The organism is Rhizobium sp. 05L429, assembly GCF_056397645.1.
The window spans coordinates 1-57,047 of record NZ_JBFTNV010000034.1; the positions used below are offsets into that span (position 1 = coordinate 1).

The 57,047-nt window shown below is 60.2% G+C and carries 57 protein-coding genes and 2 pseudogenes (1 of these 59 running past the window's edge); 31 read left to right on the top strand and 28 right to left on the bottom strand.

Features of this window, described 5'->3' with window-relative positions; all coding sequences use genetic code 11:
- Positions 1-603 (top strand): annotated as a pseudogene (locus tag AC1DNW_RS28085) (acyltransferase); the annotation flags it as partial.
- A gap of 103 nt (positions 604-706) precedes the next feature.
- Here AC1DNW_RS28085 and AC1DNW_RS28090 read toward each other — a convergent pair.
- The 6 genes from AC1DNW_RS28090 to msrA form a co-directional block, all read right to left on the bottom strand.
- On the bottom strand, positions 707-1,057 hold the full coding sequence (locus tag AC1DNW_RS28090; RefSeq protein ID WP_113307886.1) for a YidB family protein: 351 nt from the start codon (positions 1,055-1,057) through the stop codon (positions 707-709).
- A 66-nt stretch (positions 1,058-1,123) separates the two neighbouring features.
- The gene (locus tag AC1DNW_RS28095) at positions 1,124-1,618 is read right to left on the bottom strand and encodes a hypothetical protein (RefSeq protein WP_477855075.1); all 495 of its coding nucleotides are present in this window, start codon (positions 1,616-1,618) and stop codon (positions 1,124-1,126) included.
- A gap of 340 nt (positions 1,619-1,958) precedes the next feature.
- Positions 1,959-2,687, bottom strand: coding sequence for a 7-carboxy-7-deazaguanine synthase QueE (gene queE / locus AC1DNW_RS28100; protein ID WP_113307888.1), 729 nt, complete (start codon positions 2,685-2,687; stop codon positions 1,959-1,961).
- On the bottom strand, positions 2,684-3,040 hold the full coding sequence (gene queD / locus AC1DNW_RS28105) for a 6-carboxytetrahydropterin synthase QueD (RefSeq protein WP_113307889.1): 357 nt from the start codon (positions 3,038-3,040) through the stop codon (positions 2,684-2,686). The genes queE and queD overlap by 4 nt, the downstream gene beginning before the upstream one ends.
- Positions 3,040-3,750, bottom strand: a complete 711-nt coding sequence (queC, locus tag AC1DNW_RS28110) for a 7-cyano-7-deazaguanine synthase QueC (protein ID WP_113307890.1) — start codon at positions 3,748-3,750, stop codon at positions 3,040-3,042. The genes queD and queC overlap by 1 nt, the downstream gene beginning before the upstream one ends.
- A 489-nt stretch (positions 3,751-4,239) precedes the next feature.
- The gene (msrA, locus tag AC1DNW_RS28115) at positions 4,240-4,752 is read right to left on the bottom strand and encodes a peptide-methionine (S)-S-oxide reductase MsrA (RefSeq protein WP_113307891.1); all 513 of its coding nucleotides are present in this window, start codon (positions 4,750-4,752) and stop codon (positions 4,240-4,242) included.
- Positions 4,753-5,169: 417 nt separating this feature from the next.
- Here msrA and AC1DNW_RS28120 point away from each other — a divergent pair, with 417 nt between their 5' ends.
- The gene (locus AC1DNW_RS28120; protein WP_477855076.1) at positions 5,170-6,141 is read left to right on the top strand and encodes a phosphotransferase family protein; all 972 of its coding nucleotides are present in this window, start codon (positions 5,170-5,172) and stop codon (positions 6,139-6,141) included.
- A 184-nt stretch (positions 6,142-6,325) separates the two neighbouring features.
- Here the strand turns inward: AC1DNW_RS28120 and AC1DNW_RS28125 are convergent, their stop codons facing one another.
- Both AC1DNW_RS28125 and AC1DNW_RS28130 read right to left on the bottom strand, forming a co-directional pair.
- On the bottom strand, positions 6,326-7,462 hold the full coding sequence (locus tag AC1DNW_RS28125) for a flavin-containing monooxygenase (protein WP_477855077.1): 1,137 nt from the start codon (positions 7,460-7,462) through the stop codon (positions 6,326-6,328).
- A 100-nt stretch (positions 7,463-7,562) separates the two neighbouring features.
- Positions 7,563-8,666: an NADH:flavin oxidoreductase/NADH oxidase gene (locus AC1DNW_RS28130; RefSeq protein WP_113307894.1), complete on the bottom strand. Its 1,104-nt coding sequence runs from the start codon at positions 8,664-8,666 to the stop codon at positions 7,563-7,565.
- A 358-nt stretch (positions 8,667-9,024) separates the two neighbouring features.
- On the opposite strand from AC1DNW_RS28130, the gene AC1DNW_RS28135 reads away from it, so the two are divergent.
- A complete protein-coding gene (locus AC1DNW_RS28135) occupies positions 9,025-9,351 on the top strand; it encodes a hypothetical protein (protein ID WP_477855078.1) in 327 nt (108 codons plus the stop codon).
- Between the two features lie 109 nt (positions 9,352-9,460).
- Entirely contained in the window at positions 9,461-10,357 is an 897-nt protein-coding gene (locus AC1DNW_RS28140) for a LysR family transcriptional regulator (RefSeq protein ID WP_477855079.1), read from the top strand.
- 84 nt (positions 10,358-10,441) lie between these two features.
- Here the strand turns inward: AC1DNW_RS28140 and AC1DNW_RS28145 are convergent, their stop codons facing one another.
- Positions 10,442-11,413 carry an alpha/beta fold hydrolase gene (locus AC1DNW_RS28145; RefSeq protein WP_477855080.1) on the bottom strand — a complete coding sequence of 324 codons (972 nt, stop codon included), beginning with the start codon at positions 11,411-11,413 and terminating at the stop codon, positions 10,442-10,444.
- 295 nt (positions 11,414-11,708) lie between these two features.
- Between AC1DNW_RS28145 and AC1DNW_RS28150 the strand changes: the two genes are divergently transcribed.
- The 9 genes from AC1DNW_RS28150 (at position 11,709) to AC1DNW_RS28190 (ending at position 21,074) form a co-directional block, all read left to right on the top strand.
- Positions 11,709-12,623, top strand: a complete 915-nt coding sequence (locus AC1DNW_RS28150) for a GGDEF domain-containing protein (protein WP_162748438.1) — start codon at positions 11,709-11,711, stop codon at positions 12,621-12,623.
- Between the two features lie 39 nt (positions 12,624-12,662).
- Complete coding sequence (locus AC1DNW_RS28155; protein ID WP_113307897.1) at positions 12,663-13,016, top strand: hypothetical protein; 354 nt, start codon at positions 12,663-12,665, stop codon at positions 13,014-13,016.
- Between the two features lie 146 nt (positions 13,017-13,162).
- On the top strand, positions 13,163-14,224 hold the full coding sequence (locus tag AC1DNW_RS28160; RefSeq protein WP_477855081.1) for a LacI family DNA-binding transcriptional regulator: 1,062 nt from the start codon (positions 13,163-13,165) through the stop codon (positions 14,222-14,224).
- 40 nt (positions 14,225-14,264) lie between these two features.
- A complete protein-coding gene (locus AC1DNW_RS28165; protein WP_477855082.1) occupies positions 14,265-15,503 on the top strand; it encodes an ABC transporter substrate-binding protein in 1,239 nt (412 codons plus the stop codon).
- A gap of 82 nt (positions 15,504-15,585) precedes the next feature.
- A complete protein-coding gene (locus tag AC1DNW_RS28170; protein WP_113296823.1) occupies positions 15,586-16,497 on the top strand; it encodes a carbohydrate ABC transporter permease in 912 nt (303 codons plus the stop codon).
- On the top strand, positions 16,497-17,360 hold the full coding sequence (locus AC1DNW_RS28175) for a carbohydrate ABC transporter permease (protein WP_477855083.1): 864 nt from the start codon (positions 16,497-16,499) through the stop codon (positions 17,358-17,360). The genes AC1DNW_RS28170 and AC1DNW_RS28175 overlap by 1 nt, the downstream gene beginning before the upstream one ends.
- 27 nt (positions 17,361-17,387) lie before the next feature.
- The gene (locus AC1DNW_RS28180; RefSeq protein ID WP_477855084.1) at positions 17,388-19,316 is read left to right on the top strand and encodes a glycoside hydrolase family 127 protein; all 1,929 of its coding nucleotides are present in this window, start codon (positions 17,388-17,390) and stop codon (positions 19,314-19,316) included.
- Between the two features lies 1 nt (position 19,317).
- Positions 19,318-20,397 (top strand): ABC transporter ATP-binding protein, encoded by a 1,080-nt coding sequence (locus AC1DNW_RS28185; RefSeq protein WP_477855085.1) that lies wholly within the window; start codon positions 19,318-19,320, stop codon positions 20,395-20,397.
- 134 nt (positions 20,398-20,531) lie between these two features.
- The gene (locus AC1DNW_RS28190) at positions 20,532-21,074 is read left to right on the top strand and encodes a transcriptional regulator (RefSeq protein WP_477855086.1); all 543 of its coding nucleotides are present in this window, start codon (positions 20,532-20,534) and stop codon (positions 21,072-21,074) included.
- A 3-nt stretch (positions 21,075-21,077) separates the two neighbouring features.
- Here the strand turns inward: AC1DNW_RS28190 and AC1DNW_RS28195 are convergent, their stop codons facing one another.
- Entirely contained in the window at positions 21,078-21,968 is an 891-nt protein-coding gene (locus AC1DNW_RS28195) for a LysR substrate-binding domain-containing protein (RefSeq protein ID WP_477855087.1), read from the bottom strand.
- 280 nt (positions 21,969-22,248) lie between these two features.
- On the opposite strand from AC1DNW_RS28195, the gene AC1DNW_RS28200 reads away from it, so the two are divergent.
- Positions 22,249-23,238: an aldo/keto reductase gene (locus AC1DNW_RS28200; protein WP_477855088.1), complete on the top strand. Its 990-nt coding sequence runs from the start codon at positions 22,249-22,251 to the stop codon at positions 23,236-23,238.
- A 7-nt stretch (positions 23,239-23,245) separates the two neighbouring features.
- On the opposite strand, the gene AC1DNW_RS28205 is transcribed toward AC1DNW_RS28200, so the two are convergent.
- Positions 23,246-24,076 carry an SDR family oxidoreductase gene (locus AC1DNW_RS28205; RefSeq protein ID WP_113296829.1) on the bottom strand — a complete coding sequence of 277 codons (831 nt, stop codon included), beginning with the start codon at positions 24,074-24,076 and terminating at the stop codon, positions 23,246-23,248.
- A 110-nt stretch (positions 24,077-24,186) separates the two neighbouring features.
- Here AC1DNW_RS28205 and AC1DNW_RS28210 point away from each other — a divergent pair, with 110 nt between their 5' ends.
- Complete coding sequence (locus AC1DNW_RS28210; protein ID WP_477855089.1) at positions 24,187-25,092, top strand: LysR family transcriptional regulator; 906 nt, start codon at positions 24,187-24,189, stop codon at positions 25,090-25,092.
- A 12-nt stretch (positions 25,093-25,104) separates the two neighbouring features.
- Here AC1DNW_RS28210 and AC1DNW_RS28215 read toward each other — a convergent pair whose 3' ends face one another.
- Positions 25,105-26,037, bottom strand: a complete 933-nt coding sequence (locus tag AC1DNW_RS28215; protein WP_113296831.1) for an AraC family transcriptional regulator — start codon at positions 26,035-26,037, stop codon at positions 25,105-25,107.
- A gap of 120 nt (positions 26,038-26,157) precedes the next feature.
- On the opposite strand from AC1DNW_RS28215, the gene AC1DNW_RS28220 reads away from it, so the two are divergent.
- Complete coding sequence (locus AC1DNW_RS28220) at positions 26,158-26,496, top strand: carboxymuconolactone decarboxylase family protein (protein WP_113296960.1); 339 nt, start codon at positions 26,158-26,160, stop codon at positions 26,494-26,496.
- A 71-nt stretch (positions 26,497-26,567) separates the two neighbouring features.
- A complete protein-coding gene (gene tehA, locus AC1DNW_RS28225; protein ID WP_477855090.1) occupies positions 26,568-27,524 on the top strand; it encodes a dicarboxylate transporter/tellurite-resistance protein TehA in 957 nt (318 codons plus the stop codon).
- 13 nt (positions 27,525-27,537) lie between these two features.
- Here the strand turns inward: tehA and AC1DNW_RS28230 are convergent, their stop codons facing one another.
- The 3 genes from AC1DNW_RS28230 to treZ all read right to left on the bottom strand — a co-directional run bounded on the left by AC1DNW_RS28230 (position 27,538) and on the right by treZ (position 31,817).
- Positions 27,538-28,383 carry an endonuclease/exonuclease/phosphatase family protein gene (locus AC1DNW_RS28230; protein ID WP_477855091.1) on the bottom strand — a complete coding sequence of 282 codons (846 nt, stop codon included), beginning with the start codon at positions 28,381-28,383 and terminating at the stop codon, positions 27,538-27,540.
- A 73-nt stretch (positions 28,384-28,456) separates the two neighbouring features.
- Complete coding sequence (locus AC1DNW_RS28235) at positions 28,457-29,920, bottom strand: phospholipase D-like domain-containing protein (protein WP_113296833.1); 1,464 nt, start codon at positions 29,918-29,920, stop codon at positions 28,457-28,459.
- Positions 29,921-29,996: 76 nt separating this feature from the next.
- Positions 29,997-31,817, bottom strand: coding sequence for a malto-oligosyltrehalose trehalohydrolase (treZ, locus tag AC1DNW_RS28240; protein ID WP_477855092.1), 1,821 nt, complete (start codon positions 31,815-31,817; stop codon positions 29,997-29,999).
- Between the two features lie 117 nt (positions 31,818-31,934).
- Here treZ and AC1DNW_RS28245 point away from each other — a divergent pair, with 117 nt between their 5' ends.
- The 7 genes and pseudogenes from AC1DNW_RS28245 to AC1DNW_RS28275 all read left to right on the top strand — a co-directional run bounded on the left by AC1DNW_RS28245 (position 31,935) and on the right by AC1DNW_RS28275 (position 37,958).
- Entirely contained in the window at positions 31,935-32,576 is a 642-nt protein-coding gene (locus tag AC1DNW_RS28245) for a UdgX family uracil-DNA binding protein (protein ID WP_477855093.1), read from the top strand.
- Positions 32,577-32,719: 143 nt separating this feature from the next.
- On the top strand, positions 32,720-33,040 hold the full coding sequence (locus tag AC1DNW_RS28250; protein WP_477855094.1) for a DUF2934 domain-containing protein: 321 nt from the start codon (positions 32,720-32,722) through the stop codon (positions 33,038-33,040).
- A 328-nt stretch (positions 33,041-33,368) separates the two neighbouring features.
- Positions 33,369-33,551 (top strand): hypothetical protein, encoded by a 183-nt coding sequence (locus AC1DNW_RS28255; RefSeq protein WP_113296836.1) that lies wholly within the window; start codon positions 33,369-33,371, stop codon positions 33,549-33,551.
- 148 nt (positions 33,552-33,699) lie between these two features.
- The gene (locus AC1DNW_RS28260; RefSeq protein WP_113508208.1) at positions 33,700-36,417 is read left to right on the top strand and encodes a response regulator; all 2,718 of its coding nucleotides are present in this window, start codon (positions 33,700-33,702) and stop codon (positions 36,415-36,417) included.
- 122 nt (positions 36,418-36,539) lie between these two features.
- Complete coding sequence (locus AC1DNW_RS28265) at positions 36,540-36,854, top strand: plasmid stabilization protein (RefSeq protein WP_113307911.1); 315 nt, start codon at positions 36,540-36,542, stop codon at positions 36,852-36,854.
- Positions 36,855-36,970: 116 nt separating this feature from the next.
- Positions 36,971-37,206, top strand: a pseudogene (locus AC1DNW_RS28270) (DUF3175 domain-containing protein).
- A 17-nt stretch (positions 37,207-37,223) separates the two neighbouring features.
- Positions 37,224-37,958, top strand: coding sequence for a glutathione S-transferase (locus AC1DNW_RS28275; RefSeq protein ID WP_113508207.1), 735 nt, complete (start codon positions 37,224-37,226; stop codon positions 37,956-37,958).
- A 166-nt stretch (positions 37,959-38,124) separates the two neighbouring features.
- Here AC1DNW_RS28275 and AC1DNW_RS28280 read toward each other — a convergent pair whose 3' ends face one another.
- From AC1DNW_RS28280 to AC1DNW_RS28315, 8 genes are all read right to left on the bottom strand, one after another.
- Positions 38,125-39,135: a DNA topoisomerase IB gene (locus AC1DNW_RS28280; RefSeq protein WP_477855095.1), complete on the bottom strand. Its 1,011-nt coding sequence runs from the start codon at positions 39,133-39,135 to the stop codon at positions 38,125-38,127.
- A gap of 16 nt (positions 39,136-39,151) precedes the next feature.
- Positions 39,152-41,308: a glycogen debranching protein GlgX gene (gene glgX / locus AC1DNW_RS28285; protein WP_477855096.1), complete on the bottom strand. Its 2,157-nt coding sequence runs from the start codon at positions 41,306-41,308 to the stop codon at positions 39,152-39,154.
- Positions 41,309-41,391: 83 nt separating this feature from the next.
- On the bottom strand, positions 41,392-42,186 hold the full coding sequence (locus AC1DNW_RS28290) for an SDR family oxidoreductase (RefSeq protein ID WP_113296842.1): 795 nt from the start codon (positions 42,184-42,186) through the stop codon (positions 41,392-41,394).
- Positions 42,187-42,592: 406 nt separating this feature from the next.
- On the bottom strand, positions 42,593-43,795 hold the full coding sequence (gene pcaF / locus AC1DNW_RS28295; RefSeq protein ID WP_477855097.1) for a 3-oxoadipyl-CoA thiolase: 1,203 nt from the start codon (positions 43,793-43,795) through the stop codon (positions 42,593-42,595).
- A 10-nt stretch (positions 43,796-43,805) separates the two neighbouring features.
- Positions 43,806-44,495: a 3-oxoacid CoA-transferase subunit B gene (locus tag AC1DNW_RS28300; RefSeq protein ID WP_477855098.1), complete on the bottom strand. Its 690-nt coding sequence runs from the start codon at positions 44,493-44,495 to the stop codon at positions 43,806-43,808.
- Positions 44,492-45,199: a 3-oxoacid CoA-transferase subunit A gene (locus AC1DNW_RS28305; protein ID WP_113296845.1), complete on the bottom strand. Its 708-nt coding sequence runs from the start codon at positions 45,197-45,199 to the stop codon at positions 44,492-44,494. Before AC1DNW_RS28305 ends, AC1DNW_RS28300 begins: the two co-directional genes overlap by 4 nt.
- Before the next feature lie 365 nt (positions 45,200-45,564).
- Positions 45,565-45,936 carry a hypothetical protein gene (locus AC1DNW_RS28310; protein WP_477855099.1) on the bottom strand — a complete coding sequence of 124 codons (372 nt, stop codon included), beginning with the start codon at positions 45,934-45,936 and terminating at the stop codon, positions 45,565-45,567.
- Positions 45,920-46,333: a YbaN family protein gene (locus tag AC1DNW_RS28315; protein WP_477855128.1), complete on the bottom strand. Its 414-nt coding sequence runs from the start codon at positions 46,331-46,333 to the stop codon at positions 45,920-45,922. The genes AC1DNW_RS28310 and AC1DNW_RS28315 overlap by 17 nt, the downstream gene beginning before the upstream one ends.
- A 230-nt stretch (positions 46,334-46,563) precedes the next feature.
- On the opposite strand from AC1DNW_RS28315, the gene AC1DNW_RS28320 reads away from it, so the two are divergent.
- Both AC1DNW_RS28320 and AC1DNW_RS28325 read left to right on the top strand, forming a co-directional pair.
- Positions 46,564-47,475 (top strand): acetamidase/formamidase family protein, encoded by a 912-nt coding sequence (locus tag AC1DNW_RS28320; protein ID WP_477855100.1) that lies wholly within the window; start codon positions 46,564-46,566, stop codon positions 47,473-47,475.
- A 109-nt stretch (positions 47,476-47,584) separates the two neighbouring features.
- Positions 47,585-48,340 (top strand): IclR family transcriptional regulator, encoded by a 756-nt coding sequence (locus tag AC1DNW_RS28325; RefSeq protein WP_477855101.1) that lies wholly within the window; start codon positions 47,585-47,587, stop codon positions 48,338-48,340.
- A 301-nt stretch (positions 48,341-48,641) separates the two neighbouring features.
- Here AC1DNW_RS28325 and AC1DNW_RS28330 read toward each other — a convergent pair whose 3' ends face one another.
- The 5 genes from AC1DNW_RS28330 to pcaQ all read right to left on the bottom strand — a co-directional run bounded on the left by AC1DNW_RS28330 (position 48,642) and on the right by pcaQ (position 53,322).
- Entirely contained in the window at positions 48,642-49,226 is a 585-nt protein-coding gene (locus AC1DNW_RS28330; protein WP_477855102.1) for a class I SAM-dependent methyltransferase, read from the bottom strand.
- Positions 49,227-49,297: 71 nt separating this feature from the next.
- Complete coding sequence (locus tag AC1DNW_RS28335; protein WP_477855103.1) at positions 49,298-50,668, bottom strand: sensor histidine kinase; 1,371 nt, start codon at positions 50,666-50,668, stop codon at positions 49,298-49,300.
- The gene (locus AC1DNW_RS28340) at positions 50,665-51,342 is read right to left on the bottom strand and encodes a response regulator transcription factor (protein WP_477855104.1); all 678 of its coding nucleotides are present in this window, start codon (positions 51,340-51,342) and stop codon (positions 50,665-50,667) included. Before AC1DNW_RS28340 ends, AC1DNW_RS28335 begins: the two co-directional genes overlap by 4 nt.
- Positions 51,343-51,423: 81 nt before the next feature.
- Positions 51,424-52,362, bottom strand: a complete 939-nt coding sequence (locus AC1DNW_RS28345) for an NAD(P)-dependent oxidoreductase (RefSeq protein ID WP_477855105.1) — start codon at positions 52,360-52,362, stop codon at positions 51,424-51,426.
- A 21-nt stretch (positions 52,363-52,383) separates the two neighbouring features.
- The gene (pcaQ, locus tag AC1DNW_RS28350) at positions 52,384-53,322 is read right to left on the bottom strand and encodes a pca operon transcription factor PcaQ (RefSeq protein ID WP_477855106.1); all 939 of its coding nucleotides are present in this window, start codon (positions 53,320-53,322) and stop codon (positions 52,384-52,386) included.
- Between the two features lie 93 nt (positions 53,323-53,415).
- Between pcaQ and pcaD the strand changes: the two genes are divergently transcribed.
- From pcaD to AC1DNW_RS28375, 5 genes are all read left to right on the top strand, one after another.
- On the top strand, positions 53,416-54,219 hold the full coding sequence (gene pcaD / locus AC1DNW_RS28355; RefSeq protein ID WP_477855107.1) for a 3-oxoadipate enol-lactonase: 804 nt from the start codon (positions 53,416-53,418) through the stop codon (positions 54,217-54,219).
- The gene (pcaC, locus tag AC1DNW_RS28360) at positions 54,216-54,614 is read left to right on the top strand and encodes a 4-carboxymuconolactone decarboxylase (protein ID WP_113296855.1); all 399 of its coding nucleotides are present in this window, start codon (positions 54,216-54,218) and stop codon (positions 54,612-54,614) included. The genes pcaD and pcaC overlap by 4 nt, the downstream gene beginning before the upstream one ends.
- Positions 54,615-54,624: 10 nt before the next feature.
- A complete protein-coding gene (gene pcaH / locus AC1DNW_RS28365) occupies positions 54,625-55,374 on the top strand; it encodes a protocatechuate 3,4-dioxygenase subunit beta (RefSeq protein WP_477855108.1) in 750 nt (249 codons plus the stop codon).
- A 1-nt stretch (position 55,375) separates the two neighbouring features.
- A complete protein-coding gene (pcaG, locus tag AC1DNW_RS28370) occupies positions 55,376-55,987 on the top strand; it encodes a protocatechuate 3,4-dioxygenase subunit alpha (RefSeq protein ID WP_113296857.1) in 612 nt (203 codons plus the stop codon).
- Between the two features lie 96 nt (positions 55,988-56,083).
- Positions 56,084-57,047: the 5' portion of a 3-carboxy-cis,cis-muconate cycloisomerase gene (locus tag AC1DNW_RS28375; RefSeq protein WP_477855109.1), read on the top strand. Its footprint extends 83 nt past the window's final position; 964 of the gene's 1,047 nt are visible here — the first part of the coding sequence; it begins with the start codon at positions 56,084-56,086; the stop codon falls past the right edge of the window.

The following is a 57,047-nucleotide window of genomic DNA, read 5'->3' on the forward strand; positions in this document are numbered from 1 at the left end:
TCCGCCTGGAGCGCCGGCAGCGTGGTCGACGCCATTGGCACGGCGATGTATTTCAACGCGAGGTATTTCGACGTGGAGCAGCCGCGGCACGCCTTGTTCGACTGGCTGACACGGAACGTCGGTCGCACGACCGGCCTGTGGGGCGAGCCGACGGCGGCCGAAGGATGGCTGCAGCCCGTCAACGGCTTCTATCGGTTGACGCGTGGCACCTATGCCCAGTTCGGCATTCCACTTCCGGACGCGCAGAAGTCCTTCGAAACCGTTGTCCTGAACTACCGCAATCACAAGGGTTTTATCGGCGCGAAATATACCGCCTGCAATCTGCTCGACACGATCCACCCGCTCCTCCTTATCGCGAGGCAAACCGACTATCGGCGACGCGACGGCGAGGATATCGCCCGCAAGATCATATTCAGAGCTTTGGAGCGATGGCAGGACGGGCAGGGATTCCCGTTCGCCGATGGAGCCGTTCCGAGCCTGCAGGGAACCGAGATGTGGCTTTCCGTCATCCACCTGGCGGCGAACTACCTCGGCGTTGCCGATTGTTTTTCCTTCGTGCCGAAAGGCGTCCATCGCACCGAGACGGTCGGCCTGGGCCTCTGAGAACGCAAATCTCGCTGGGCCTCGCGGCCCTCACGCAATAAAACTCCAGCCGCAATCGGCGGCTGACAACAAAAGGCAATCCTGCATCGGCCGCAGCAGGCGGTCAGGATGTCTGCACGGCGCCGTTGGGGCTGGCCTGATCGACGGCAGCGGGCAGGTGTTGCGCCAGGATATTGGCGACCTGGTCGGCCGGCACGCCGAGCCGCTGGGCGATATTGCCAAGATACTCGCTGGACAGCGCAGAACGGATCTCGTCCGGGGTGATCGGCATGTTGTCGCCACGGCCGAGCCAGGAGTTGACGCGTGGACCGAGACCGTCCTCGTTCAATTTGGCGACGACGCCGTCAAGCCCGCCGAAATCGGTGAAGGCGTCCGACATCAAGCCGCTGAGGCCGCCCGGATGACTGTTGATGGCGTTACCGAGGAGGCTGCCGATATCGTCGAAGAAGCTCATCACATCCTCCTTGCATGGCGATGAGGCGCCACATCGCCGCGGCGCCCCTCCATGCGTTGCGAGATCTCAGGATTTGAGCTTGCTGTTGCAGATGCTGTAGTAGCCGCCGCCTTTCTTGATCCAGGTCAGGCCATTCAGGCTGTTGTTCGCCTTGTCGGCATTGTACTGATCGAGACAGGTATGCATCCGGCCCTTGCCGGGCGTCTCGCTCGCATATTTTGCATCAACCTTGGTCGGGAAGACCACGCCCTTCGGGACCGCGACCTTGGTGGGCGCGGGCTCGGTGGCATTTTCCGTATTGGCGGTCGTCGGCTCGTCGGTTGCAGCCGGCTTTGCGGGCGTCGCTGCGCCGGGCTTTGCCGGCGTTGCTGCAGCAGTATCGGCTCCGCATTGCGCCTTGCGGAAGTCGTTCCATTTCATGCCGTTGAGACTATTGGCTGCCTGCGCGGCTTTATATTTGGCACTGCAGTCCTGCATGGTMATCGCATCGGCGCTTGATGCGGCAATGAAGGCGCCGAGCCCAAGTGCCGCGGCGACCGCCAGGGAAGCAAATCTGTGCATGTTTTCCTCCTCCGATTTGCATGGCKCACGGGGGTATGCGCCATACCGGATGCATCGAGAATCTCGACACCCGGTCGAGCAAAATCGCGGAGCAATAAGGTCAATTTAGCGGCAGCTCACGGACTGCTACCCCATGCCGCAGGCAATGCTAAAGCCCCGGACTTTGGCGCCGGATGAGAGAATAAAAAAGGGCCTGCTCAAGCTTCCGATCGCGGAGAAGCCGGTCGAAGCCTCCGAGCGCCCGCAGGTACCAATGGGCGTCACGATCCCCTCGGGAGGACCGGCGTCAGATCGGCACTCCTGCTCCTGCGCGGCAGGCCTTGACCTTCCTCAAAGGTGATCACACACCCCGCATGTTTCCCCAGAGCATGACATGGAGCTGCGGAAGAACGCGCGCATCGAACCACCGGTCCGAGGTGACCCTGTCGACCAACCAGCGCATGCGGTTGAGAATTCCTTCGACGTCGATCGATGGCTCGTCACCCACCGGCGGCGTGTGATTGCCGGGTTGCAGGAAGATCGGAAGCTCTTTGAAGTCTTTCGCGACAGACCTTGCAAACGCATAGTCGTCTTCATCGAAGATGACGATCTTCATTGCGATCCTCGGACCATTGCGAGCCGCCGTCACGCAGTCCCTCAATTCGTCAGGGTTGAACACCATACGGCTGGACGGTGGTTTGGGACTGAGGATCAAATGATCCAGCGCTGCAAACCAATCCTGCGCAATTGACCCCTGCGTTTCCAAGGCGAATTGATAGCTATCGCGCTTTCCTCGAGCAATCAGCGGCCCGAGCGGCTGGATCGCCGGGTTTCCACCAGACAGGGAAATCGTCAGGGGACAGCCTTGAGAGAGCGATTCCACGTTCGACCAGATATCGTCGACCGACATTGGCGTCCACTCGTCGCGGAAGGCGCTGTCGACAGCATGCATGGTATCGCACCATTCGCAGCGATAGTCGCAGCCGCCCGTTCTGACGAAAACGGTCGGAAGTCCCATGAGCGGCCCTTCCCCCTGGATCGTCGGCCCGAAGATTTCGCTGATGCGGATCTTTTGCTCCCTGCCTGTCATGGGCGATATTCCGCCCATGTCTTCGGGGTCTCGCTTACCCTGACAGCGGAGGTTTCCGGCAGGCGCTGCTTGCACCAGTCGTAAAAGTGCCTGGCGAGCCATTCGGACGTCACCCGGTCATGGCCCAACGCATCGTTGAGGTGCCGATGATCGAAGGTTTCATCGATGTACCGCTTGAGCGGCGAAAGCTCGTGATAATCACGGACAAAGCCATCCTCGTTCAATTCAGAGGCCGCAAGCTCGACCTCGACGACATAATTATGGCCGTGAAGACGCGCGCATTGATGGTCATCAGGAAGGTGGGACAGCTGATGCGAGGCGGAAAAATGGAACTCCTTGGTGATCCGGTACATCACTTCGCCTCTTCTGCTTTGAACCCACCCGTCGCAGCGATCCAGAAATCCGGGTCGTCATAAACGGTCGGATCCTCGACGCCGGCGAGATGGAAAGCTTCGCGGCGCTCGACGCATGTTCCGCATCTGCCGCAATGGAGATCACCGCCTTTGTAACAAGACCATGTCTCTTCAAAAGGCGTCAGGTGCTTCGCACCATCAGCGACAATATCGGCCTTCGTCGCGTTCACAAAGGGAGCGATCAGCCTGACGTCGGCATATCCCTCAAGGGCATGCTGTTGCATCGCCTCGAATGCCGAAATGAACCCGGGCCGGCAGTCGGGGTAGATGAAGTGATCCCCGCCATGGACTGCAATTGCTACGGCGTCTGCGCGACGGGCAGCAGCGAGCCCAAACGCGATCGACAGCATGATGGCGTTGCGGTTCGGCACGACCGTCGCCTTCATCGTCTCCTCGGCGTAGTGGCCGTCAGGAACCTTGACATCGTCCGTGAGGGCCGAGCCCGTCAGGTGCTTGCCCACGTTCGATATGTCTATGATGTCGTGTGGCACGTCGAGCCTTCGCGCGCAGAGAGCTGCGAATTCCAGCTCTTTGACGTGCCGTTGACCGTAGTCGAAGGAGATGAGGCCGATAAGTTTGCGGTTCGCCGCAATCTTGTAGGCAAGCGAAATGGAGTCGAGTCCGCCTGAGCAGACGACGAGTGTTTTCATCTTTGGGATCCCTTGTTTTGTTGAACCGGGTGGGCTGCGACCGGTTAGCGGGGCACCTACTAAACTTCTGACGTTGGGATGTCTAGTCACTTTGCCGGCGGCAACCGACGACGTCGACCCGTCCGCACTGGACACGCGCCCCCTCCAGCTAGAGGCAGGTTGCGGCGGCTTTCAACTCGGCATGCGGTATCGGACCGAGACGAGCGGGTAATGTCCTATCTTCCATCAGGCTTCGAAGAGCAGAAAAGCCCCTCAGTCCAGACGCTTGCGTGGTCTCAATCGCGAAGCCGCTGCGGCGCCAGCGATTGCGTCTGCGCATAGGCGAGCGGCGAACGATTGCCGGGCAGGTTTTCGGCGGATAAATGCACGATCTCCGGCGGGCCTGTGGTGCGGCTGCCTAGCTCGGATCGAACGGTTTAAAAAGAAAAGCGGCGGCCGAKAGGCCACCGCTGATGAGGTCGGGTCAATTTGACGAACTGAAGAGCGAGCTTAAGCGACGTTTGCCTGCCGCTTCGGCAATTTCCAGCCGGGGCGGGCAAAATGGCATGTATAGCCATTCGGAATGCGCTCGAGATAATCCTGATGCTCCGGTTCGGCTTCCCAGAAATCGCTGACGGGAACGACTTCCGTCACGACCTTGCCTGGCCAGAGGCCGGAAGCATCCACATCGGCGATCGTATCTTCAGCCGTCCGCCGCTGGTTTTCATCCGCATAAAAGATTGCCGATCGATAGCTCGCACCGATATCATTGCCCTGCCGATTACGGGTCGACGGATCATGAATCTGGAAGAAGAACTCCAGGATATCGCGATAGCTCGTCTTCTGCGGATCGAAGATGATCTCGATCGCTTCGGCGTGATTGCCGTGATTGCGGTAGGTGGCGTTGGGCACTTCGCCGCCCGAGTAACCGACACGCGTTGAAACGACGCCAGGCAACCGGCGAACAAGGTCCTGCATTCCCCAGAAGCAGCCGCCAGCAAGTACCGCACGTTCTGTTGTCATAGAGATGTCCTTTCCAAATGCGCGAGGTGGACGGAAATCGTCAGCTGCGCTTCGCTGACGCCTATATGGGTATCAGTCTCTTGTATCGCCAGCCCGCGCTAGGATGCCTATGAGGTATTCGCCTGCGCCAATGCCTTCCAGAGGCAATGGCGATATCGTTCCAAATGGCTCGCATATCCGTAGGGCAAATGCGAGGGCTCAGCCAGCCAATTGGCAGCCCCACCATGCGAACTCGCGCATGACCGTCGAAGGCAAGCGGGGCGCCGAGATCTCTCGGACATATCCCCTGCGTCCAGCAATTTGCCCCGTTCGCTGCCTCATTTCCAGAAAATGCGATTGACGGGCCGGAAAGGTYAAAGCACTCTAATTCCATTCGCGCGGGTCAGTGAATTCCGGCAGGGTTTAGGGTCGCAAGACATGGCGCCACAGAGACGACCGACCCTGGAGCTTGAGAAGGAAACTGTTCAGCGGCTTGTCCAAAGCCTCGACCCTGCCCTTGTCGCCAGCGGTTTCGCCCGCCTGGAGGGCGGCAGCACCGAGGTCTACAGGATCGATCTTGTTGGCTTCGAGCGTGAACCGCTGGTCCTCAAAATCTATCCGGACGAGCCCGAATGGGGACCGTCGAAAGAAGAGCTCGTCGCAGGCTGGCTCAAGGATCTGATGCCTCCCGTCCCCAGGTGGCTGCAGGTCGACGAGACACGAAGCGTCCTGCCGTTGCGCTGCGCTTTACTGACACTGCTGCCCGGCCGCTCGCTGCGCCACTGCATGGCAGAGCCGGATATCGAACAGGCCTATCGCCAGATGGGAGAACTGCTGAGGCGCATTCACGCAGTGCCGATGCCCGCCTATGGCTATCTTCGCGGTGGCGGGATCGACAGACCGGTATCCGCGAATGCGGACTATATGACATCGGCGTTCGAAGWCGTGTTCCGCCGCTTCCGCAATCTTGGCGGMGAGCCCAATCTCGCGCGTCGCCTGCAGCATCTGGCTGAAGGTAGCTTCGATCTCCTGGATGGAGGCGACGGTGCCGTGCTCTGCCACGACGACTTCCATCAGGGTAATGTGTTGGCCTTGCGCGACGATGCGGGCAGGCTTCAGCTCAGCGGCCTCATCGATTTCGGAAACGCACGGGCAGCAGACAAGCTCTTCGACCTTGCCAAGGCTCTCTTCTGTTCTGCGCATGAAGATCCGCGCAGTTATCGGCCGATCCTCGAAGGCTACGGCCCGGTCGATCACCCGGATATCGAGCGGGCGCTGTGGCTTTACAGCCTTTTCCATCGGATGAGCATGTGGTGCTGGCTGACGAAGCTGGGCTTGGATCCGACAGATCAGAATGGCCCTGGCGGACTTATCCGGGATCTGCTTGCAGTGGCCCGCCTTGATCGCTGAGCGAGCCGATCCTGGGGCATGATGGCTCGTGCACCCCGGGAGCTTTGTTGATCGAAGCCCTGGCCGGTCTGTTGCGCAGCCAAGGAATTTCTTCGCTTTGGGTCATGACAACCAACGACAACCTCGCTGCATCGCGTTTCTATCAGCGACCATGCGTTTCCATTGCGGACAGCAAGCTCTCTTGTCAGCGTTGTGCTATCGATCGGGCAATGCTGATGGCCTCTATGCCGATTTGACGGAGAAGGCCTGTGGAAGTCGTATTGAATCCGCAGAAATAAAGGCCGTCATTCCCAGGCTGCAGTGCTCCTCTTTTCGGCCTGTCTGCGCCCTGAAATCTCTCGGCAAAATCCGGCAATAACGTTTCCAGCGACGGCCGGAAGCCCGTCGCCAAAATGATTGTATCGAAATCCGCCGATCGGCCATCGGCGAAATGTACCTGCCGAGCATTCGACCAATCGATGCGGGGATATATCCTGATCGCCCCCGCCCTGATCTGGGCCATGGTTCCGATATCGATCAGTGGTGTGCGGTTTTTCTCGGCAATGTTGGTCAGGGGACCATTTGCGGATTTTTGCAGCCCCAATCTTTCCATATCTCGATAGCGCAAGTGCAGAAGCGGCGCGTTCACGGCATCGACGAGGCCATCTGGAAAGTGCCGCTGCGCAATGGCGATTGTTGCGGTCGGCACTCCCAGCAGTTCCAGCGGGACGATATTCACCGGCCCGCGCACCGACATGCAGACCTCAAGACCTGCCTCGACGCATTCAAGCGCGATTTCGCCGGCCGAATTGCCAAAGCCCACAACGAGCACCCGGTTTGCACTCAGTGCTCCTGCGTTGCTGAACTCGTAAGAATGCAGGAGCTTTCCCTTAAAGCTCTCCTGGCCTTTCCAGACCGGCCTGATGGGAACGTTGGAGAGGCCCGTCGCGATCACAACGGTTTCAGCCTCGATCGCGCCTCCGTCATTCGTCTCGACGATCCAGTCCCGGCTCCGGCTGATACGGAKGACGGATTTACCAAATTGTATTCTGATATCGTTGGCGCGCGCATAGGCTTCGAGATAGTCGATCACCTGCAGTCGGGATGGGTATCTCGGAAAATTCCGCGGCATCGGTGCCCCGGGGAGTGCTGAATGAGCCTTGGTGGTATGCAGATGCAATCGCTCGTAATGCCGCCTCCAGGAGGAGGCCAGATTATCAGCGCGTTCGAGGATCGTGGATGAGCGGCCATTTGCCCTGAGCGCTGCTGCGCAGGCAAGACCGGCTGGACCTCCGCCGACAACCACAGTGCCCGCAACGGTCATGAGCCCCTCCCTGCTCATTTAAAGTGGCTGGGAGAGTACATCATCATGAGCGTGTCAGACAGAAGCTTGCGGAATGAACGCAGCTGGCACCTTTTGTCGCGGCTATCAAACCCAGGCGTTACTTCGCAAACAGGGTTTTGAACTGCGTCGGCTGGCAACGCAGATATTGATTGGCCGCCTTGACCTGCCCGCCGAGTTCGGCGGCGGCGTGCCACGGCCAGCGCGGGTCGTAGAGGATGGCGCGAGCGAGCGCGATAAGGTCCGCATCACCGGTCGCAACGATTGCTTCGGCCTGCGTCGGCTCGGTGATCAGGCCGACGGCTATGACCGGCATTTTGACGGCGCCTTTGATTGCCCTTGCGAGCGGTACCTGGTAGCTCGGGCTGATCGGGATCGCCTGAGAGGGATGCAGACCGCCGCTCGATACGTGGATGGCATCGCAGCCTCTTGCTTCGAGCATCCTGGCAAATTCGACGCTCTCGGAAATCTCCAGACCGCCTTCGACCCAGTCGGCGGCGGAAACGCGCATCGTCACCGGCCTATCGGAGGGAAAGGCATCCCGCACCGCATCGAGAACTTCCAGCGGAAACCGGGCGCGGTTTTCCAGAGAGCCGCCATATTCATCGGTTCGCTGGTTCGACAAGGGCGACAGGAACTGGTGCAGCAGATAGCCATGCGCGCCGTGGATCTGAACGGCATCAATGCCGATCCTTGCCGCCCGTCGCGCGGCAGCGGCAAAGGCATCGCGGACACGTTTCATGCCATCGCGGTCGAGTGCGGTCGGCGGCACGTAGTTCGGGTTGAAGGCGACAGCGGAAGGCGCTTCGGTCTGCCATCCGTTCGGATCGGTCGGCGGAAACTGACCGCCGCCTCTCCAGGGAACCTCGGTTGAGGCCTTGCGGCCGGCATGCGCCAATTGCACGGCGATTGGCATATCTGACCATTTTCTGATGCTTTCGAGCGTGCGGGCCATCGCGGCTTCAGAGGCGTCATCATAAAGGCCGACATCGGCAAAGGTGATGCGCCCCTCGGGAACGACGGCCGTTGCCTCGATCGTCAGAAGCGCCGCACCCGAGAGCGCCAACTGTCCAAGATGAATCAGATGCCAGTCCGTCATGCAGCCATCCACAGCCGAATACTGGCACATGGGCGCGATCACGACGCGGTTGGCGAGCGCAAGATTGCGCACGGTGAAGGGCGAAAACAGGACGGGCTGGGGCATGGCGTTCCTCGAAGCGGAATTCGGTTGTTTCGGCTTATAGCACTCTGTCGGCGTTTTACGACGGTTAGCAGAGCCTCCTTGTGTCAGGAACTGTTCTTCTGGTGTGGGTCCGCTTTGCAAAGAGGCCTCGCGGGGTCGTTTCTTCCGATTGTTTCGCCACGCGGAAGATAGTCTTCAGCAGAACGTCAGTTCATACCCAGGGCGGGCGGGTGTACCGATCCAGCGAGGATATCCCGTCTGCGAACGGCCAGAGGCCTCCAATCGCTCCACCCGCCAAGGCATCACCCGACATCTTTGCCGACAGGCTCGAAACGGCGACCGAAGAGACGACGGCTATTTGCAGCCTATGGAGAATGACGTGAGCAAAGATCTCATCACCCCGATCATGCGCATACAAATCGAACTGGCCATCGCTAATGCCAAAGATGATTTCCACGCTCTCCGATCCCTGGAGATCGAGGCGAAGCATCTGGCGCTGAGCGGATCGGAGATCGACGCTGCAAAACGCGGAGGCAGTTTCGACCTGCTTGTCGATATCGCCGTGAAATTCGCACTCGCGGTCCACGCGGGAGACGGTGAGGCAAGCGCGGTTGCAAAAAGACAACTCATTGCGTTCGGTGTTCCGGAGATCGCTTCGGAGCTGCCCGCCTTCATCGAGAAACTGGAACTGTCGCGCGCCAGATAAAAGGATTGCCGTTCAGCGGCTTGAAGCTATGGGTTCGGTAGATTGCGGTTGGAAGAAAAGCGTTTAAAGCTCTGGCCAGGACTCAGGTTTTCACGGCAATGTGGATCGCATGGATCGATGGCAGGCAATGAGGGTCTTCGTGAAGGTCGCGGAGGCCGAGAGCTTCGCGGATGCAGGACGGCAGCTCCACATGAGCCCTCCTGCCGTCACGCGTATAGTTTCCGCCCTCGAAGACATCATCGGGACGCGCCTTCTGACGCGCACGACCCGATCCGTCAAACTGACGGAAGCTGGTGCCCGGTATTTTTCGGACTGCCAGAGGCTTCTCGCGGATCTCACCGAGGTGGAGGCGGCCGCTGCGGGCGCCTACGGCAAGCCGACAGGCACGCTTACCGTCACGACTTCTGCAATGTTCGGAACAATGTTMGTCCTGCCGCTGATGACCGAATATCTGGATCTCTACCCCGATGTTATCGGTCGCGGCCTGTTCGTCGACCGGGTCGTCAGCATGGTCGACGAAGGCATTGATGTTGCGATCCGCATCGGCCATCTGCCCGACTCTGGCCTCACCGCAACGCGCGTCGGTCAGGTCAKACGCGTCATCTGCGGATCGCCCTTCTATTTTGAAAAGCACGGCGTCCCGATGACCCCCGGCGATCTGTCGAGCCACCGCATCATAGCGTCGACCAGCGCGTGGACGTCGCTAGAATGGCGTTTCGGGGTGCAAAAGAAGTCTACCATCCACGTCAATCCCCGTCTCTTCTGCAGCACCAACGAGGCCGCCATCTCGGCGGCAGCTTGCGGCTGGGGCCTGACACGCGTTCTGTCCTACCAGATTGCGCCGCAGCTTGAGGCCGGTGAATTGCGCACGATATTGTCTGATTATGAGGAAGAGGCCCTGCCGATCCATGTCGTGCATCCAGAGGGCCGCTATGCCCCGGCAAAAGTGCGAAGCTTCATCGACTTCGCGGTTGGAAAGCTGCGGGCCAACAGGCACTTCAACTAGCGGCCGCAGGCAGTCCCGCCCAGTAAACAGAAAAAGGCCCGCGCATTCATCGCTGAATGCCCGGGCCTTTGTGAAAGTCGATKATTATTTTGCGACCTTGCGGTCGAGGAAATCGTGAATGAGCGGCGCCATCTCATCCAGCTTGTCTTCAAGGGCAAAATGGCCGGTATCGAGGATATGCATTTCGGCGTCCGGCAGATCACGCAGGTAAGGATGCGCACCTTCCTCGGGGAAGATCTTGTCGTTCTTGCCCCAGACGATCAGCGTCGGCGGCTTGCGATCGMGGAAGAAGGCCTGGAACTGCGGGTAGAGCGGAACATTCGTGCCATAGTCATGGAAGAGATCCAGCTGGATATCCTTGTTGCCCGGCCGGTCGAGCAGCGCCTGATCGTGAACCCAATTGTCGGGGCTGATGCGGGTGAGGTCCTTGACGCCGTCCATGTACTGGAACTTGGTCGTCTCAAGAACCACGAGGTTGGACAGGGCCTCGCGCTTTTCCGTGGAGTCGTCAGCCCAGTAAGCCTTGATAGGATCCCAGAACTCGCGCAGGCCTTCTTCGTAGGCGTTGCCGTTCTGGACGATCAGCCCACTCACCCGTTCCGGATGCTTGAGAGCCAGACGGTAACCGACGGGCGCACCGTAATCCATGACATACATGGCGTACTTCTTGGCACCGAGCTCAGTCATGAGCGTATCGACCATGTCCGCATAGTGGCCGAAGGTGTAGGCGAACTTGGCATGATCGGGTGCATCGCTCTCGCCGAACCCCGGATAGTCAGGTGCGATGACGTGATAGCGGTCGGCCAGCAGTGGAATGAGGTTGCGGAACATGTGCGAGGATGTCGGGAAGCCGTGCAGGAGCAGGACGACAGGACCATCGGCCGGACCGGCTTCACGATAGAACATGTTGACGCCATCGATCTTGGCCGAACGATAGTAAACGGTCACCGGCACCTGTTGGGTGATCGCAACCTGCTTGGCAGGAGCGGCTACGGCCTCAGAAAGGGGAGCGAAGCTGGCGGTTGCCAGCATCAGGGAAAGGATCAGTCTGTTCATCTCAGTTCTCCGTTTTGACAAATTCGCCAACAACCCTTGATGGGTTGGCGCCAACAATAGCCATTCACCGAAATCCGTTAATTGGCGGAATGTGGAAGTTATTATTCCACTTATAGGAAGAATGTCTGACCCATTATGAACCGGGATCGCGATGCAGGCAGCGATGAGGCAATAGAACCATCTGTGCACATGCAGGCCAGCTAACCGTTTCTTCACGTCGGGCAGATAGTTCAAGCCGATAATGATCTATTCTGAGGGCATGATGACCTTGGTTGACACGGAAGCAATGTTGCAAATGGCGCAGCTGATGGAAGCTGCGGGCGTCATGATTGCGGTCTACGATCACGATGACCGGTTGCGTTTTGCCAATCGCGCGTTTCGCGATGCCTGGCTCGTCGCAGAGAACGAACAACCGCTTTGGTCCGAGCTGATGCGGCGCAACTTTCACGCCCGCCACGGAACGGTCGTTGCCACAGCCGATTTCGAGGGCTGGCTGCTGTCGACGCTGGCTCGCCGAGGGAAAACCGGCTTTCGCGCCTTCGAAACCGATCTTCACGACGGCCGATGGCTGTGGATGACCGAAACCATGCAGGCCAATGGCTGGATGTTCTGCGTCGCAAGCGACGTGACATCGATCCGCTCCGATCAGAGGACGCTGCGGCAAGACCGCGACAGCGCGATCAAGGCATCCCAGACCGACGATCTGACGGGCATTCCGAGCAGACGCTTCGTAATGGCGAAGCTTGAGGAGTTGGTGCGCCACTATGGCGACCAGCAGGAGAAGGTCGGTTGCCTTGCCGTCCTCGACATCGACAATTTCAAATATATCAATGACCGTTTCGGCCATACCGCGGGCGATGCCGTTCTGAAGGATTTCGCGGCCACCCTGCAGAAAATGGTGCGCAAGACCGATATTCTCGGCCGCGTCGGCGGCGAAGAATTTGTTCTTGTCCTTCCGAACACGGTTCCCGAGGAAGCGGCTGAGATCGTCAATCGCATGCTGGTCGCCGTCAGACAGTCGCACCCGCTGGCCGACCAACTCAGCTTCCGCTACAGTTTTTCCGCAGGCATTTCCTGTGTCATGAACGGAGACTATGCCAATGACGTCTATCGAAGGGCCGATTTGGCGCTTTATGCAGCCAAAATGAGAGGCCGCGACCAGATCGGCATTGATCCCCATGCACACCCGCTTGGTCGACGCAAATCATAGCCGGGGCCTGCCGGCAGGGTCATAAATCAGGGAGTTTCAATGGTCGAAAAGATTGCACCCACCTCGCCCACCGTAGCTTCCTCGGCGACACATGTGAACCATAGTACCTCGATCGGTTCCGAACCTGACAATGCCTGGGTCGCCGAGCGACAGGCAAAGATCACCGCCGGCAGTGGGAAAAAAGACGATCACCATACCGCTGATGGCGAAGAAGATCGCATCGATGGTGATGATGATCCGGCAGCGGAGCGGCATCTCGATCATCATTCCACGCATCCCCATGCGGAGGCCACCGATCCGGGCGAAGAACGCCTGTCCGGCGAGAGCGAGCGCATCGGCACCGGCAACCTTGATGACGACGTCCCGTTCGGCGACCACGTCGGATATCTGTAAGTGGTTGAGCGCGCGCACTGACAAGCCTTGCAGGGCTTAGCTCCGATCAGAAGCCGGCTCATCATTGAAACCGATCCTACCCCTCCTCGTCAGTCCCGGCTCGATCAGCGGTAGTTGAGAAAACCTTTTCTCACTTGACAATTTCCATGAGAAAAGGTTTTCTCATCGCAAGTTCGATGGAGGAGCGACTGGACACGACGGGAAAAAGAGACCGGATCACAATTCACGATGTCGCGGCTGCTGCCGGAATCAGCATCTCGACCGCATCGAAGGCATTAAACGACACGGGCAGGATGGGACTGGAAACGCGCGAGCGGGTCAAGCGCATCGCGGCGGAGATCGGGTACAGGCCGAACGCCCTGGCAAGAGGCCTGCTCAGCAAGCGCAGTTTCACGATCGGGCTTCTCACCAACGATACCTATGGCCGTTTCACGCTGCCGGTCATGGCGGGCATATCGGATGCTCTCGTCGATCACGGCGTTTCGGTCTTTCTGTGCGCGATCGAGGAGGATCCGACCCTTGCGCAGATTCATGTGGAGGCGATGCTCGACAAACAGGTCGACGGCATCATCGCGACAGGAAAGCGTCTGGACAGACGGTTGCCGCTCGACCTGTCGAATTTGAACGTGCCTGTCGTTTACGCCTTTACGGAGGGAGCGCCAGGAAGCGTCACCTTCCGCTCCGATGATGCGCAGGGCGCGCGGCTTGCCATCGAATGGCTGGCAAAGCTCGGGCGCAAACGGATCGTGCATGTCACCGGACCGGAGAATTTCTTCTCGGTGCGCGAGCGCGCCGATGCCTATCGCAAGGTTGCAGGAGAAGAGCGACCGGTCCTGTTCGGGGTCTGGTCGGAAAACTGGGGCCACGAAGCCGTTGCGAGATTATGGAGCGGCAGCGGCGAAAAGCCCGACGGCATCTTCTGCGGCAACGACCAGATTGCGCGCGGTATCATCGATGCACTGCGCGAACGCAGCATCAGGGTGCCGCAGGATGTTTCGGTGGTGGGATTCGACAATTGGGAGATTGTCGCCGCCCAGACCCGGCCGCCGTTGACGACGGTGGATATGGAACTGAAGGAACTGGGGCGGCAGGCCGGATTGACGGTTCTGGCGCTTGCTGAGGGACGCTCGGTGGAGCCCGGCATCAGGAAATTGCCATGCCGTCTCGTCGTGCGGCAATCATGCGGGGGCGACACCCTCGGAATATAGCAACGGCGCGAAGGAGACGCGCCAACTTGGGAGGAGAGTCATGATGAAGCGTCTATTGGTGGCAACCAGTATTGCCACACTCTGCCTGGTATCGACAGCATCAGCTGCCKAAAAGATCGAAATGTGGGTTCGCACGGGCATCGGAGATGCCTTCAACAAGGTTGTCGAGGCTTATAATTCAAGCCACGAAAACCAGGTGGTCACGACCGAGGTGCCCTTCGGCGAACTGGTGCAGAAATACGCAACCGCAATCGCCGGCGGCCAGGCGCCCGATGCCCTGTCGATGGACCTCATCTATACCCCGGCATTCGCTGCCGCAGGCCAGCTCGAGGACCTGACCGACTGGGCCAAGGGCCTGCCCTATTTCAATTCGCTGTCACCGTCGCATGTCAAACTCGGCACTTATCAGGACAAGATCTACGGCTTGCCGCTGTCAGTCGAAACCTCTGTCTTCGCCTGGAACAAGGACCTCTACAAGAAAGCCGGCCTCGATCCTGAAAAGGCTCCGGCGACCTGGGAGGAAATCGAGGCGAATGCCGAAAAAGTCCGCAAGCTCGGCGACGATACCTATGGCTTCTACTTCTCGGGCGGCGGCTGCGGCGGCTGCATGATCTTCACCTTCACCCCGCTCGTCTGGGGCGCTGGTGCCGATATCCTCTCGGAGGATGGCAAGACCGCGACACTCGATACGCCGCAGATGCGCAAGGCCGTCGATTTCTACCGCGACATGGTGAAAAAGGATCTCGTTCCTGCAGGCGCTGCGAGCGACAACGGCACGAGCTTCCTAAGCTTCACAAATGGCAAGATCGGCCAGCAGAGCCTCGGCGCCTTTGCAATCGGTACGCTGGTCACCCAGTACCCTGATATCAACTTCGGTGTAACGTTGATCCCCAGCGTCGACGGCAAGACTTCGTCCTTTGCCGGCGGCGATAATTTCGTCATCACCAAGGGCACGAAGAAGATCGACGCGGTCAAGGAATTCCTCGAATATATCTATTCGATGGACGGCCAAAAGGTCATGGCAAAATACGGCAGCCTGCCGACGCGTGGAGACATCGCCGATCAGGTTCTTGCCGGGCTCGATCCCCGCATGCAGGTGGGCCTGAAGGCGATCTCCGTTGCCAAGACACCCTACACGCTGCAGTTCAACGATCTGATCAATAGCGCCAATGGGCCCTGGGCGACTTTCACCAACGCCGCAATCTTCGGTGACGACGTCGATGGCGCCTTCTCGAACGCTCAGTCCGAGATGCAGTCCATCATCGACAGCGGCCAATAACTCTCCCGGCCGTGGGCCGGGGGACGGTGGCAGTTCCCCGGCCGATCTACAGACTGATCATTCGTAAGATGCGGAGGTTTCGATGACCGGTTCCGGTCCGCAGCGCACGCGCGCTGTCCGAAAACGGCGGAGGTCGCAATGGCGCGGCTTTCTTTATATCGCGCCAGCCATGGCGCTTGTCATCGTCTTCTTCGTCATGCCTGTTCTCTTCACGGGATGGATGAGCCTGCATAACTGGCCACTGATGGGCGCCTCCCGCTGGATCGGCTTTGCCAATTATATCCGCATGTGGAACGACAGCCGCTTCATGGCGGCCCTGAATTTCACCGCCTACTACACAGTGATCGTTACCATCGCGATCTTTGCGGTGGCCTTCCCGCTGGCGATCTTCGTCGAGAAGGAGCGTCGCTTCGTCAGCACCTACCGGACGATTATCTTCCTGCCTGTGGTGGTCGGCCTAGCGACTGCTTCGCTGCTCTGGGTCTGGCTTGCCAATGTCGATAGCGGCTTCTTCGGCCCGGCCCTTCGCGCACTTGGCCTTGTCGAGCGAAGCCCCAATATCATGGCAAGCTTCGACACCGCCTTCGCAACCATCATCGTCATGGTCGTCTGGAAAATTGCGGGCTTTACGATGATCATCCTGCTGACCGGCCTGCAGGCCATTCCGTCCGAACTGACGGAGGCGGCCCGTATCGACGGCGCCGGTCGCTGGCAGCGCTTCCGGCATCTGACCCTTCCGCTGATGCGAAAGACGATTGCGCTGGCGCTGATCGTCTCGGTCACCGGCTCGATCCTCGCCTTCGACCAGTTCTACATCATGACGTCAGGCGGGCCGCAGAACAAGATGATCTCGGTCGTCTACTACATCTTCAACCAATCCTTCGTGTCCTTCAATCTGGGCTACGGATCCGCCCTTTCGATCGTGCTTCTGGCGATCCTCGTTGCGATCTCCGTCGTCCAGCTCTGGCTGCTGCGTGTCGGGGAGGAACGTTGATGGGCTCTTCGAGACAACGCCGCGCCCGCAAGCGCTTCAGGTCGCAATCGGCCTACCATGTGGCCGGTATCGCCATTTCGATCTTCTTCCTGGCGCCTTTCATCATCACGTTCTTTGCCTCCTTCCGGCACGGTACGGAATCGAGCCTGCCGCCGTTGCCGCCATGGCCAACGACTGGGGTCAGCTTCGATGCCTATGCGCTGCTCGATACATTCGGCGCCGGAATCTGGCGGCACATGATCAACTCGCTCTTCGTATCGCTGGCAACGGTACTGCTGACAGTCGCCGTCAGCCTGCTTGCTGGCTATGGCTTCTCGCGCTACCGCTTCCCGCTGAAGAATGCGCTGTTCGTCTTGATCATTGCGACGCTGATGATCCCGTTCCAGTCGATCCTGACGCCGCTCTTCATCATTCTTGCGAAGCTTGGCCTCAACAACTCGCTGCTGGGGCTGACGCTGGTCTATGTGACGCTGCAACTTCCGTTCTCCGTCTTCATGATGCGCAACGCTTTCGACGCCGTGCCGAAGGAGATCGAGGAGGCGGCGCGCATCGACGGCGCGCGTGACCTGAGGCTGCTTGTCCGTGTGCTTCTGCCCCTGGTTCTGCCAGGTATTGCGACGGTCGCAATCTTCGCCTTCCTGAATGCCTGGAACGAATTCCTGGCCGCCCTCGTGCTGCTCTCCAGCAACGAGAAATACACGCTGCCCGTCCTCATGACGGCGGTGCGCGCCGGACGCCTCGGCGCCATCAACTGGGGCGCGGTTCAGGCCGGTGTCGTCGTCATGACGATCCCCTGCCTGATCGTCTTCCTGCTCCTGCAACGCTACTACATGCGCGGGCTGATGGCCGGCGCAGTGAAATGATGACCTTTCAACGAAATGGATGAAGCCATGAACAAGCTGAAGAGAGACCGCCAGTTCCGTCCCCTGCCCGTGCCGAGCGTCGAGCTGCATGGCCTGTTCGGCGATCGCCAGGATGCGATCTGCGATTCTACCGCCGAAACGCTACTCGACCGCTGCGTCGAAGCCGGCATGCTGCAGGCCATCGACGTGAACCAGCCAAGCCCGGGCGTCGTCATCCCGATCGGCCCCTGGGGCGGCACGACGCAGATGTTCTGGGACAGCGATCTCGGCAAGTCGATCGAGACCGTGGCCTATTCGCTCTACCGCCGGCCCAATGCGAAGCTCGAGGCCCGTGTCGATGAGATCATCGACATGTATGAGAAGCTGCAGGACAAGGATGGATATCTGAACGCCTGGTTCCAGCGCGTGCAGCCGGACCGGCGCTGGACGAACCTGCGCGATCATCACGAGCTTTATTGCGCCGGGCATCTGATCGAGGGCGCCGTCGCCTATTATCAGGCGACCGGCAAGAAGAAGTTGCTCGACATCATGAGCCGCTATGCCGATTATCTGATCACGGTCTTCGGCCATGGCCCCGGCCAGATGCCCGGCTATTGCGGCCATGAAGAAGTCGAACTGGCGCTGGTCAAGCTGGCGCGTGTGACGGGCGAGAAGAAGTATCTCGACCTTTCGAAGTTCTTCATCGACGAGCGCGGCACCGAACCGCATTTCTTCACCGACGAAGCGGTCCGCGACGGCCGCAGTGCCGCCGACTTTCACCAGAAGACCTATGAATATGGCCAGGCGCATGTGCCGGTGCGCGAGCAGAAGAAGGTCGTCGGCCATGCCGTGCGCGCCATGTACCTCTATGCCGGCATGGCCGATATCGCGACCGAATATAATGACGACACGCTGACGGCAGCACTCGAAACCCTCTGGGACGACCTGACAACCAAGCAGATGTACGTCACTGGCGGTATCGGCCCAGCGGCTGCCAACGAAGGTTTCACCGACTATTACGACCTGCCGAACGAGAGCGCCTATGCAGAAACCTGCGCCTCGGTCGGCCTCGTCTTTTGGGCAAACCGMATGCTCGGTCGCGGTCCGAACCGCCGCTATGCCGATATCATGGAGCAGGCGCTCTATAATGGCGCCATGGCGGGCCTTTCGCTCGACGGTACGCGGTTCTTCTATGAGAATCCCTTGGAAAGTGCCGGCAAGCACCATCGCTGGATCTGGCACCATTGCCCCTGCTGCCCGCCGAACATCGCACGCCTGCTGGCCTCCGTCGGCTCCTATATGTATGCGATCGCCGAAGATGAGATTGCCGTCCACCTCTATGGGGAGAGCAAGGCGCGCTTCGATCTCGGCGGCGCCAAGGTCGAGCTTTCACAGCAGACGCGTTACCCCTGGGATGGCGCGATCCAATTCGACCTGACGCTCGACCGCCCGGCTCACTTCGCGCTGTCGCTGCGGATCCCGGAATGGGCTGACGGTGCGTCGCTTTCTATCAATGGCGAAAAGCTCGATCTGGCATCCGTGCTGACGGATGGTTACGCGCGTATCGAACGCGACTGGAAGAGCGGAGATAAGGTCGATCTCTCCATACCGTTGACGGCCCGCAAACTCTTTGCCAATCCGCTGGTGCGCCAGGACGCCGGCCGAACGGCACTGATGCGCGGTCCGATGGTCTATTGCGTCGAGGAAACCGACAACGGCGCCGGACTGAACGGCATTTCGCTCTCCGCCGATATCTCGCAGGCCAAGACCTCCGAGATATCGGGCCTACGCGGCGCCGTGGCCCTCGAACTTCCCGTCAGCCGTGATGCGGCCGACTGGGGTTCTGCGCTCTACCGCACCTCTCCGCCGGCGGCAAAACAGTCGAGCGCACGTTTCGTGCCCTATCCTTTCTGGGATAATCGCGAACCGGGCGAAATGCTGGTCTGGGTCAGAGCGGCCGAGGCGCGCGGTGAATAATATGGCGGATACGGGCGTCGTACTGACCGAAATTCGCAAGAGTTTCGGCAATCTGGAAGTCATCCATGGCATCGACCTGACCATTGCAGAAGGGTCCTTCGTCGTGTTCGTCGGCCCTTCGGKATGCGGAAAATCGACGCTGCTGCGCATGATTGCCGGACTGGAGGACGTGACGGATGGCGAGATCGAGATAAAGGGACGCAACGTCACCGATCTCGATCCCTCCGACCGCGGCATCGCCATGGTCTTCCAATCCTACGCGCTCTATCCGCATATGAGCGTGCGCGACAATCTCGCCTTCGGCCTGAAGATGGCGCGAACGCAGGTCTCGGAAATCGAGACCCGCGTCAAGGCGGCCTCGGCGATCCTGAAGATCGACCACTTGCTCGACCGCCGGCCAGGGCAGCTCTCCGGCGGCCAGCGGCAGCGCGTGGCGATCGGCCGCGCGATCGTGCGCAAGCCTGACGTATTCCTCTTCGATGAGCCGTTGTCTAACCTCGACGCGGAACTCCGCGTCTCGATGCGCATTGAAATCGCCAGGCTCCATCGCGAGCTCGGCAATACGATGATCTATGTCACACACGAMCAGACCGAAGCGATGACACTCGCCGACAAGATCGTCGTGCTGCGCGATGGGCACATCGAACAGTCGGGAACGCCGCGCGAGATCTACGAACGGCCGAACAATGTCTTCGTCGCGGGCTTCATAGGCTCGCCACGCATGAACCTGCTCGAGGCAAGCTGGGCAGGTGACGGCACCATCCTGGCGGCCGGAAATCGCATTCGTTCGCCGATTGGCGGCGCCGGTCTAGCGGCCGGCCAGAAGATCACCCTCGGCGCGCGGCCGGAGCATCTGAGCATCGTCTCGGGGCCTGAGGATGACGTGTTGCGGGCTAGGGTTGATTTCGACGAATATCTCGGCGGCACACAATTCCTCTATTGCCAGCTTGGTGATGGCCAGCCGCTGACCGTCGAATACAGGGGATCTGGTGACATCCAGACCGGCAGCCAGCTCGCCTTCACCTGCGATCCCGCCCATCTGCACGTCTTCAACGCCGACGGCATGCGGCTCGACAAATAAACTCCGGCAGCTGTAGGCTTCGTTCATGTTCGTTCGATCCGGTCCCCAAGGCTTGAATAGATTTCGAGGCGATGAGCACCGGTCGATCGGGACAAGTCTTTCGCTGGAGGACAGCATCCGTCTGTCGTGTCGCATTGATCGTTTTCCTGGATTTCGAGGCCTCGTCCCTCAGCAAGAAAAGCGTTCCGATCGAAATTGCCTGGGTGTTCGAAGACGGTCGCTCGCGCTCGGCTCTGATCCGGCCCGCCGCCGACTGGGACGACTGGGCAGCCGATGCAGAAGCAATTCATGGGATTTCGCGGCAGTTGCTTGCATCGGAAGACGAGCCGGTAGAGCAGGTCGCCAGCGAAATGGTCGAGGTTTTGACCGGGCATGATCTCTATGCCAGTGCCCCTTCGTGGGATGGAAAATGGCTGAGCGTTCTCCTGCGCGCCGCCGGCTTTCCTCGGCATGCCCTCCGGCTCGGCAAGTCACGTGACGCCTTTACGGCCGCGGCGCGTGAATTAACGGGAGCGACCATCACGGAGACAGAGCTATCAAAGCTCATCGACGGCATCGTCGAGGAAAGCAAAACGGCAGTCCCGGCGCATCGCGCATTGGCGGACGCCACGCTTGAGCTTACCCGATGGAAGCTTGTCCGCGAGGCGGCCAAGAAGCGGATGGCGACAGGCGGGTAGAGGTCAGCGCTTGTGAAAGCTCTCGGTCACCCAGCGCGCAAAATCCGCAGCTGCGGGCGCAAGACGGTCGAAGCTGCGGGCAACCAGCCAATAGGCGCCATTCGGAACAGTGAGGTCGAAGAGCTGACGCAAGCGGCCGGCCCGGATTTCCTCCTCTGCAAAGGCTTCGTCCAGGAGTGCAACGCCCTGGCCACGCAGTGCCGCCTGCAGCACGAGCCCGTCATCGGCATAGACTGGCCCCCTCGCCGTCTCGGGCATGGAAAGGCCGGCCGCCTCGAACCACCGGCTCCAGGCGTCGCGGGTTTCCTCATGCAAGAGCCCATAAGCAAAAATGTCATGCGGAGAGGAGATCGGTGGGCCACGCTCCAGAAGATCGGAGGCGATCACCGGCACCATGCGGACATCGACCAGGTGCCGGCTTTCTGTCCGTGGCCATGCGGTGACGGTGGCGCTGTGCCGGATCGCGATCTGCGCCTGGCCTGTACGGAATTCGATCGTCCGCGGATCGGCATCGAGCGATATCTCGACGTCAGGATGGAGTTTGCGAAATTCCGGCAGCCGCGGCACCAGCCAGCAAGCGGCAAAGGAAGGTTCGACGCTGACTTTCAGATCCGCAGACACTGAAGCTCCACGGATATCCTCCAGGCACTGGTCGATCCGGTCGAAGGAAGGGGTGAGCACGGCAAGCAGCTTCCGGCCGCTTCCAGTCAGGATGACACTTCGATGGCGCCGCTCGAACAGCGGCTCACCCAATACCTGTTCCAGCTCGCGGATCTGTCGGCTGACGGCGGCCTGCGAGATGAACAGTTCCTCGGCCGCAAGCGTGAAGCTCTCGAGCCGTCCCGCGACMTCGAAGCTTCGCAATGCCGTCAGCGGCAGCCGACCACGCTTCATCCCATAACCTCAAGTCATCCGAAGTCGACGATAAGCTCGTTTGAAGGCCGGGCGCAAGGGGAGGAGAACACTTGGGAAAGGAGAGAAGTCATGTGGAAGCAGATCGTCTCAATCCTGATGGATGCCGTTCGCCTTGTCACCTTCACATCTGATGGCAAGGATAGCCGACGGCGCCGGGACTACTGAACGCTCACGCAGCTTATCGGGATTTTCGCGCATTCATAATCCTGCGCCGGGGTCTATATAGACCTCTCCTTACTAGAGAAGCAGGAGCATCACGATGCAGAAGCGTAAACTCGGCAGGCAGGGACTTGAAGTATCGGCCGTCGGCCTCGGATGCATGGGCATGAGCCAGTCCTACGGGCCGGCCGATGAGACGGAATCCCTCGCAACCCTTCACCGCGCCATCGAGCTCGGCTGCACTTTCCTCGATACAGCCGAGGTTTACGGCCCCTACAAGAATGAGGAACTGCTCGGTCGAGCTCTCAAGGGCCGTCGTAACGAGGTGACGCTGGCCACAAAATTCGGCTTCCGCCTGAAGGACGGCAAGCAGGTTGGCACCGAGCGTGACAGCCGGCCGGAAACCATTCGGAGCGCCGTCGAAGGTTCGCTCAGGCGCCTCGCCACCGACCACATCGACCTCATCTACCAGCACCGCGTCGATCCAGCCGTTCCGATGGAAGATGTCGCCGATACCGTCGGCGAACTCGTCAAAGAGGGCAAGGTTCGCTACTTCGGCCTCTCTGAAGCCGGTGTCGCCAATATCCGCCGCGCCCATGCCGTCTTTCCGGTGTCGGCCGTCCAGAGCGAATATTCGCTGTGGGAACGCAATCTGGAAGCCGACGTCATCCCGGCTCTGAAGGAGCTCGGCATAGGCCTCGTGCCCTTCAGCCCGCTTGGGCGCGGCTTCCTGACCGGCGAGGTCAAGCGTGCCGAAGATTATCCGGAAGGCGATTTTCGCCGCGGCGATCCGCGCTATCAGGGCGAGAATTACGACGCCAATGTCCGCGCGGCAGATGCCGTGCGCGCGGTCGCATCCTCGCTCGGCGTCAAGCCCGGCCAGGTGGCGCTCGCCTGGATCCTGCACAAGGGCAGCGATTTCGTGCCGATCCCCGGTACCAAGCGCCGCACCTATCTGGAAGACAATATCGCCGCCGCCGACATTTCGCTCAGCGCCGAACAGGTGAAGGCGCTCGATGAAGCGCTTGCCCCCGGCAAGGTCTCGGGCAAGCGCTACAACGATACGATCATGTCGACCATCGATCGCTGAGGGTGGCTCACGCGTCGATATCGGTCGACAGCGTGATGTCTTTCTGCGCCTCAAGCTCGGCAAGCCGCTCGGTCAGGCCTTTGCGGATCGACTGATAGGTCGTGCTGCCGAGCGCGATCCGCTTTGGCGCCGGTTGCTTTCCGGCCGCCGCGATCATCGCGTCGGTCATTTTCACAGGATCGCCCAGGATCTTGAACGAGCCATCGGCAATCGCGCGGCGCACCTGACCGGCCGGTGTATCGTCATAAACATCCATCTGTGGCGGCCTGACGAGGCCAGCGCCGAAATCCGTGCCCGCAGGCCCAGGCTCGGCAATGGTGATGTCGATGCCGAAGGGGGCGACCTCTTGCGCCACGGCCTCGATGAAGCCTTCGATCCCCCATTTGGTGGCGTGATAGAGGCTGAAATTCGGATAGGCGATCTGCCCGCCTTCCGAGGCAACCTGCAGGATGCGGCCGCCGCCCTGCCGACGCAGATGCGGCAACGCGGCCCGGATCACCTGGATGGAGCCGATCAAGTTGGTATCRATCTGATGGCGAATCTGTGCATCGCTCACCTCTTCTGAGGCGCCGAACAGGCCATAACCGGCATTGCTGACAACGACATCGATGCGTCCCATCTGCTCGAAGGCGGCGTCGACGACTGCATGAACGGCCCGGTCATCGGTGACGTCGAGGGTCGCGACCCAGAGCCGTTCGCCATACTGCGCTTCAAGGTCAGCCAGGGCTTCGCGCTTGCGCAAGGTTGCGGCGACGCGATCGCCGCGCGCCAGCAGTTTCTCAGTCATGATCCGGCCGAAACCGGAGGATGTGCCTGTGATGAACCATGTCTTTGTCATCGTCTCCACCTTTCTGATACMGCTGGATCGCGGCTTGATGAAAACAAAGATAGAGACGATTATTGATGTGATAATCCGTTCAAATCCGTATGAGCTGTTGAAAAATACCCATGAGTTATCGGCCGACACTTGATGACCTCAATGCCTTCTCGGCAATCGTCACCCATCGCAGCTTCCGCAAGGCGGCTGGCGAACTCGGCCTCTCACCGTCGACGCTCAGCCATATGATGCGCAACATGGAGGCACGCATGGGCGTGCGCCTGCTGCATCGCACGACGCGCAGCGTCGCGGCCACCGAAGCCGGCAAAATGCTTCTCGACAGGCTGAAACCGGTCTTGCGCGATCTCGATCTGGCGCTGGATGCCGTCGGCGAATTCGGAGGTCAGCCGAGCGGTACGCTGCGCATCAACGCCAGCGAAATTGCCGCCCGCGTGCTGTTGAATGCCGCCATTCCTCTCTTCCTCGAACGCTATCCGGAGATATCGCTCGATATCGTCACCGAAAACCGGCTGGTCGATATCGTCGGCGAAGGCTTCGATGCCGGCATCCGCCTTCGGGAATCCGTGCCGCTTGATATGATAGCGGTCGAATTCGGCGGCGAAGCACGTTTCCTCGCGGTTGCCTCACCAGCTTACTTGAAAGATCACAAGCGACCGAAGACGCCTGAAGACCTCAAGCGCCACCGCTGCATCCGCCTGCGTATGCCGAGCGGCAAACTCTACCGCTGGGAGTTTGAGAAACATGGCCAGGAAGTGACTATCGAAGTATCGGGCGCCCTGACGCTCGATCATGTAGAACTGATGGCGGAAGCGGCGGTCAAAGGGCTCGGCATCGCCTATGTGCCGGAAAGGGTCGCGCGGCCCTATCTTGCCAGCAGCGAGGTTATCTCTGTTCTTGACGACTGGTGCCCGTCGATCCCCGGACTCTGCCTCTATTATCCCGGTCACAGGCACGTGCCGCAAAGCTTGCGCGCCTTCATATCCGTGCTGACGGAAGTCGAGCGGCAAGGTGCTTAGCCTCCCCGCACATCACCCCTGCCCATTCTGTCTCGCCTGTTCTGCAGAGCGGAAGCGCGCCGGCGTTATGCCGCGTCTTACCTTGAAAGCCTTGCCGAAGGCGGCTTCGGATTCATAACCGACCTCTGCAGCGATATCTGCAACGGTCCGGCGCGTCCTGAGCAGCTGGTCACTCGCCAGCATCATCCTGATATCGGTCAGGAACGCGCCGACCGTCATTCCCGCGCGCTCGCGAAATTGCCGGGCATAGGTAGCCCGCGACATGGCCGAATGACGGGCAAGATCGTCGATCGTCCAGCCAAAGGCCGGCGAGGACATCATTGCCACGACGGATTTGCCGAGCCTGGCATCCCCGAGCAATTGCAGCAGCCCCGTGGACGCGACGGGCGAGACCTTGCCGGCCCTCACTGCCATGATGAAAAGCGAGAGACAGGTCGCGGTGATGATCGCCAATGCTCCCGGCCTCTCTTCAGCGGTCTCCCTATAGAGCATGGCGACCAACGTCTTCAGCAGCTCCTCCGACTCCTCGATGAGCGATACGTGAAAGACGTCAGGCAGGCTATCGAGCAGCAAGGCAGCAGATCCCGGTGCGCAATCGAAATGACCACAGAGCAGGTCGACATCGGCCTCGCCTTCGCCGTTTTCGCGCAAAGGCAGCATGCCACCCACGGCGATGCGCAGGGGCCGTGCTTCGCCRCCTGGCCGCAAGCCAACGATCGCATGCGCATCCCCGCGCGGCAACAGCAGGAAATCGCCAGAGCGCAAGGTGACTTCACGACCGGAGCCGAGGCGAATGAGGCAATCGCCGCCGAGGATCAGATGAAACGGTAGCGTACCTGCTGCGACGGATTCGTGGTCGATATGAAACGCGCCCTGCAGCCGGCAGCGAATGTCGAGCGTCGGCTGCAGGCGGGCGAGTTCGATAAGGCGGCTTAAAACATCCATGAGACGATCGCGCTAGAAAATGACTTTTTTGAGCATTCAAACTATCACTTTTAACGGTCATAGTCACTCCCAACAGCCGAGGCAATCACGCCGTCGCTGATATGAGAAGGAATGATTTTCATGTTGGATTGGAAGGAATATCGCGGCGAACTCCTGGGCCGGATCGGCGAAATCGCCAAGATCGTGCCAGAGACGATCAAAGGCTATCAAACCCTTTCGACCGCAGGACAGAAGACCAACCATCTCGACGCCAAGCAGCGCGAGCTGATCGCCCTTGCCGTGGCCGTAACCGTCCGTTGCGATGGCTGTATTGCCGTACATACGACCGAAGCCCAGAAGGTCGGCGCCACCAAAGAGGAAATTGCTGAGGCTCTCGGTGTCGCGATCTCCGTTAATGCTGGTGCCGCTCTTGTCTATTCGGCCCGCGTGATGGACGCTGCCGACGCCATTGCAAAGTAAACGTCCAAAGTGAACCGCTTGCCGCACCGGCAGGGCAAATGACCCTGCCGGACCAATCCGGAGAAACGAACATGTCGCTCCCCCGCATACCCGCTGCATTCTTTGGCATTGTTCTTGGCGTTGTCGGGCTCGGCAGCAGTTGGCGCGCCGCCGCTGCCATCTGGMCGGTTCCGACCAGCGTGGGCGAAGCCATCAGCCTTCTTGGCTTTGCCATCTGGCTCGTCCTCATCCTCCTCTACGCCGCGAGATGGTTTGCCGCGCCGAAGGAGGTGACAGCTGAACTTGAGCATCCCATTCAGTGCTGTTTCGTCGGTCTGATCGGCGTCGCGACCATGCTGGCGGGACTTGCTATCCTTCCTTATTCGCGCATCGCAACTGAAGTTCTGTCTCTGGCGGGGTTCGCCATCACCCTGTTTTTCCTGCTCTGGCGAACCGGCCTGCTCTGGCGTGGTGGGCGTGATCCGGTCACCAACACGCCGGTTCTTTATCTGCCGACTGTTGCCGGTTCTTTCGTCACCGCCATCGCGGCAGGCACGCTTGGTTACGCCGACTGGGGTCAACTCGCCTTCGGCGCTGGTTTCTTTTCCTGGCTGGCAATCGAATCCGTACTGTTGCATCGCCTTCTGATGGCGCCAGAGCTAGCCACACCGCTGCGGCCAACTCTCGGCATCCAGGTTGCCCCGCCCGCCGTCGGCAGCGTCGCCTATCTGAGTGTGACGACCGGCACGCCCGATATGCTCGTGCACGCCATGTTCGGTTACGCTATCCTGCAGGTCCTGATCATCGGCCGCCAGTTGCCCTGGATCATGCAGCAACCCTTCGCCGGCTCCTATTGGGCCTTCACCTTCGGCCTCACCGCGCTTTCGACAGCAGTGCTGCGCATGACGGCGCGCGGCGACACCGGCGCGATCAGCGAGCTTGCGCCCGTTATCTTCGTGCTCGTCAATATCGCGCTTGCGATCATTGCGGTCGGGACGCTCTGGCTGCTGGTGAAAGGCAAGCTTCTTCCTGCTCCTGTCCAGGCCTGAGACCCCAACGGCTTTAGGCGCTTGCTACTTCCTGCTGCAGATCGACCACCGCCTTGATCGGCAGGTGGTCGGACGCCATGCGGGCGAGCGGGGTGTCATGCACCTCTACCACGGAGATGATGCCTTCCCGGTTGGCGATGATGCGGTCGAGCGCCAGGACGGGCAGGCCGGCAGGAAAACTCGGAACGGCAGGAGGCAACGGACCAAAAGCCGTCTGGAAACTATTGAGGGACGAGCGGTCGCCGAGCCGCCATTCGTTGAGATCGCCAAGCAGGATGGTCGGCATTTCATGCCGGTCGCTGATGAGATCGACCAGCATCTTTGCCTGTTGTGCCCGCGAGTGACGCAGCAGGCCGAAATGGGCAGCGATGATGCGTAGCTTCCCGCCGGCTTCGAGCTCGATTTCGGCAACCAGCGCGCCGCGCGGCTCCAGCCCCGGCAGCTTCACCTGATGAACATCATGGACCAGACCCTTGCGGACGAGCACCACATTGCCGTGCCAGCCATGCGCTTTCACCGCCCCTGAGATCGGAACCGGAACGAGCCCGGTTTCGCGTTCCAGGCGGGCGAGATCGAGAATGCCCGTACGCTCGCCGAAACGCGTATCGGCCTCCTGCAGCGCGATGACGTCGGCATCGATCTCATGGATGACACGGCTCGTGCGTTCCGGATCGAAGCGTCGGTCGGTGCCGACGCATTTATGGACATTGTAGGAAGCGATCAGAGTGCCGTCATTGCGCGGTTTCGGCCCCGCACGCCAGGTCTCAACGCGCTTCTTCCTGTTCTTGATAGAGGCCATGATACTGGCAGGGAGACTGTCTTTCTTCTTGGCTTGCATCGGAAGGAACGCCGGCTCCATTGCTCGGAAAGCTCTTTTTCAGGATTATAGGCAACGCAGCAAAACTTGCCATGCCGCAATCACGAAAACTCGATCAAAGATATGGCGAACCCAGCCACAACACCTTTTCGAGCAGCCGCACCAGGAAGGGTCGCGACCACAGCCCCTCGAGCGTAACCGGTGTGGCAGACTTGATGGCATCGTCGATGCGCTCATCGATTTCGGCAGCAAAACCGGCATTCAGCACTTCGAGATCGATCTCGAAATTCAGCCGGAGCGAGCGCGGATCGAGATTGGAGGAGCCGACATAGGCCCAGGTTCCATCGATCGAGAGCAGCTTGGAATGGCTGAAGCTGCCGGTCGAACGCCAGATGCGGCAGTAGTTCTTGACGATCTGGTCAAACTGCGCGGTCATCGCCCGGTCGACCAGGACGAGGTTGTTGGCGGCAGGCACGACGATATCTACCTCCACGCCGCGACGGGCCGCTGTCGTTAGTGCACTGATCAGCTCCCGATCCGGCAGAAAGTAAGGCGACATGATCCGGATGGACTGGCGCGCAACGGAAAAAGCGCCCATCAGCATTTTGTGGTTCGTCTCAACGCTCCGGTCCGGCCCGGAAGCGACGATGCGCATGAAGACCGGATCGCCGCGCTTGCGCTCCGGCCGGTCGATGCGCCAAGCCTCGCCGTTCAGGACTTCGCCTGTCGTGAAACGCCAATCCTCGGCGGCCACATCGAAGAGATCGGCAACTGCCGGGCCGCTAACACTGAAATGCGTGTCATGGGCAAAGCTCCCCCCGACCGCTTCCTCGCTGAAGCCTTCGCGGATATTCATGCCGCCCGTCAGCGCGATCTTTCCATCCGCGATCAGGATCTTGCGGTGGGTGCGCAGGTTCGCGTAGGGCAGCCTGAGACCCATGATGACGTTGCCGTTGAAGACATCGACCGTCACCCCGCCCTCCTGCAGACGGCCGAGAATACTCGGTACCGAATAGCGCGCACCGACCGCATCGATCAACACGCGCACCTCCACGCCGCGCCGGACGGCTGCAATCAGCGCATCGGCGATGCGAAGCCCGATCCGGTCGCGGTCGAAGATATAGGTTTCGAGCAGGATGCTGCGTTCGGCGGTTTCGATCGCCGTCTTCATCGCCGCATAGGCTTCGTCGCCGTTTTCCAACATGTCGATGGTGTTGCCGGTCGTCAGCGGATAACGGGTGACGCGATCACCAAGTGTCTGCAGGGCTGCAAAGCGGCGGCCGAACTGGCTGATGACGGCATCGGTCTCCGCGTCGAATTTTTCGAGCTCGTCCAGATCGGCGGCAGGCAGCAATGCGTCGCGGCGAAGGCTCAGCGACTTGCGGCGGATGCGGTTGATGCCGGCAATCATGTAAAGCAGGGCGCCGATGATCGGCGAGAGGATGATAACGCCCACCCACCCGATCGCCGCCCGGACCTCTTCCTTGGTCATAGCAGCATGGATCGCCGCCGCTGCCCCCATGGCAATCGAGATGACGAAGAGGATATGCGGCCAGTAGGTCGACAACAATTGAAACATCGCCACAAGATATAACCGCGAAGCGTCTGCGTTCAATCAGTCCGCGGCCCGCTCTCAACGCGAAATTTTCAGTTGTTTAATTCGCCGGCTCAACATCGACGGCAAAGACGACGGAATGTGGGGGCAGCGCGCCATCCTCGGCAGGCTTTGCTGCCTTGCCGTAACGCTCATAGATCACCGTCCCGGCGACCGACGGCAAGATAAGGGCCTGCCCCGACAAATTGGCGCGCAGAGCCAGCGTCAGATTGGCGAATTTCCACGAGACGGCGACCGTCCCTTCCGGCGCTTCAAGCACGCCACTGCCGATGGCCCAGCTCTGCCGCAGCAGCGGCACGATATAGGTTTTCCGCAGCGCCAGGAGCTCCGAGACGAATGCCAGGTTTTTCCGGCCCTCTTCGCTCTCGCGCAATTGCCAGTCAAGTTTCGAATTCTCGAAGGTCGAAAAGGCATTTGGATCGGGCAAATCGGCCAGGGACCTTTCGGCCTTCAATCCGCCAAAACCCTCGGCTTCCGCCATACGACCCTCGCGGACTATTTTGGCGAGCTCGCCCGTGTAATCGGTGAAGAAATAGAAGGGCTGCCTATCCCTATATTCCTCCCCCATGAAGAGAAAGGGAATGTGCGGTGAGAGCAGGAGTATCGCTGTCAACGCATCCAGCATATCGGGATCGGAAAGGCTTACCAGCCGCTCGCCGAAAGCGCGGTTGCCGATCTGGTCGTGGTTCTGCAGGAAATCGACAAAGGCGGTCGGCGGCAGGTAGCGACGCTCCCCGACGGGCAGTTCCGGCGGATCGGTTCGATCAGGATAGATAAAGCCGTGCTGAAGCGCGATGCGAAGCTTATGCCAGAGCTGATCGGCGAAAGGCTTGTAGTGGCCGACCGTTTCACCGGTCGCGATGATGTGCGCTACATGATGAAAATCATCGTTCCATTCGGCCTCGTAGGCTTTGGGAGCGCCGCTCTCGTCACGGTCCAGCAACTCCACGAGATTGCGCTGGTCTTCGACGACGAGATGGACGTGCCTGTCGGCGAAGGCGGCTTTCACTTCGTCGGCCATAGCCGACAGCACATGCTTTTCGGACGTGTCGTGGATTTGCTCCACGGCATCGAGCCTGAGCCCGTCCAGCCGGAACTCGTCGATCCAGTAGATCGCATTCTCGATGAAAAAGTGCCGTACCGGATTTCGCCCGAAATCGATTGCCGCTCCCCAGGGCGTTTCCCGGTCTTCGCGGAAGAAGCCCGGCGCATAGCTGGGGAGATAATTGCCCTCGGGTCCGAAATGATTGTAGACGACATCGAGCAGCACCATGATGCCAAGGCCATGCGCCGTATCGATGAAGGCCTTGAAATCGGCCGGCGTGCCATAAGCGGAATGCGGCGCATATTGTAGCACACCGTCGTAACCCCAGCCGCGATTACCGGCAAATTGCGCAACGGGCATCACTTCGACAGCCGTGATGCCGGTTTCCGCGAGATGCGTGAGCTTCTCCGCCGCAGCACGGAACGTACCCTCGGGCGTAAAGGTACCGATATGGATTTCGCTGATGATCGCCTCTTCCCAGGGGCGGCCGCGCCAGCCAGAATTCTGCCATCGATAGTGGGGATCGACGATCAATGATGGGCCATGCACATCCCCGGCCTGCCTTCGCGACGCCGGGTCCGGCACAGCCCTTCCGTCCGGCAGAACGAACATATACTCGTCGTCGGCAGATGCCTCCACCACAGTTACCTCGAACCAACCGTCGCCAATATGCTCCATCGAGATATCTCGGCCGCGATGCCGCAGCGATAGCGCGTCCGCGCCTGGCGCCCAAAGGCAAAGACGCGCGCCGTTGCCCTCAATGAGCTTTGCGCCCCAGCGCGTCGTGATCCTACCAGTTTGTGAAATCTGGTTCATCCCTCACCCCGTCTGATTTCCATCAGCATCAAATTCCTGAGGCTGCGCGTTGTTCCGAACAGACAGGAACAATCCGGAGCGCGATTGGCTGAAGGTGAAAGCCAAGGGATCGCCGTCATGAACGTCGCACCGAAATTCGGTMCTGCCTTCACGCTTGAAAGCGCCGACGCCGCCAACCTCGATCAGCTCGAACGTCAGGCGGAAGCCCGCACGCGCTGCGACCTCTACAAGAACGCACCCCAGCTCGTCTTCGGCGAACGATCGCAAAAGGCCGATATCATGCTTGTCGGCKAACAGCCCGACGACAAGGAGGATATTGCAGGCCACCCCTTTGTCGGCCCGGCCGGACGCCTGCTCGACATCTGTCTCGAGGAGGCTGGGCTCGAGCGCTCGCGATGCTACGTCACCAATGCGGTCAAGCACTTCAAGTTCGAGCCTCGCGGCAAGCGCCGCCTGCATTCGAAGCCCAACACGGGGGAGATCCAGCGCTGCTCCTGGTGGCTCGGGGCTGAAATCAACCTCGCGCAGCCGAGTCTCCTCGTCGCGCTCGGTGCGACCGCACTTTATTCTCTCCTTGGCTCAAAGGTGAAACTGACAGCCTCACGCGGTCACATCCTCACGCCGGAGAACCGTCCGCCGGTTCTCGTGACCATCCGCCCTTCCTTCCTCCTGCGGATTCGCAAGGAAGAGGATTTCGCGCTCCAGCGTGCGAATTTTATCGAGGAGTTGCGCCACGCTGTCCAATATCAAGGCAACTAGAACGAGTTGCTGCCTATAAATATTGCAACGCAAAAATATTTCCGACAGACTTGGCAAATCCACTTGAAACCGGCCCCATAGTCTGGAACCTTTTTCAAAGGTATCGCGTTCGAACGACGGCAAGTTGTGACTGGAGATCAGCGATGGCAGAAACTCGGGACGAGTGGATAAAGAAACGTGCATATGCCCTCTGGGAAGAAGAGGGGCACCCGATGGGAAGGGATTCCATCCATTGGGAACAAGCAAGGGCCGAGCATGACGCACTCAAGGGGGCTTCAAAATCTCCAAACGGCAAGGAAGTGAAACCTAGGGCGAAGCGTGCGGCCGCAGCCAAGACGGCGGCACCGGCAACTGAGGTCACGAATGGCGGCGAAGCCAAGAAACCTGCCAAACAGGCGGCAAAGACCGACGGCATCGTCAAACCCGCCCCGAAACGGACAGCCGTACGCAAATCTGCTTCCTGACAGGAAATATTCAGTTGCAGTGAAAGAGGGCGCTCTGAATAGCGCCCTTTGGCCCGTTTTGTCATAAGTTTGAATTGGTTCCACGCTAAGAAGTTCATGAAGCGCCAGCTTCTGTGCGGGGGTGACCACAAGCCGAATGAAACGTCCGTCTGGACAGCTTTGTAAAAAAGCTGCGTCCACCCCTCGAAACGGGGAACAGGAACCTCTTCCGTTTGTTTCTGCCAACAGGCAAACGGAGGACGTCGCCATGAACAGCTGTTTTGCTGCTATCATACCGGTCCGCGTGGCCTGCGCCGATGGTTTTCAAGCGCGGGTGTAGGGGATGGAGATGTCGCTTCTTTTCATCGCCGCCCTGCTCTACGTCGGCTTCGCGCTCGGCCTGATCCTTTTTGTCGATAATATAGTCGGCATATTTTTCCGTGATCCGCGCAAACCAATCCAGTTTCGATCTTTCGTGTTAAGTCGCGCTTTTGCCGCCTCGCAGAAACTGGACCCGAAGCAGGAAATATAAACGCCCTGGCTGAAGTAATCGGAGCTTTGCCCGGTTAACGATATTTGTAGCTCGGCCTTTCCCTTATGTCCCACGCCTCTATTTTGTCGACATGGACCGGCAAGCCCGGTGCGGACTATGCCGCAGCAATGAATGAAAGCGATTTTTGATGGCACGGGTTGGGGGCCGCTGGCCGGAAGGCGATAGCGAAATCGGCAATCTGCTGCGCCGGGGAAACATAGACGCAGCCGGCATCGGGCCGGTCGAGGCATGGCCAAGTTCCCTCAAGCACATCGCGGAAATGGTGGTCAATTCACGCCAGCCGAAATTCGTCGCCTGGGGTTCGGAACTCGCCTTTATTTACAACGACGCCTATGTCGCGATCTTCCCCGAACGGCATCCTGCATCCCTCGGAAAACCCTTCCACAAGGTCTGGTCGGATATCTGGCCGCAATTCGAGCCGATCGTGCAGGCAACGCTCGATGGACGGTCGCAGCTCTACAAGGAACTTCTCGTTCCCATGAGGCGCGAAGGCCAGACGGAGGACACGTGGTTCACCTTTTCCTATACGCCGCTGCGGGACGACGACGGCAAGGTCGCCGGCATTCTCTGCGCGACAATGGAAGTGACGGACCAGGTGCTTGGCAAACGCCGCGAGAGCATCGCGCTGGATGAGGCGCGAAAAAAATCCACCACACTCGCTGTTGTCAATCGCGCCGGTGCGGCAATCACGGCCGAGCTTAACGTCGATCGCCTGACACAGATCGCCGTCGATGCCGGCGTGACGTTGACGGACGCCGAATTCGGCGCGTTCTTCTACAATGTCGATGATGGTGAAGGCGGCAGTTACATGCTTTACGCGCTGTCTGGTGTTGAACGGAAACATTTCGACAGGTTTCCGATGCCGCGCAACACCAAGGTCTTTGCGCCGACTTTCAACGGCGAGGGCGTTGTGCGCTCCGACGATATCCTGCTTGATCCGCGCTACGGGCAGAATGCGCCGCATTCCGGCATGCCGAGCGGCCACCTTCCTGTGCGCAGCTATCTCGCCGTTCCGGTCAAGTCGCGCGACGGCAGCGTCATTGGTGGACTGTTCTTCGGTCACAGCCAGCCCGCCCGCTTTTCGGATGCGGCAGAGGCAAGCCTTGTCAGCCTGGCGGGCCAATCTGCCGTCGCAATCGACAACGCCAGGCTCATCCGCGCTGCAGAGGTCGAAATCGCCCAGCGCCGCGGTGCCGAGGACCAACTCCGTAAGCTGAACGAAACGCTTGAGGTTCGCGTCGCCGCCGAAATCCTCGAACGCCAGCAGGCGGAAGCAGCCCTGCAGCAGGCGCAGAAGATGGAATCGATCGGCAAGCTCACCGGCGGCGTAGCCCACGATTTCAACAATCTGCTGCAGGTCATTTCAGGCAATCTCCAGCTTCTCGGCAAGGATGTGACGAATAACGGCCGAGCCAAGGAGCGCATTGCCAACGCGCTATCCGCCGTCGAGCGCGGATCGCGGCTCGCCAGCCAGCTTCTCGCCTTCGGCCGCCGCCAGCCCCTGGAGCCGAAGGTGATCAATATCGGCCGCCTCGTCTCTGCCATGGATGACATGCTGCGCCGCGCGCTGGGTGAGGAAATCGAAGTGGAGACCATGGTCTCCGGCGGCCTCTGGAACAGTTTTGCCGATCCGATCCAAATTGAGAACGCACTGCTGAACCTTGCGATCAACTCACGTGATGCAATGGATGGCGCCGGCAAACTGACGATCGAAGTGGGCAATGCCTTTCTCGACGATTCCTATAGCCGCACTCATCCGGAGGTCGCAGCCGGCCAATATGTGGTGCTCGCCGTCACCGACACCGGCTCAGGCATGCCACCGGAGATCATCGAGCAGGCTTTCGAACCGTTCTTCTCAACCAAACCGGAGGGTAAGGGTACCGGTCTCGGCCTTTCCATGGTCTACGGTTTCGTCAAGCAGTCCGGCGGCCATGTGAAGATCTACAGCGAGATCGGAGAAGGCACGACGGTGAAGCTTTATCTTCCCCGCTCCTTCCAGAGCGAGGACCGGATAGCCACTGGCGACAATGTTCCCGCAACCGGCGGCACCGAGACTATTCTGGTCGCCGAGGATGATGAAGGTGTGCGTACAACCGTCGTCGAGATGCTGACCGATCTCGGCTATTACGTCCTGAAGGCCAAGGATGCGCAGAGCGCGTTGACCGTGATCGAGAGCGGCGCGCATATCGACCTGCTTTTTACCGACGTCGTCATGCCTGGTCCGCTGAAGAGCCCTGAACTCGCGCGCATGGCCCGCGAGCGGCTGCCCAACGTCGCCGTGCTTTATACGTCAGGCTATACCGAAAACTCGATCGTCCATGGCGGCCGGCTGGATCCCGGCCTGGAGCTCCTCTCCAAGCCCTATACACGGGAGGCCTTGGCGCGAAAAGTCCGCCACGTCCTCGTCAATCAGCCACAACGCCGCCAGAGCAACCCGGTGCCGCTGCCAGACAGCGCGCAGCCGCGCGACATCGTCCAGGCCAGGCTGAAACTTCTGTTGGTCGAGGATGATGCCTTCATCCGCATGGATACAGCCGAAATCCTGCGGGACCTCGGCTATGACGTGATCGAAGCCGACAGCGGCGAACAGGGCATCGAACTCCTGCACAGCACGGATATAGATATCGTCGTTGCCGATGTCGGCCTGCCGGGCATGTCCGGCCCGGCCCTAGCAGCGCTGGCGCGCGAAGCCTTCCCTTCGGTCGGCCTGGTCTTTGCGACCGGCAACAGCAATCTGCCGGATGCGAACCGTTTTTCCGGTTCTGTGCTGCTGCCAAAGCCGTTTACCACTGCAGCACTCGACCGCGCAGTGAAGACCGCTGCCAGCCAGCGCCCCATAGCATAGGGGCCCCTGACTGCCTCGGGCCTTCGAGTTCCGGAAATTTCCCGAACTGGTGGCGGCCGGGAAGGCCCGGAACTTTTTACATGGCCAGCGGTTGAGCCTCTTTCGAACCAGAGGAGGCAGCCATGCCGAAAGGTGACAAATCCGCTTATACCGACAAGCAGAAGAGAAAGGCCGAGCATATCGAGGAAGGCTATGAGGACCGCGGTGTATCCCAAGGGGAGGCCGAACGCCGCGCATGGGCAACCGTCAACAAGGAAAGCGGCGGCGGCAACAAATCAGGCTCTGGGCGCGGCAAGAAGGATACGAACGAATCCTCCGAAAAAGGCGGACAGATCGGCGGACATGCCTCCGCATCCCGCTCGAAAGAAGAGCGTTCCGCTTCCGCCAAGAAGGCAGCCGCCACTCGCAAGCGCAACGAGCACCACGCCCATCACTGACGGCACGATCAGCCAGGTAGCGGGCAGACCCGCGCCGCATATGGCTGCGAAGGAAACGCGCGATGGCGAAAAGCAAGAAAAAATAGTCACAGCGTGTCACCGAAAACAGTGACGCCCTGGTCCTTAAGGAAGACGCATTCACTTCCGACGATCCGAAAAAGATCGCCGATTGCCTGAAACACTCGGCCGAAAACAGCGACCGGCGAAAATCGAGCCCTTCCGGTCGGCGATGCCGATGCTGAATTTCTACATCAACCGCGCTGGCGACCAATTGACGAAGAAGGAGACGGGCACACTTGAAAAGGCGAAGGACGAACTTCGCAAGGATTTCAGCCGCCTACCAAGGCGTTAAAGACACTACGAGGACAAATGACTTACGAGCTTTATTATTGGGACGGCATCCAGGGCCGTGGAGAATTTGTGCGGCTGGCGTTCGAGGAAGCGGGTGCCGACTATATCGACATGACCCGCCAGTCCGGCCCCGGGCGTGGCACCGGCGCGATGTTGACCATCATGGAAAGCAAAAGCGAGGCGCATATTCCCTTCGCGCCACCCTTCCTCAAGGAGGGCGACCTCATCATTCCGCATGTCGCCAACATTCTTCTCTACCTCGGCCCCAAACTCGGACTGGCACCGGATGACGAAGGGCTGCGCTATGTGGTGAACGGGTTGCAGTTGACGATCACCGATTTTGTAGCCGAAGTGCATGACACGCATCACCCGATCGCCACCTCGCTCTACTATGAAGACCAAAAGGAGGAAGCGAAGGCCCGCTCGGCCGATTTCACCAAGGAGCGCATCCCGAAATTCCTCGGCTATTTCGAACGCGTGCTGCAGCAGAATCCGTATAGCGCCAAACATGTAGCCGGCGATGCACTGACGTATGTGGACCTGTCGCTCTTCCAGATCGTCGAAGGCCTCGTTTATGCGTTTCCAAAGGCGATGAGCAGCTACCGCAGCAAATATCCGCTGCTTGCCGCCCTCCATGACAGCGTCGAGCATCGCCCCAACATCGCCCGCTATCTGAAATCCGACCGCCGCTTGCCTTTCAGCACGGAAGGCATTTTCCGCCACTATCCGGAACTCGACATGGATGCTTCCTRATCAGGGATTGCTTTCAATTTTTCAAGAACGATTGGCATTGCCATCGGCTTTGCCTTCGATCCAGAATTTGAAATGTCGAAAAGGTCGAGGAAGTCCGCCACGAGAACGTGCCCCATACTCTCCTGTTGAATGCGTAACCCGCAGCTCCGCTGCGGGTTCTTTTTATTCACTCGGGAATGCTGCGACGCGTCAGGAAATCCAGCATGCGGTTCTCATCCGCCCGAAGCCCACGCAGGGGCTCGCTACCGCCCTCCTCCAGCGTCTCATCCTTGGCCGAAAGCGCAATGATTGCCGGGTGGATGTAGCTGGAGCGCGAGATCGCCGGCGTATTGTGCAGGGCGTCTGCCGCAGCCTCCGACATTTCCTTGACGGACGGCCGCCGTCCTTCTGAAACGGCGCTGCGCGCTGCGCCGAAAGCGGCAAGCGAACCTGCCCATGTACGGAACGTCTTGGCGGAAATGGCAATGCCCGAGATCTCAGCGAGATAGGCATTCAACCGGCCGGAATCGATCGGCCTTAGCGCCCCGGTCTCATCCTTCCAGACGAAAAGCTGCCTGCCCGGCAGATCGGCGATCTCTTCCAAAATCTTCTGCAGGCGCGGATGTTTGAGACTGCGCTGGACCCGTTTGCCACCCTTGGCGCGGAATTTCAGCTCGATACGCCCATCGACCATCTTCAGATGACGTTTCAGCAGGGTCGTTGCACCATAGGTGTCGTTCTCCTTCACATAGGCCTGGTTGCCGACACGCAGATGCGCTTCGTCGAGCAATATCGTCAGCGCCGCAAGCACGCCGTTGACGTCCTCCGCACCGGTATCGAGATGGCGCAGCACCGTTCGCCGGATCTTTGGCAGCGCATTGCCGAATTCGATGAGTTGATGGAATTTTCCGGTGCTGCGGAAGGATTGCCAGTCCTTGTGATAACGGTATTGTTTGCGGCCACGGACATCGAAGCCGGTCGCCTGCAAATGCCCGTTCTCGTCAATGCAGATCCACACATTGTCATAGGCCGGCGGCAAGCCGAGCGCACGGATGCGCGCCCGCTGGATCTCATCGGCCAGTGTTTTCCCGTCCGGCAACGTATAGCTGAAGCCCTTTCCCTTCCGTCGTCTGCGGATACCGGGTTCGGTATCGCTGACATAAACCAGGCCAAGCTCGGTGATGACGTCGGCATTCATTCTTGCTACTGATCCGTCACTTGCTCCGGCGACCAAAATGGAACCACCTGCGGCGCTCAGCCTTGCTTGCATCCTTTGGCGGTTTGGTCTGCCCCTTCGGCGCAAAGACTGCGATGCTTTGGGCATAAACCATCACGGGGCTTTCCTGCTCATGAAGGTTGAAACCGTCGTCCTCCGCCCCGGTATCCAGCACGCGAGCCCATTGCTTCAGGCCATTGACCTCGGGCAAATACACCTCGCAATCGCCGCCGGCGTTGAAGACCAGATAGAGATCATCCATCTCTTCCGTCTCAGGGGAATGCGCACTCTTAGAAAGATAGACGCCGAGCACCTGAAGCCCGTCGTCATTCCAAGCGCCGTCATCCATGAAGTTGCCATCCGGTTTGTACCAGGCGATTTCGATGCGTCCGTCCTCGGTACTGTCACCCGTCAGAAAACGCTCCTGCCTCAGCACGGGATGCGCCTTGCGGAAGGCAACCGCATTGCGACAAAAATCGAGGAACGGATCATCGAGGCCATCCCACTTCGTCCAGCCGATCTCATTGTCCTGGCAATAGGCGTTGTTGTTGCCGCCCTGGCTGTTGCCGATCTCGTCGCCGGCGAGGATCATCGGGACGCCCTGGGAGAGCATCAGCGTCGCCATCATGTTGCGGCGACGGCGCGCGCGAAGCCTGTTGATGTCCTCGTTATCGGTCGTGCCTTCGGCACCCATATTATCGGAATGATTGTCCGAATGACCGTCCCTGTTATCCTCGCCATTCGCCTCGTTGTGCTTGTCGTTGAAGGAAACCGTGTCGGCCAGCGTGAAGCCGTCATGGGCCGACAGCAGGTTGATCGATGAAGTCGCGCCGCGATCCGAATGGTTGAACTGAACCGCCGAGCCGGTGATACGTTGCGAGATCTCCGATACCATGCCGCCATCGCCTTTCCAGAAGCGGCGCACGTCGTCACGGAACTTATCATTCCATTCGCGGAAGGGATGGGGGAAGCCGCCGACCTGATAGCCGCCGTCGCCGACGTCCCAAGGCTCGGCGATCAGCTTGACGCCGGCAAGGATCGGGTCCTGACGGATTGCGCCGAAGAACAATCCCTGCCGGTCGAACTCCAGATCCTGGCGGCCGAGCGTGCTGGCGAGATCGAAGCGGAAGCCGTCAATATGCATGGCGCTAACCCAGTAGCGCAGGCTGTCCAGCACCATGCGCATGACCATGGGATTGGCAACGTTCAGCGTATTGCCGGTCCCGGTCGTATCGAAGGTGTGGCGCGGATCATCAGGCGAAAGGATGTAGTAGCTCGCATTGTCTAGCCCGCGGAAGGAAAGGGTCGGTCCTTTCTCGCTGCCCTCGGCCGTGTGGTTGTAGACGACGTCCATGATGACTTCGATGCCGGCGGCATGGAACTTCTTCACCATGGTCTTGATCTCGGTGATCTTGTCGCCCGAGAGATAGCGTGCCTTCGGCGCAAAGAAACCGAGTGTCTGGTAGCCCCAGTAATTCGTCAACTTCTTCTCTTCGAGATAGCGGTCGTTGGGGAAGAACTGGATCGGCAGCAGCTCGATCGCCGATATGCCGAGCTTTACGAGATGATCGATGATCGGATCGCTGCACATGCCGAGAAAGGTGCCACGCAGCCTGTCAGGCACTTTCGGATGCAGCATCGTCAGTCCGCGGACATGCGCCTCATAAATCACCGTCTCCGGCCATGGCCGCCGTATTGCTTCTTCACCAGCCCAATCGAAATCCGGATCCTGAACGATACCCTTGACCATGTAAGGCGCGCTGTCGCGCTCATCGAAGGAAAGATCGTCCTTTCCGATCGTATAACCATAGAGCGCATCATCCCATTTGAGATCGCCGAGCACCTGCTTGGCATAGGGATCGAGCAGCAGCTTGTTGGCATTGAACCGATGGCCGTTCTTCGGATCGTAGGGACCGTGCGCGCGGTAGCCGTAGACGGTGCCTGGACCGACGCCGGCAATATAGCCCGACCAGATATCACCCTCGCGCTTCGGCAGCGGCAGCCGGGCAATCTCCTTCTTGCCGTCGGGAGAGAAGAGGCAGAGCTCCACCTGTTCTGCATGCGCGGAGAAAACCGCGAAATGCGTGCCTGAACCGATATATTCCGCCCCCAGTTCCGGTTTCAGGAAGTCGAGTTCGGAAAAGGAAAAGCTCATGACGCCCCCGTTTGTTAAATGGCCAAGCGGGAAACGTCATTGCGGTGCGAAAGTTCCGTAAATTGCGATCTTTCCAGCCCCAATCAGGGCATCAGCTGGCCGCCATTAACCTCGAGGATCTGGCCCGTCACATAGCCTGAAAACGTCGGCGAGGCGAGGAAGAGATAGGCGCCGACGCAATCTTCCGATGTACCGACGAAGCCCATCGGGATCGACTTTCGCTGCATCTCCATCTGTTCGTCATTCGTGTAACGCTCGTGGAAAGGCGTTGCGATGACGCCGGGTGCGACCGCATTGACGCGAATCCTGTCGGCAACGAATTCCTTGGCGTGGCCGCGGGTGATCGTCGAGACAAAGCCTTTGGAGGCCGCATAGAGGATCGCGCCGTTGCCGCCGCCATTGCGGGCAGCAATCGAGGTCGTGTTGATGATGAAGCCACCCTGCTTCTTCAGCCAGGGATGGGCGGCGCGCGTTGCAGCCAGAACCGAGCGGGCATTGAGATTCATGACCTTCTCATAATGCTCGTCGGTATATTCTGAGGTCGGCTTGCGGCCGAGCATGCCGCCGGCATTGTTGATGAGACCGTCAAGATGGCCGAAGGTCTTGGCCGTCTCTTCGACGACACGCTCCGTTTCGCCCTCCCGCGACACGTCGCCATGCACCAGATGCACTGCGCCGCCCGCTGCCTTAATCTCATCGGCAAGCTTTTCGGCTGGTTCGCGGCTTGAATTGTAATGAATACCGACCTTGACGCCCTGCGCGGCAAAGGCGCGCGCAACGGCCGCGCCGATGCCCGTGGAAGCGCCTGTTATCAGCACGGCCTTGCCGGCGAGGTCAGGAATTTTGATGGATGCAAGCAATTGAGCAAGATCTGCCATGGCGACGATAGCCTCCCGAAAAACCAAAGACATAGGTGATAAAACGATATGTGCCAGTCTTAGCAGGGGAGATTGGCGAAGGGCAATGCACGAAAGAGCGAGATGCCATGCCTCCGGCGCCGGCGCCGCCGTTGACAAATGACCGACGGGCCAAACTTTCGGCCTTGCCTACCGATCCCTTCTCATCGACCTTGCCGACGGAGCAACTCATCCTTCGGTGCTGGCACTCGGCAGTCGCCTCTCCATCCGCGTGCCCTACGGAATCGCGCTCAGGCGCGACGATTCCGCTTTTCGACTTCCCGTCGACCGCACGCTGACCCCAAGCTGCTCAAGACCTATTTCGGCGCCGAGGCGCCGGTCGTGCGCAGCGAAATCATGATGCAATCAATTCCCGAATAAACGGCTCTCAGACCCTTTCGAGCGCCACGGCGATGCCCTGACCGACGCCGATGCACATGGTCGACAGCGAATAGCGGCCGCCGGTTTCGCCAAGTTCGAGAGCTGCAGTACCGGTGATACGGGCGCCTGACATGCCGAGCGGATGACCGAGCGCGATCGCCCCGCCATTGCGGTTTACTCGCGGATCGTCATCGGCAATGCCGAGTTCTCGCAGCACCGCCAGACCCTGGCTGGCAAAGGCCTCGTTGAGTTCGATAACGTCGAACTGGTCCTGCTTCAGGCCGAGCCGCACCATCAGCTTTCGCGAAGCCGGTACCGGGCCGATGCCCATGACACGAGGCGGAACAGCCCCAGCCGCACCTCCGAGAACGCGGGCGATCGGCGTCAGCCCGTATTTCTTCGCCGCAGCTTCCGAGGCGATGATAAGGGCGGCCGCCCCATCATTGACGCCCGAAGCATTGCCGGCCGTCACCGTGCCGCCCTGACGGAAGGGCGTCGGCAATTTTGCGAGTGCTTCCATGCTGGTTGCGCGCGGATGCTCGTCMTTCTCGACGGTGATGGGATCGCCCTTGCGCTGCGGGATGGTCACCGAGGTGATTTCCTTGGCCAGCCGGCCGCTTGCCTGGGAGGCAGCAGCCTTCGCCTGCGAGCGGACAGCGAAGGCATCCTGGTCTACGCGGCTGACCTTGTAATCTTCGGCGACGTTTTCGCCCGTCTCCGGCATGGAATCGACGCCGTATTGCTTCTTCATAAGTGGGTTGATGAAACGCCAGCCGATCGTCGTGTCGTAAATTTCGGCAGCGCGCGAAAAGGCGGCATCGGCCTTCGGCATGACGAAGGGGGCTCTCGACATGCTTTCGACGCCGCCTGCAATCATCAGTTCGGTTTCGCCGGCACGAATGGCACGCGCTGCGGCAATGACGGCATCCATGCCTGAGCCGCAGAGACGGTTGATCGTCGTGCCCGGCACCGAAACCGGCAGGCCGGCGAGAAGCAGCGACATGCGCCCAACGTTGCGGTTATCCTCGCCCGCCTGGTTGGCGCAGCCGAAAATCACGTCGTCGACCGCCTCCCAGTCAACAGAGGCGTTCTTCGACATCAGCGCCTTCAGCGGAATGGCGCCGAGATCGTCTGCACGAACGGAGGAGAGCGAACCGCCATAACGGCCGATCGGCGTACGGATATAGTCGCAGATGAAGGCTTCGGTCATAGACTTGTCCTCAAAGTTCTGGAACGACGAGGTCGGCAACCGGMCCCTCAATATGGAGCGGGGCGCCCGTCATGGCCTGCAGCTCCTCTACCGACATGGCGTGCAGCTTCYCCCGCAACAAAAAACGCCCGTCCTTGATGTCGATGACGGCATGGCTCGTATAGATACGGGTAATGCAAGCCACCCCCGTCAGCGGAAACGTGCATTTGTCGACCAGCTTCGGCTCGCCGTTCTTGGTGACATGTTCTGTGATGACGCAGACCTGCCTGGCGCCATGAACCAGATCCATGGCGCCGCCGACGGCCGGCACGCCCTTGGCGCCGACGCGCCAGTTGGCGAGATCGCCGTTCTGAGCGACCTGATACGCGCCAAGGATCGCGACATCGAGATGGCCGCCGCGAACCATCGCAAAGCTGTCGGCATGGTGGAAAAAGGCCGCACCCGGCTTCAGCGTTACCGCCTTCTTGCCGGCATTGATGAGATCCCAGTCCTCCTCGCCAGCTTGCGGCGCCTCGCCGAAATTCAGAATGCCGTTTTCCGTATGGAAGATCGCTTGTCGACCCGGCGGCTGATAGCGGGCGACCATTTCAGGAAAGCCGATACCGAGGTTCACATAGGCACCATCGGCAATGTCCTGGGCGGCACGCCAGGCGATCTGGGCGTTGGATAGCTTGATATCTTCTCTGGTGTCGACGGTCATGCGTAGGCCACCCCGGCTCGAATGAGCTCTTCTTCCTGTTGCGGATCGGCGATTTCGACGACGCGGTCGACGAAGATGCCGGGTGTGACGACATGCTCGGGATCGATGTCGCCGGCCGACACGATGGTCGAGACCTGGGCGATCGTCTTGGCCGCCGCCATGCACATCAGCGGGTTAAAATTGCGTCCCGCCTTGTTGTAGGTGAGATTGCCGTAGGTATCGCCGACATGTGCCTTGACGATCGCAAAATCGGCCTTCAGCCAGCGTTCCTGCACATAATGCCGGCCATCGAATTCCGCGATCACCTTGCCGTCGGCCAGCTCGGTTCCGTAACCCGTCGGCGTGTAGAAGGCCGGAATCCCGGCACCGCCGGCGCGAATGCGCTCGGCAAGCGTGCCCTGCGGAACAAGCTCCAACTCGATCTGACCGGCCAGATATCTATCGGTGAAGGCACGCGGATCGGATGAGCGCGGGAAGGAGCAGACCATCTTCCTGACCATGCCGGCATCGATCATCGCGGCAATGCCGATACGGCCATTGCCGGCATTGTTGTTTATCACCGTGAGGTTCTTCGCCCCTTTGTCGATCAAGGCGTGAATGAGCTCAATCGGCGCACCCGAGCCGCCGAAACCACCGATCATGACGATGGCACCATCGCCTATTTCGGAGACGGCGTCGGCCGCGCTCCCCATTGTCTTGTCCATGCGGGATCTCTCCTTGCCGGATGAGGCCTCCTCGTGCCTCCCTGACCACAGGGATAGAGCGAGAGTACTCGTTACGGCAAGAATTTTGTGCGTTATATGATATTTGTTCATATAACGCACAAATGAAATTTGCGAGCGAATGTGCTGCGCGCTATTGGGCTCCCGCAGAAGGCAGTGCGTCTCATGGGTCGGTAGTCATCCGCTGGCAGTCCAGCAAGCCGGTTCTCAATGACGTCAGGTTGTTGACAAGACAGGTCGAGACAAGACTGGCAGAAGAGAAACGCTCAAAAAGGTGGGAGACACGGCCACGCTACCGGGAGGCTCGACTTGGCGGGACTGCTTTCAGCCGTGTCACGCTGTCGGGCTTAGCGTCCCCTGTTTTCCCGCGATACCGGCAGTGTTGTGCTTTCCCAATGCCACTCGACATTTCCGGGTACGAAACCGAGCTTGGTGTTCCTGCGGCCAATAATTCGGCGGCTTCCGGTATTCGGCGCCAGATGATCAATATCCGTCAGGAACGCGTCGAAACTGTCACGCCAGCGTGGATCAATGTGGTGGTCGGACGCAAGCATGCGTCGATATTGTTCCCGCAGGAACTTGTGCTTATGAGTTTTTGGCATGGCGCTCGGGTGGGAATGTTGGGGTGTGGGAGCAATAGCGAGCGGGCCGTATAATTTGAGTTTACGTTCGTTGTAAAGTGCCTCTTGTCGCAAACATAGATCAGCGGTCGCTTTCATCCGGCGCGCTGCGCCTGGCGGAACCCGGCCGCGAAGCGACGTAGGCAGCGCAAGCCAGGATCAATGCACCGATGATGATCGCGAGGGGAACAGATGGCTTCGAAGTAACGAAGAATATCGCGTATCCGGCCGACATCCCCGTCAAGGCTAAAATCTTGGATTTCCGGGAAATCGCCCCGTTTTCACGCCAGTCGCGTAGCGAGCCGCCAAACCGACTGCGCATCAGATAGGCCTCCAAGCGTGGGGATGACCGGCTGAAAAACCACGCAGCCAGGATCAGGAAGATCGTCGTCGGCATGAGCGGAAGGATGGCACCGATAATTCCAAGACCGACCATCAACAGACCAAGGCAAATATAAACCGCCCGTTGGAACGAACTGCGCGGCGGGCCGGGCATAGAATTCAATTCACGCACTCCTCATCAGATCGTCAGCCTCACGATGGCCTGCAACGAAAGAATTAAGAATCTCCTGCTGGCCCACATCTTGGGGTCGCGGTACCATATTTCACCACACACCTATGGAAGCCTGAATATTTCACGTCGACGGTCGCCCGACAGATGCGTAAGTTCGTCGAACCAGCACGTCACCCTGCACGCCCATTCCCAACCCGAGCGGAACACCCAGAATGACGACCCACCCTTTCGTCGCAACTGCCTTTTACAATGTTATTGGAACCATGCCTCCGGCTTTGACGGTCGCGAGCGGCGACACAGTCGTAACCCGCACACTTGACGCATGGGGCTACGACGAGAACGACGTCCGGCAGGCAAGCGGCCCAAATCCCATGAACGGGCCAGTCTTCGTCGAGGGTGCCGAATCCGGAGATGCCCTCAAGGTCGAAATTCTGGACATGAAACCCACAAGGGACACTGGGTTCACGCGCAGCGTGTTGGCGGCAAATGTCATTGATCCCGAGGCCGTTCGCGACCTTCCAAGATCTGAAAAGACGCTGTGGGATATCGACCGGCAAGCGATGACTGTGAAATTGAAGGAGCCGGTTGCCGGCATCGAAAATCTGGTTCTGCCATTGTCGCCGATGATCGGATGTTTCGGCGTAGCGCCGAGCCTTGGCCAGGCGATCTCAACGGCCACGAGCGGTGCGTATGGCGGAAATATGGATTACCGCGTGCTCGGTCCCGGCGCGACGATCTGGTTCCCCGTCTTCGCGCCCGGCGCATTGTTCTTTCTTGGCGACTGCCATGCGGTCCAGGGTGACGGCGAAATCGTCGGCACTGGTGTAGAGACGACGTTCGAAGTCACTGTCCGGCTGACGGTTGAAAAGGGAAGGCCGATATCCTGGCCGAGGGCCGAAACTGTTGATGATATCATCACCATCGGCAATGCAAGGCCGCTCGATCAGGCTCTGCAGCACGCGACGACCGAAATGTTGAACCTGCTTGTTATAGACTATGGCCTGACGGCGGTGGCGGCCAGCCATCTCCTCGGCCAGGTGATCCGGTACGACATAGGCAACGTCTTCGACCCCGCATATACGGTCGCCTGCCGGATCGAGAAGAAATGGCTTCCCGCGCGCTGACCAATCGCCGCCTGCAACGGTTAGCGACCGAAACCTCACACGGTCATCGGTACGACCAAAGATCCGGTAATCCCAACTTCCGAGCCAACACGAGAAAACCAGACAACCGATGCGGGAAAGTGATTTTGTCAGCGGCTTCGCCCGCGGCCTCAAGGTGATCGAAGCCTTCGGCGAAATGCATCGTCGGCTATCCATCACCGATGCCGCGAAACTCACCGGCCTCGACCGCGCCACGGTGCGCCGCTCGCTGCTCACACTCGCCGAGCTCGGTTACGCCGATTATGACGGCAAATTCTTCACGCTGACACCAAAGATCCTGCGGCTTGGCCATGCCTATCTGGAGGCGACACCGCTGCCGGTGCTCATCCAACCGCATCTCGATGCCCTCTCCGAGAAGGCCGGCCAGAGCGCGTCGGCGTCGGTGCTCGATGATACCGAGATCGTCTATATCGCCCGCGCCTCACAGCGCCGCGTCATGTCGATCAATCTGACGCCCGGAAGCCGGCTTCCCGCCTATTGCGCCTCGATGGGTCGTGTGCTGCTCGCCATTTTGCCGGAGGCCGAGGCCCGGGCTGTTCTTTCCAGAAGCCAGCTGAAGGCGAATACGCCGAATACGAAGACCGACCTCGAGGAATTGATGGCCGAGTTCCGGAAGGTTCGCGCACAGGGCTATGCCCTCATCGATCAAGAGCTTGAACTCGGCCTCTGTTCGATCGCCGTGCCGGTCGAGAATGACCGTGGCCAGACGGTCGCCGCCATCAATATCGGCGCGCCGGCAGCCCATGTGCCGGCGGTCGAGATGATCGCGCGCTACCTKCCGCTGCTGAAGGAAACCCAGGCCACGCTGCGCACCGTGCTGCGCTAACGCATGTCGCACAAGTGTACGCGGTWTCCGATAACGACATGCTTCAACAAGGGCTGAAAGCGTGGCAAGCAATCTGAAGGATCGCGACACGTGTTAGAAATGCCGAACCATCCAGCCGGCTAAAATCAGCGCGCCGTTCCAGACGACGTAGCCGATTCCGAGCCTGCAGTCAGCCCAAAAAACAGGTCAATGCCGACGGATGGGGCAACCTGCACAAGTTTTTCCAGCATCGCGACAATCATCACACCACAGAGGCCTGTCGCAAGGATACAGGTCACGAAGTCATGCAAAGCCACACCCGTCATTCCGGCCGGTTTGCAATGCGAAAGACGCTGGCGGGCGGGATATTCAGGCGCACCCGGCCGAGCCTCTCCGCCTGCAGCCCGAACTCATCGAGCACGTCCGACGGTACCGAGCAGGCATGGCCGTAGGTGAACTGGTAGAAGGCGCCGCCACGTTCCAGCAGGCTGAAGCTGCCGCCGACAATGGCCCGGATGATCTCCCTTGGCATATTGCGAAAGGGCAGTCCGCTGACGATTGCCGCCTGCAGTCCAAGTTCTGCCCTGCAGGCCGCGAGCTCGCGCGCATCGCGCTGGAGAATAACCACGTCAGGAAAACGCTGCCGCAGCGGGGCGATGAAGCGGGTTTCAAGCTCCACCAGTGTGAGGTCTCGCGCCGGCAGGCCACGTTTGAGAAGCGCCGCGGTGAAAACCCCTGTGCCGGGGCCCAGCTCCAGCACTTTGCCGGCCGAAGGCCCGATCTCGCTGGTGATCAACCGCGCCAGCCGCCCTCCCGAGGGCACGATCGCGCCGATTTTCCTGGGCTCGGCGAGAAGGGCACTAAAGAAGGCGGCCAGCGGCGGCTGTTGCATGCGGGTCTCCAGCATCGATCATCCGATTCCGGTATTCCCCTTTCAAATGATGCGAGCATGACGTGCACCCGCACCATCGAAAAGATTCATGCAGTCTGGGCCGTCGGCTCGAAGCTCATATTGAAGCTCGCCCCACCGCCCTCTGCATCCGAGACCCACACGCTTCCGTGGTGCAGCTTGACGATCTCGCGCACGAGATGGAGGCCGAGCCCGATGCCCTGGCTGCGACCGTTCGCACGCTGAAAGGGCTCGAAGATCCGCTCCCGGTCCTCTGGCGCGATACCAGGGCCTTCATCGCTGACGGAAATCTGCGCGGGGTGCTCTACGGCAATGGTGATCGTGCCGCTCCTGCCGCCGTGCTGAATGGCGTTCTGCACCAGATTGGCAATTGCCCGTTCCAGCGCGATCTCGTCGCCCAGAATGCGTTCCGGCATCGAGCGCAGTTCGAAATTCGCCTGATAGCCGGCGGCGATGATCAGCGGCGCAAGCTCGGCGGCCTGGCGCCGCGCGATGGTCGCAAGGTCGATGGAGCAATCCGGCACGGGCTCCTGATTGAGCCGCTGCAGGTCGAGCAGCTGCTGGGCCAACGTCGAAAGACGGGCCACATCTTCCAGCAGCCGGTTGGTCGCTTCCGTCGGCGGCATGGTCTCCAGCCGGTTCTGCAGAATAGCGATTGGCGTGCGCAGCTCATGAGCCGCGGCCAGCATGAAGCGTCGCTGCTTGTTATGATCGTCGTCGAGGCGCTGCAGCGTCTCGTTCATGGCGATCACCAGCGGCGCCACCTCCTCGGGCACGTTTTCCAGCGGCAGGCGATAGCCGCGGGTGGTGCCGTCAATACCCTGGGCTGCCTGCGCCACTTCGTTCAATCCGCGGTGGATGCCGCGCGCCACGAAAGGCGTGACCGCCAACGTGATCAGGCCGGTCAGCAGGATAACCGGCAACACGACGCCGGAAGCAATCGCCACAAAGACGACGAGCAGCTTGCCGGCCGGAAGGCTGCCCTGCCGGCCGACGATGACGAGCAGGTCGCCGTGATCGCTCTTGACCTTCTGCAGGCGCGCGGCAATCGTCGCAGGGTTGTCCTCATCCCCATTGAAGCGCGCCTCAGCGATGTCGGTGCCTGAAGCGGCGATGGTGAGATATTGCGCCGGCACATTGCCGTCGGTCAGCACGTGACCCTGCTCGTCGCGCACCAGAAACCAGAAATCGGTCGCCTTCTCACGCTGGTAATCCAGATCCTTGGTATTGGTAATGCGCATCGAACCGTCAGGGTCCCAAACAATCGACCCYGTCGCAGCGTCGATTGCATGCTCGTCGGGAGCGAATATTCCGCTCATGCCGGAGATCCAGAAGACGAAGGCAAAGGCGATTGCGATCAGCACCAGGGTCGCGGCCTGCAGAGCCACCAGCCTGCGGATCAGCCGCCATTTCAGCGAATAGAACTTCATCTTCTTCATGGTCGGGCCTGTCGGATCAGGTAGCCGACGCCGCGGATCGTATGGATTTCGACCCCGGCGCACGCCGCATCGAGCTTGCGGCGCACGCGCGAGACATGCGCATCGAGCGCGTTGGACTGGATCTCGTCATCCATGCCATAGACCGCTTCTTCGAGACTGGAGCGCTCCACCGTGCGGCCGGCCCGGCGCATCAGCGCTTCCAGCACCAGCAATTCGCGGCGCGGCAGTTCAAGCGCCACGTCGCCGACACGAGCCTCGCGGTTGCGCAGGTCGAAATGCAGCCTTCCGAGGCACAGGCTCTCGATCTCGATATTGCCCGGACGGCGCAGGATCGCTCTCAATCGCGCCATCAACTCCTCGACGGCGAAGGGTTTGGCGAGATAGTCGTCGGCGCCGAAATCGAGCCCCTTGATCCGGTCTTTCAGATCGCCGCGCGCCGTCAACATGATCACCGGGACAGCCGGCTGGATACGACGCGCGTCGGCGATCAGTTCCAGCCCGTCGCCATCAGGCAGGCTGCGATCAAGCAGCAGGGCATCATAGCTGTTCAGTCGCACGGCCTCTTCGGCCGCCTCGATGGTTGAAACGTGGTCCGTGATGATATTGTTGTTGCGGAGCGCCGCCACTAGTACGGCGGCCATTTCCGGTTCATCTTCCGCCAGCAAGACGCGCATTCGACCGTCCAACTTCAAAAACCGCTCTCTGCACAGGCAAGATTGCGTCAGCATGACGCCAAATGCCAGACCGGTATAGCGTCAGTCCCCGAAAGGAAGGCTGATTGCCTCGGTCCGCGCTTCAAAGGCGCGAACGACGGCTGCCATATCCTCCCGCCCGAAGCCCAGATTTTCAGTCTCCGCATAGAGCGCATGGCAGGCATCGAGCAGCGGCGAGGCGATTCCCGCCTGCCGCGCCGCTTCCGCCACCAGTTCGTTGTTCTTCAACACGTCTGAGATCGCCGCCTGCACGGAGAAATCCCGTTCCACCAGCTTGGCGCTCTTGATCCGCGATATGCCGCTCGCCATCTGGCCGGCATCGACCACAGTCTTGAAAAGACCCATATCGAGCCCTTGCCGATCTGCGAAATGGGCGGCCTCCGCAAGCCCGGTCACCGAGGTGATCAGGAAGATATTGACGGCAAGCTTCATCAACAACGCATTTGGCACTGCGCCGCAGACGACCGCCTCCCGGCACATCGGCGTCAGCAGCGGACGGACCTCTTTTACGACATCCGCGTCTCCCGCAAGCATCGCCACAAGCTGGCCCTCCTCCGCCGGCCGGCGCGAACCCGAAACGGGCGCCTCGACATAGYGACCGCCGACGGCACCGATATCCGCTTCAAGCGCTTTCGAATAGGTGGGTGTAGTCGTTCCCATGTGGATGACGACATGCTCGGCAACCCGTTCTGCAAAGGCCGGCGTGTCACGCTCGAGAACCGCATCGATTACCACGTCCGTCGCAAGCATCAGGATCACGACTTGGGACTTGCGGAAGAGCTCGTCAATGCCGGCGGCCACCTCAGCACCGGCGGCTCGCAGCGTCTCCGCGCTCTCCGGCGAACGGTTCCAGACAATGAGATCCGTGCCTGCGCTTAGGAGATTGAGCGCCATCGGCGTGCCCATCACACCGAGACCGATGAAGCCTGTTTTCATGATTGCCGCCTCTTCAGATGCCTGGGGCGACAAATCTACGAGCAATCGCAGCGACTGTCTTGAAGGTTAGTGCTCAGACGCAGGCTGGCCGGAAATTTCCAACGCCGCCTCACGGATCGTCTGCATGAGGATCGACAGCGGCAGCGAGGGAATGGAATCGGTGCGCACCGTCAGTCCGACCGGCCCCTTCGTCTCGCTGGTATCGATCGGCAGGGCGGCAAGCACACCGTCGGCAATATCGCGCGCCACCACGCCGTTGGAAATGATCCAGATTGCGTCGCTGTCACGCACGAAAGCACGGCCGAAGGCGTCCGAAACGGTCTCGATCTGGCTCGGCAGGCTGGCTACGCCATTGGCAATCAGGAAATTTTCCACCACCGGGCGGATGATCGAACCGCGGGTCGGCATCAGCAGCGTATAGCGGCCGAGCTCGGCAAAGAGCGATTTTCCGCCGGTGAGCAGCGGATGGCCGGCGCGCACGACAAAGACCACCTGCTCGGAATAGAGGTGCTCGAAGGAAAAACCCGTCATGCGTTCCGCTCCTGCCAGACGCCCGACGACGAGATCGAGATCGCCGATGCGAAGCTGCTCCAGCAATACAGCATTGTCGCCGGTGATGATCTTCACCCGGCTCCAGGTGTTTTCCTTGAGAAACAGATCCATCGCCCGCGGCATGATGCGCGTCGAAACCGTGGGCAGCGCGCCGATGCGGACTGGCGGCGCATCGCCAAATTGCTCCTGCGAGACGGAATCGAGCCCCTGTCGCAATGCCGTCAGTGCGGCACCTGCATGGCGCAGGAAGACTTCTCCATAACGCGTGATCCGGATGCCGCGCCCATCGCGCTCGAAAACGCCGACACCGAGCGCCTGTTCCAACTCACGTATCGTCTTCGTCACTGCCGGCTGGCTGACATGCAGGAGTTCGGCCGCCTTGATCACGCTTTTCTGCCGCGCCACCTCGACAAAGGTCTGCAGATGGCGAAACTTGATGCGGCTATCGATCATTGCTTTCATAACCCACGAGTTATCGAAAAGCTGAAAAATATCATTTTACTTAACCGAATCAACTCACCAAATTGGAAGTGGAGGAGATTTAAAGTGCAATTTGCCAGTATCAACGACGTGACGATCCACTACCAGCTGATTAGCGGGCCTGCCGACCGGCCGGTTATCGTCTTTGCCAATTCGCTCGGCACGGACTTCCGTATCTGGCGCGATGTGATCGTGCGTCTTGCCGGCGACTTTGCCATCGTCCTCTATGACATGCGCGGCCACGGCCTGTCCGATGTCGGCCAGGTGCCCTACGCTATCGAGGACCATGCAACCGATCTTGCCGGCCTGCTCGACCTGCTGTCGGTGAAAGATGCAATCATCTGCGGTCTTTCGGTCGGCGGCCTGATCGCCCAGTCGCTCTACCAGCACCGCCCGGATCTGGTGAAGGCGCTCATCCTCTGCGACACCGCGCACAAGATCGGCACGGCAGAGAGCTGGAACAACCGCATCGCCGCCGTCGAAAAGAACGGCATTGCCAGCATCGTCGACATGGTGATGGAGCGCTGGTTCACCCCGGCCTTCCGTCGCCCGGAAAACATCGCCTATGCCGGCTACTGCAACATGCTGACCCGCCAGCCGGTGGAAGGCTATGCCGCCACCTGTGCGGCGATCCGCGATGCGGATTTCACCGAGGCTGCAGCCAGGATCAAGGTGCCGACCATCTGCGTCGTCGGCGATCAGGACGGCTCGACGCCACCRGATCTGGTGTTGTCGACGGCCAAGCTGATCCCCAACGCACGCTATGAAGTGATCAAGGCCTGCGCCCATATTCCGCCGGTCGAGCAGCCGGAGGCACTGACCGCGATCATCCGCGCCTTCCTCTCATCCATAGGAGAAAAGAGCCCATGAGCGACACCGCGTCCGAACGCTTTAAGCAGGGCATGGCAACACGCCGCTCGGTTCTCGGCAATGCCCATGTCGACCGCGCGCAGGCGGCCTCCACCGAATTCGACAAGCCGTTCCAGGAGCTGATCACCGAAGCGGCCTGGGGCCATGTCTGGTCGCGGCCGGAGCTTACGAAGCGCGAGCGCTCGATGATCACGATCGCGCTGCTTGCAGCCCTCGGCCAGGATGACGAGGTGGCGATGCATGTGCGCGCCACCGCCAATACCGGCGCCTCCCGGGAGGATATTCGCGAGGCGCTGCTGCATGTGGCAATCTACGCCGGCGTGCCGGCCGCCAATCATGCGATCAAAATCGCAAAACAGGTTTTCGAGCAGATGGACGCCGGCAAGGCGGCCTGAGGGGGAGAGAATGTCCGACTTACCGAACCGCAAGCCAGAGACCGGCGCCTTTTTCGGCCGCGACCGCGCCTGGCATCCGCCGGCCTATACGCCGGGTTACAAGACCTCGATCCTGCGTTCGCCGCAGCGCGCACTGCTGTCGCTCGACGGAACGATCTCCGAAATCACCGGTCCGGTGTTCGGCCATGCGACGATCGGCGAGATGGACAATGACCTGATCCACAATTTCGCCCGCCCCGGCGAAAGCGCCATCGGCGAGCGCATCATCGTGCACGGCCGCATACTGGACGAGCGCGGCCGCCCCCAGGCCGGCGTGCTGGTGGAATTCTGGCAGGCCAATGCCGGTGGACGCTACCGCCACAAGAAGGAAACCTATCTTGCCGCCATCGACCCGAATTTCGGCGGTTGCGGCCGTTTCGTCACCGATGAGGAAGGCCGCTATTCCTTCCGTACCGTGCGGCCCGGTGCCTATCCCTGGCCGAACGGCGTCAACGACTGGCGCCCGGCCCATATCCACTTCTCGATCTTCGGCCACGGCTTCTCGCAGCGCCTGATCACCCAGATGTATTTCGAAGGCGACCCGATGATCTGGAAATGTCCGATCGTCGGCTCGATCCCGGACAAGGCGGCGATCGAGCAGCTCATCGCCCCGCTCGACTGGGGCAATACGATCCCGATGGATAGCCGCGCCTACAAGTTCGACATCGTGCTGCGCGGCCGTCGTTCGACCATGTTCGAAAACAAGCCGGAGGGGAACTGACATGCAGGAACTCGGTTATCTCAAGGAAACCCCGTCCCAGACCGCCGGCCCCTATGTGCATATCGGCCTGACGCCGAATTTCTGCGACATTACGGGCGTCTATGACAGCGATCTCGGCACGCAGATGGTCAATGACAAGACGCTCGGCGAGCGCATCACCGTCAGCGGCCGCATCTTCGACGGCGCCGGCGCACTGGTGCGCGATGCCGTCATCGAGATCTGGCAGGCCGATAGCGCCGGCCTCTACAACAGCCCCTCGGAAATGCGCGGCACAGCCGATCCGAACTTCACCGGCTGGGGCCGCTGCCCTACCCGCGCCGAAGACGGCGTCTACTCCTTCGAGACCATCAAGCCCGGCAAGGTTCCCTTCAAGGACGGCCGCAAGATGGCCCCGCACATCACCTTCTGGATCGTCGCCCGCGGCATCAACATCGGCCTGCACACGCGCCTGTATTTCCCGGAAGAGCAGGAGGCCAATGCGGCGGATCCGATTCTGTCGCGCATCGAGCATCGCGAACGTGTGGCAACGCTGATCGCCACCCGTGACGGGGCGAAGCTGAGCTTCGATATCTATCTGCAGGGGCCGAAGGAAACGGTGTTCCTGGATATTTGAGCCATCTACAGACGGCTTGCCCGCAATCCGTTGGGCAAGTAGCGTCGGTGTAGGTGCCGACGGGTGAACGGGGATTGCCATGAAACGAGATGCCAGATGACCACATCCCCCTTCGACCATCCCTTCCTCTCCGGCTTGCTCGGCGATCCTGAAATTGCCGCTTACTTCTCAGCCGAAGCCGATATTCGGGCGATGCTTTCCTTTGAGGCAGCACTCGCCCAGGCCGAGGCAAGCCATGGCCTCATTCCAGCGGAGGCGGCACGGAAGATCGGCGAGACCTGTGCAGGTTTTGCGCCTAATATGGACAGCCTGAAGGCGGCGACCGCAAGGGACGGCGTCGTCATTCCCGATCTCGTCCGACAGCTTCGGCAGGCCATCGGCGAAGAGGCGGCAAAACACCTTCATTTCGGCGCAACCAGCCAGGATGTCATCGACACCAGCCTCATGATGCGGCTGAAGTCAGTGACCTTCCTTTTCGGCGGGCGTCTGCATGCCATCATCACCGGACTGACCGCCCTTGAGCGGCAGTTCGCAGGCAATCGCCTGATGGGCCACACCCGCATGCAGGCGGCGATCCCCATAACCGCTGCCGATCGTATCGCCGCCTGGCGCGCGCCGCTGGAGGCCTACCGCGACCGGCTGACGGAGCAGACCTTCGCCCTCCAGTTCGGCGGCGCTGCCGGCACGCTCGAAAAACTCGGGGCCGAGGCATCCGCTGTGCGCACCTCGCTGGCGCAGGAACTGGGGCTGACAGACGAGCTGCAATGGCAGAGCCGGCGCACACGTATTGCCGATCTCGCCAATCTCTATTCGTTGATCTCGGGCAGCCTCGGCAAATTTGGACAGGACGTCGCGCTGCTCGCCGAAGCGGGAGGCGAGATCGAGCTCGGGGGCGGCGGCACATCATCGGCGATGGCCCACAAACAGAACCCGATCGCTGCCGAAACACTGGTGGCGCTTGCCCGTTTCAATGCCACACAGCTTTCGGCCATCCACCAGTCGCTCATCCATGAACAGGAGCGATCTGGGGCCGCCTGGACGCTCGAATGGCTGGTGCTGC

Excerpts from the sequence above, each read along its gene's own strand:
- AC1DNW_RS28155 (WP_113307897.1), top strand. The coding sequence starts at position 12,663 with ATGGTCGAAAAGATTGCACCCACCTCGCCCACCGTAGCTTCCTCGGCG.
- AC1DNW_RS28330 (WP_477855102.1), bottom strand. The coding sequence starts at position 49,226 with ATGCTGGAGACCCGCATGCAACAGCCGCCGCTGGCCGCCTTCTTTAGT.
- AC1DNW_RS28235 (WP_113296833.1), bottom strand. The coding sequence starts at position 29,920 with ATGTTTCAATTGTTGTCGACCTACTGGCCGCATATCCTCTTCGTCATC.
- msrA (WP_113307891.1), bottom strand. The coding sequence starts at position 4,752 with ATGACAACAGAACGTGCGGTACTTGCTGGCGGCTGCTTCTGGGGAATG.
- pcaQ (WP_477855106.1), bottom strand. The coding sequence starts at position 53,322 with ATGATCGATAGCCGCATCAAGTTTCGCCATCTGCAGACCTTTGTCGAG.
- AC1DNW_RS28305 (WP_113296845.1), bottom strand. The coding sequence starts at position 45,199 with ATGGACAAGACAATGGGGAGCGCGGCCGACGCCGTCTCCGAAATAGGC.
- AC1DNW_RS28320 (WP_477855100.1), top strand. The coding sequence starts at position 46,564 with ATGACGACCCACCCTTTCGTCGCAACTGCCTTTTACAATGTTATTGGA.
- AC1DNW_RS28150 (WP_162748438.1), top strand. The coding sequence starts at position 11,709 with ATGGCGCAGCTGATGGAAGCTGCGGGCGTCATGATTGCGGTCTACGAT.
- AC1DNW_RS28170 (WP_113296823.1), top strand. The coding sequence starts at position 15,586 with ATGACCGGTTCCGGTCCGCAGCGCACGCGCGCTGTCCGAAAACGGCGG.
- AC1DNW_RS28310 (WP_477855099.1), bottom strand. The coding sequence starts at position 45,936 with ATGAAAGCGACCGCTGATCTATGTTTGCGACAAGAGGCACTTTACAAC.
- treZ (WP_477855092.1), bottom strand. The coding sequence starts at position 31,817 with ATGAACCAGATTTCACAAACTGGTAGGATCACGACGCGCTGGGGCGCA.
- AC1DNW_RS28175 (WP_477855083.1), top strand. The coding sequence starts at position 16,497 with ATGGGCTCTTCGAGACAACGCCGCGCCCGCAAGCGCTTCAGGTCGCAA.
- AC1DNW_RS28160 (WP_477855081.1), top strand. The coding sequence starts at position 13,163 with ATGAGAAAAGGTTTTCTCATCGCAAGTTCGATGGAGGAGCGACTGGAC.
- AC1DNW_RS28280 (WP_477855095.1), bottom strand. The coding sequence starts at position 39,135 with ATGAATGCCGACGTCATCACCGAGCTTGGCCTGGTTTATGTCAGCGAT.
- AC1DNW_RS28130 (WP_113307894.1), bottom strand. The coding sequence starts at position 8,666 with ATGCCCCAGCCCGTCCTGTTTTCGCCCTTCACCGTGCGCAATCTTGCG.
- AC1DNW_RS28220 (WP_113296960.1), top strand. The coding sequence starts at position 26,158 with ATGTTGGATTGGAAGGAATATCGCGGCGAACTCCTGGGCCGGATCGGC.
- AC1DNW_RS28210 (WP_477855089.1), top strand. The coding sequence starts at position 24,187 with ATGAGTTATCGGCCGACACTTGATGACCTCAATGCCTTCTCGGCAATC.
- AC1DNW_RS28265 (WP_113307911.1), top strand. The coding sequence starts at position 36,540 with ATGCCGAAAGGTGACAAATCCGCTTATACCGACAAGCAGAAGAGAAAG.
- pcaC (WP_113296855.1), top strand. The coding sequence starts at position 54,216 with ATGAGCGACACCGCGTCCGAACGCTTTAAGCAGGGCATGGCAACACGC.
- AC1DNW_RS28315 (WP_477855128.1), bottom strand. The coding sequence starts at position 46,333 with ATGCCCGGCCCGCCGCGCAGTTCGTTCCAACGGGCGGTTTATATTTGC.
- AC1DNW_RS28255 (WP_113296836.1), top strand. The coding sequence starts at position 33,369 with ATGTCGCTTCTTTTCATCGCCGCCCTGCTCTACGTCGGCTTCGCGCTC.
- AC1DNW_RS28340 (WP_477855104.1), bottom strand. The coding sequence starts at position 51,342 with ATGCGCGTCTTGCTGGCGGAAGATGAACCGGAAATGGCCGCCGTACTA.
- AC1DNW_RS28230 (WP_477855091.1), bottom strand. The coding sequence starts at position 28,383 with ATGGAGCCGGCGTTCCTTCCGATGCAAGCCAAGAAGAAAGACAGTCTC.
- glgX (WP_477855096.1), bottom strand. The coding sequence starts at position 41,308 with ATGAGCTTTTCCTTTTCCGAACTCGACTTCCTGAAACCGGAACTGGGG.
- AC1DNW_RS28090 (WP_113307886.1), bottom strand. The coding sequence starts at position 1,057 with ATGAGCTTCTTCGACGATATCGGCAGCCTCCTCGGTAACGCCATCAAC.
- pcaG (WP_113296857.1), top strand. The coding sequence starts at position 55,376 with ATGCAGGAACTCGGTTATCTCAAGGAAACCCCGTCCCAGACCGCCGGC.
- AC1DNW_RS28250 (WP_477855094.1), top strand. The coding sequence starts at position 32,720 with ATGGCAGAAACTCGGGACGAGTGGATAAAGAAACGTGCATATGCCCTC.
- queE (WP_113307888.1), bottom strand. The coding sequence starts at position 2,687 with ATGACAGGCAGGGAGCAAAAGATCCGCATCAGCGAAATCTTCGGGCCG.
- AC1DNW_RS28200 (WP_477855088.1), top strand. The coding sequence starts at position 22,249 with ATGCAGAAGCGTAAACTCGGCAGGCAGGGACTTGAAGTATCGGCCGTC.
- AC1DNW_RS28260 (WP_113508208.1), top strand. The coding sequence starts at position 33,700 with ATGGCACGGGTTGGGGGCCGCTGGCCGGAAGGCGATAGCGAAATCGGC.
- queC (WP_113307890.1), bottom strand. The coding sequence starts at position 3,750 with ATGAAAACACTCGTCGTCTGCTCAGGCGGACTCGACTCCATTTCGCTT.
- AC1DNW_RS28290 (WP_113296842.1), bottom strand. The coding sequence starts at position 42,186 with ATGGCAGATCTTGCTCAATTGCTTGCATCCATCAAAATTCCTGACCTC.
- queD (WP_113307889.1), bottom strand. The coding sequence starts at position 3,040 with ATGTACCGGATCACCAAGGAGTTCCATTTTTCCGCCTCGCATCAGCTG.
- pcaH (WP_477855108.1), top strand. The coding sequence starts at position 54,625 with ATGTCCGACTTACCGAACCGCAAGCCAGAGACCGGCGCCTTTTTCGGC.